A 51,665-nucleotide genomic window follows, 5' to 3' on the forward strand; every position below is an offset into this window, starting at 1 on the left:
CCGCGCCCGCCCGCCCCCACGGAGTGGCCGATCGACCCTACGGGCGCCTGGTATCGCCCCTATCTGCTCTGGCTGATCCTGATTGTCGTGACCTTCATCCTGCAGAGCCAAAAAGATGCCGATGAGCTTTAGCCTGACCCAGATGATCCTGGTCAGCGCCGCCTACCTGGCGGTGCTGTTCGGCGTAGCCTGGATCAGCGAACGGGGCATGATCCCGCGGGCGATCATTCGCCACCCGTTGACTTACACCCTGTCGCTGGGGGTCTATGCCAGTGCCTGGGCGTTCTACGGCACGGTCGGCCTGGCCTATCAGTACGGCTACGGCTTTCTCTCCAGCTATCTCGGGGTGTCCGGCGCATTTCTGCTGGCGCCGGTGTTGCTCTATCCGATTCTGAAAATCACCCGCACCTATCAACTGTCGTCGCTGGCGGATCTGTTTGCGTTTCGTTTTCGCAGCACTTGGGCCGGGGCACTGACCACGATTTTCATGCTGATCGGCGTCTTGCCGCTGCTGGCATTACAGATTCAGGCAGTGGCCGACTCCATCGGGATTCTCACGGGTGAACCGATTCAAAGCCGCGTGGCGCTGGCATTCTGTGCGTTGATCATTCTGTTCACGATCTTCTTTGGCTCGCGCCACATCGCCACCCGCGAGAAACACGAAGGGCTGGTGTTCGCGATTGCCTTCGAGTCGGTGATCAAACTGATCGCCCTCGGCGGCGTTGGCCTGTACGCCCTCTATGGCGTGTTCGACGGCCCGCAACAGCTGGAACTCTGGCTGCTGCAAAACCAGACCGCCCTCGCCGCGTTACACACGCCGTTGCAGGAAGGCCCGTGGCGCACGTTGCTGCTGGTGTTCTTCGCCTCGGCGATCGTGATGCCGCACATGTATCACATGACCTTTACCGAGAACCTCAACCCGCGCTCACTGGTGAGTGCCAGTTGGGGCCTGCCGCTATTCCTGTTGTTGATGAGTCTGGCGGTGCCGCTGATCCTGTGGGCCGGCCTCAAGCTTGGCGCCACGACCGATCCGGAATACTTCACCCTCGGCATCGGCATTGCCGCCAACAGCAAGCCTTTGGCATTGCTCGCCTACGTTGGTGGCCTGTCGGCGGCCAGCGGGCTGATCATCGTCACCACCCTGGCGTTGTCGGGCATGGCCCTGAACCACCTGGTGCTGCCGCTTTATCAGCCACCGGCCGAAGGCAATATCTACCGCTGGCTGAAGTGGACGCGCCGGGCGTTGATCGTCGCGATCATCATGGCTGGTTTCTGCTTCTATCTGCTGCTCGGCGCCGGGCAGGATCTGGCCAACCTGGGCATCGTGGCCTTTGTAGCGACCCTGCAATTTCTGCCGGGCGTGCTGTCGGTGTTGTACTGGCCGACCGCCAACCGTCGCGGCTTCATTGCCGGTCTGCTGGCCGGGATTCTGGTCTGGGTGATCACCATGCTGTTGCCGCTGGTCGGCAATCTGCAAGGTTTCTACATTCCGCTGCTGAACATGATTTACGTGCTGGACGACACCAGCTGGCACATGGCTGCCATTGCGTCGCTAGCCGCCAACGTATTGATGTTCACCCTGATCTCGCTGTTCACCAACGCCAGTCCCGAAGAAGCCAGCGCCGCCGAAGCCTGCGCGGTGGATAACGTGCGCCGCCCGCAACGCCGGGAACTGCACGCTGCCTCGCCACAGGAATTCGCCACGCAACTGGCCAAACCACTGGGTGCCAAGGCTGCGCAGAAAGAAGTCGAACAGGCGCTGCGTGACCTTTATCTGCCATTCGATGAACGCCGCCCTTACGCCTTGCGCCGTCTGCGCGACCGTATCGAAGCCAACCTTTCGGGCCTGATGGGCCCGAGCGTGGCGCAGGACATGGTCGAAACCTTCCTGCCGTACAAGGCCGGCGGCGAAAACTATGTCACCGAAGACATTCACTTCATCGAAAGCCGCCTCGAGGATTACCACTCGCGCCTCACAGGTCTGGCCGCCGAGCTCGACGCCCTGCGCCGCTACCACCGCCAGACCCTGCAGGAATTGCCGATGGGCGTCTGCTCGCTGGCCAAGGATCAAGAGATCCTGATGTGGAACAAGGCCATGGAGGAGCTGACCGGAATCGCCGCGCAACGGGTGGTCGGTTCCCGCCTGAGCACCATCGGCAATCCGTGGAAAGAATTGCTGCAAGGCTTCATCAACTTGCCTGACGAGCATTTGCACAAACAGCACTTGGCGCTCGATGGCCAGACCCGCTGGCTGAACCTGCACAAAGCCGCAATCGACGAGCCGTTGGCGCCGGGTAACAGTGGTTTGGTGTTGCTGGTGGAAGATCTGACTGAAACCCAGATGCTCGAAGACAAACTGGTGCACTCCGAGCGCCTGGCGAGCATCGGTCGTCTCGCGGCCGGTGTGGCCCACGAAATCGGTAACCCGATCACCGGCATCGCCTGTCTGGCGCAGAACCTGCGCGAAGAACGCGAAGACGATGGCGAGCTGACGGAAATCAGCGGGCAGATCCTCGAGCAGACCAAACGCGTGTCTCGCATCGTTCAGTCGCTGATGAGTTTTGCCCATGCCGGCAGCCATCAGCACAGCGACGAGCCCGTTTGTCTGGCGGAAGTGGCCCAGGACGCCATCGGCCTGCTGGCCCTGAACCGACGCAATTTCGAAGTGCAGTTCTACAACCTGTGCGATCCGGATCACTGGGTCGAAGGTGATCCGCAGCGACTCGCCCAGGTCCTCATCAATCTGCTCTCCAACGCCCGTGACGCGTCGCCTGCGGGCAGTGCGGTGCGGGTCAAGAGCGAAGCCGGCGAACACACGGTCGATCTGATCGTCGAGGACGAAGGCAGTGGTATTCCGAAGAACATCATGGACCGATTGTTCGAACCCTTCTTCACCACCAAGGACCCTGGCGAAGGCACCGGTCTGGGCCTTGCACTGGTCTATTCCATCGTTGAAGAGCATTATGGACAAATCACCATCGACAGCCCGGCTGATGTACAAAGCCAACGCGGCACCCGTATCCGGGTGACCTTACCGCGTCATGTCGAAGCGACGTCCGCTGTGAACTGAGACCGTCGAGAGTATCGAATCAATGCCGCACATTTTGATCGTCGAAGACGAAACAATTATCCGCTCCGCCTTGCGCCGCCTGCTGGAACGTAACCAGTACCAGGTCAGCGAAGCCGGTTCAGTGCAGGAAGCACAAGAACGCTTCACCATTCCTACGTTCGATCTGATCGTCAGCGATCTGCGCCTGCCGGGTGCGCCGGGTACCGAGCTGATCAAGCTTGGCCAAGGCACGCCGGTGCTGATCATGACCAGTTACGCCAGCCTGCGCTCGGCGGTCGACTCGATGAAGATGGGCGCGGTGGACTACATCGCCAAGCCTTTCGACCACGATGAAATGCTTCAGGCTGTCGCGCGGATCCTGCGAGACCGTCAGTCGGCGCCTGCTGCCGGTGAAGTTGTTACCGGTAAAACTGCCAATGGCAGCGGCAAAGCCGCCGTCGACAACAGCAACGGCGAAATCGGCATCATCGGCTCCTGTCCACCGATGCAGGACCTGTACAGCAAGATCCGCAAAGTGGCGCCGACCGATTCCAATGTTCTGATTCAGGGCGAGTCCGGCACCGGTAAAGAGCTGGTTGCCCGCGCCCTGCACAACCTGTCGAAACGCGCCAAGGCGCCGATGATCTCGGTGAACTGCGCGGCCATCCCGGAAAGCCTGATCGAGTCCGAACTGTTCGGCCACGAAAAAGGCGCGTTCACTGGCGCCAGCGCCGGGCGTGCCGGTCTGGTGGAAGCGGCGGACGGTGGCACGCTATTCCTCGATGAGATCGGCGAATTGCCGCTGGAAGCCCAGGCTCGCCTGCTGCGTGTATTGCAGGAAGGCGAGATTCGCCGCGTTGGTTCGGTGCAGTCGCAGAAGGTCGATGTGCGTTTGATCGCCGCGACCCACCGCGATCTGAAGAGCCTGGCGAAAATCGGCCAGTTCCGTGAAGACCTTTATTACCGTCTGCACGTGATCGCGTTGAAACTGCCGGCCCTGCGCGAGCGTGGCGCCGACGTCAACGAAATCGCCAATGCTTTCCTCGCCCGCCAGAGTGCGCGCATCAACCGTACCGACCTGAAATTTGCCGCGGATGCCGAACAGGCGATCCGTCACTATTCCTGGCCGGGTAACGTGCGAGAACTGGAAAACGCCGTCGAGCGCGCGGTGATCCTCAGCGAGAGCCCGGAAATCTCCGCCGACCTGCTGGGCATCGATATCGAGCTGAGCGATCTGGAAGACGACGAATTCATCGGTCTGCCGCCACAGACGGCGGGTAACAGCAGCAACAGCAGCCATGAACCGACCGAAGATCTGTCACTGGAAGACTACTTCCAGCACTTCGTGCTTGAGCATCAGGACCACATGACCGAGACCGAACTGGCGCGCAAACTGGGCGTCAGCCGTAAATGCCTGTGGGAACGCCGTCAGCGCTTGGGCATCCCGCGGCGCAAGACCGGGGTCGCCAGCGAGAGCTGAACGTTACCTGTCGAGTGTGCGGGTAACGCATGAAGATGTGAAAAAACTGTTACCTCAGCCTTTTCACGTAACAGAAGCCGGGGTTATCGGTAACGAAACCCCGGCTTTTTTTAGCCCCTCTAAAACGGTTATATCGACCTAACCCCTTGTTTTATTGGCCTTCGCAAAAGTTGGCACGGCACCTGCTATATGTTTGGTACAAGAACAATAACAAGCAATGCACAAGACAATAAAAATAAGACGAATCGACTCACGCACAATAAAAACAAGACGGCGAGAGGCGCAGCTAACTGATTCTTTTGGAGAGGCGTTGTATTTGGGGCTTGCCCCACGACCAGGCCGAGAACAACAAAAACTGTCCTAAGACAGAGCCTGTACTGGTTGGATCGAGAGATCACTGCAATTCAGCGACCAAAGCAATCCGTTTGCTCTTGGCTCCCGATTGGGAGTGTCATGAAGGAAAAGCTTCATGGCGAGGGCACTCAACAAAAACAAGAAGCCCGAATCAATAATAAAAAGAGCACGCAACTACTTCTTGGGGAGCTTCGGCTCCCCTTGTAGTTTCTCCCTCCCGGCAAAACTTCCCACATTTTCAAGGCTCGACGCCTGTAGCCCGCGGCTTGCAGCGTAAAACGGCTGCGTCCTACACCATCCCCCGACTAAATGCTAGAATCTGCGCCCATCATGCGGTCATTCTTTGGTATGGCCGAACATTCCTTCAAACAGTGCATCCCATGCTGAAGAAGTTGTTCCAGTCATTCCGAGCTCCCGTGCGTCGTACGCAACACATCCGCAGCACCCCTGAAGTGCTCAACAGCGGCCAACATTCGCTGCAGAAAACGCAGTTCAGCCGCTACGCGGTCAATATCGTCGAACGCTTGCAGGGCGCCGGTTACCAGGCCTATCTGGTCGGCGGTTGCGTGCGTGACATGCTGTTGGGCATTACGCCCAAGGATTTCGACGTCGCCACCAGCGCCACCCCTGAGCAAGTCCGTGCCGAATTCCGCAATGCGCGAATCATCGGACGTCGCTTCAAGCTGGTGCATATCCACTTCGGTCGCGAAATCATCGAAGTCGCGACATTCCGCGCCAATCACCCGCAGAACGAAGACGACGAAGACAGCAATCAGTCTTCGCGTAACGAAAGCGGGCGGATTCTGCGCGACAACGTCTACGGCACCCTGGAAGAAGACGCGCAGCGCCGCGACTTCACCATCAACGCCCTGTATTACGATCCGGTCAGCGAGCGCATTCTCGATTACGCCAATGGCGTACACGACATCCGCAATCATCTGATTCGTCTGATCGGCGACCCGAAGCAGCGCTATCAGGAAGACCCGGTGCGCATGCTGCGAGCCGTGCGTTTCGCCGCCAAGCTCAATTTCGGTATCGAGAAGCACACCGTCCAGCCGATCCGTGAACTGGCGCCGATGCTGCGCGAGATTCCGTCGGCACGCCTGTTCGAAGAAGTACTCAAGCTGTTCCTCTCCGGCCACGGCGCGATTACCTTCGAAATGCTGGTCGATCTGCAACTGTTCGCCCCGCTGTTCCCGGCCAGTGCCGACGCACTGGAACACAACCCGGAATACACCCACACGCTGATCAGTGAAGCGCTGACCAACACCGATCTGCGGATCAAGCAGAACAAACCGGTAACCCCGGCGTTCCTGTTTGCCGCCATGCTCTGGCCTGCCCTGCCGGCCCGTGTGTTGCGTCTGCAAGAACGTGGCATGCCGCCGATTCCGGCCATGCAGGAAGCGGCGCACGAACTGATTGCCGAACAGTGCCAGCGCATTGCGATTCCGAAGCGCTTCACCATGCCGATCCGCGAAATCTGGGACATGCAGGAACGCCTGCCACGGCGCAGCGGCAAACGTGCCGATCTGCTGCTGGACAATCCACGTTTCCGCGCCGGTTACGACTTCCTGCTGTTGCGTGAAAGCGCTGGCGAGCAGACCGATGGCCTGGGCGAATGGTGGACCGATTATCAGGACGCCAACGACAGCGAGCGTCGCGACATGATCCGTGATCTGAGCGGCAAAGGTGATGACGCCAGCGGTGCTCCGCGCAAGCGTCGCCGCAGCAGCGGTTCCAAGCGCAAGCGCACCGCCGGTGCTCCGAGCGCATCGGGCGAGTAAGGCATGGAACGTATCTACATCGGCATGGGCAGCAACCTCGCTGACCCCGCCGAACAATTGCGCAGCGCCGTCGAGGCGTTGGGTCAATTGCCGCTGACCACGCTGGCCGGCGTTTCAGCCTTCTACCAAAGCGACTCGTTGCTGCCGGGCCAACCGCGTTATACCAACGCGGTTGCAGCGCTCGAGAGCAATATGGCGCCGCTGGAATTGCTCGATGCCTTGCAAGCCATCGAGAACGATCAGGGCCGCGAACGTCTGGAGCGCTGGGGGCCGCGCACGCTGGATCTGGATATTCTGCTGTTCGGTGATCGGCTGATCGACGAACCACGGCTGAAAGTCCCGCACTATCAAATTCAGGAACGTGCGTTCGTCCTCTATCCTCTCGCTGAACTGGCCCCGCAGGATCTGCGCCTGGCCGATGGCCGCACCCTCACCGACCTGCTCGCCGCCTGCCCGTTCGTCGGCCTCGAGCGCCTCCCTCACGCCTGACACCCATTTCCCTTGGGTGCAGGCTTTTGTGGCGAGGGGATTTATCCCCGATCGGCTGCGCAGCAGTCGCAAAACCGGCAAATGCGGAGTGACTGATTAATGCGTACTACCATTTTGGGGCCGCTTCGCCGCCCATCGGGGATAAATCCCCTCGCCACAAAAGCGATGCTCCGTATTCGTTTTTTGTCGGACAAAAACGCCCCGATCAAGCCCCGCCGCCGCGCTGAATCGCATCAGTAACGCCGGTAACACTCCTCGCGTAACAATGCGGTAACACACGCAATTGACTTCCTGTTGGCTCATCACGACTATAGGCGTCCCGCTGCCGCCAACCCGGCACATACGGGCGCAATCCAGGCCTTATAAGCACGACAAAAGAGCGTGCGCCTGAGTAGATGAAGAATCACGCGCGTTACTCGCAGTAGTTTCCAGAGCGCCTGAACGAGGATTTTTTACATGCCAGCCATCACCCTGACCACGCTCCAGAGCCTCAAGCAGAAAGGTGAAAAGATCACCATGCTGACCTGCTATGACGCGACCTTCGCCCACGCCTGCAACGAGGCCGGTGTCGAAGTGCTGCTGGTGGGCGACTCCCTCGGCATGGTCCTGCAAGGTCATGACAGCACATTGCCGGTGACCACTGCGGAAATGGCCTACCACACCGCCTGCGTCAAACGCGGCAACACCGACGCCCTGATCCTGGCCGACTTGCCGTTCATGGCCAACGCTACCCTCGAACAAACCATGAACAACAGCGCCATGCTGATGCAGGCCGGTGCGCACATGGTCAAGGTCGAAGGTCAGCTGTGGTTGGCCGAGTCGATTCGTCTGTTGGCCGAACGCGGTGTTCCGGTCTGCGCGCACATGGGGTTGACCCCGCAAGCGGTGAACATTCTCGGCGGCTACAAAGTGCAGGGCCGCAACGAGAACCAGGCGCGGCAGATGCGCGCTGATGCGATCTCGCTGGAGCAGGCAGGCGCATCGATGCTGCTGCTCGAATGCGTGCCGAGTGAACTGGCCGCTGAAATCAGTCAGGCCGTGAAGATTCCGGTCATCGGCATCGGCGCCGGTAGCGATACCGACGGCCAAGTACTGGTGCTGCACGACATGCTCGGCCTGTCGATCACCGGCCGCGTACCGAAGTTCGTTAAAAACTTCATGCAGGGTCAGGACAGCATCCAGTCCGCACTGAAGGCATACGTCAACGAAGTCAAAGGCGTTACTTTCCCTGGGATCGAACACGGATTCTCTGCATGAACACCGTTAAAACCGTACGCGAACTGCGCGCCGCCGTAGCCCGCGCCCGTAGCGAAGGCAAGCGCATCGGCTTCGTGCCGACCATGGGCAACCTGCACAGCGGCCACGTCGCACTGATCACCAAAGCCACCCAGCGGGTCGACTTCGTGGTGGCGAGCATTTTCGTCAATCCGCTGCAATTCGGCGCCGGCGAAGACCTCGACAAGTATCCGCGCACCCTGGCGGCGGATCAGGAAAAGCTGTTGGAAGCTGGCTGTTCGCTGCTGTTCGCGCCGACTGTCGAGGAAATGTACCCCGACGGCATGGCCGGACAGACCCGGGTCAGCGTGCCGCACCTCTCCGAAGGTCTGTGCGGCGCCAGCCGTCCGGGGCACTTCGAAGGCGTGGCGACGGTGGTCAGCAAACTGTTCAACATGGTCCAGCCGGATCTGGCGATTTTCGGCCAGAAGGATTTCCAGCAACTGGCGGTGATCCGCGCACTGGTGCATGACCTGAACATGCCGATCCAGATCATCGGCGAGCCGACCGTCCGTGCCGCCGATGGGTTGGCACTGTCGTCGCGCAACGGTTTCCTCAGCGAAGAACAACGTGCCGTAGCCCCGGTGGTCTATCGCACCCTGAGCACGATTGCAGAGTCGATCAAACAGGGTGAGCGGAATTTCCCGGCGCTGATCAGCGCGCAGTTGCAACAACTGGAAGCCGCAGGCCTGCGCCCGGATTACCTGGAAATTCGCCATGCCCTGACCTTGCGTCCGGCGACGGCTGAAGATCGCGATCTGGTGATTCTGGTCGCGGCGTTCCTCGGCACCACGCGGTTGATCGATAACCTGCACCTGAATCTCGATACGCCGACGTAAGCATCACCGCAATACCCGGTGGGAGCGAGCCTGCTCGCGAATGCGGTGTGTCATTCAGCCTGGTTGTTGACTGACACACCGCATTCGCGAGCAGGCTCGCTCCCACAGTTGTTTTCGCTCCACTGCTGGTGTGTATTCTCCGTTTGTCGCCTCATTCCCGGTATCAATGTTAAAAAAGTACAGGGATCGGGTCAGACAAAGTCAAGACAGAACGCAGCGCGAGGTTTACTGTATTCGCCCTGTGTCCAGAAACCCTGTCGACGCAGTTGGCCCATGCCCAACCATGGCGTGCTGGCCTGTTCAGTGTTCAAAAGGCCGTTCAAGTAAAAAGGAAAACCGCAGCGATGGCGTACTACCGCACTCCTCACGACGTTACCGCTCTGCCTGCCTGGCAAGCGTTGAAAGACCACCGCCAAGCCATGCAGGATTTCAGCATGCGCGAGGCCTTCAACGCCGATCCGCAGCGCTTCAATCAGTTCACCCTCAGCAGCTGCGGACTGTTTCTCGACTATTCGAAGAATTTGATCAACGCCGAGACCCGCAATCTGTTGGTGGGTCTGGCCAATGAAGTCGATCTGAAGGGCGCGATCAAAGCGCTGTTCGACGGCGAAATCGTCAACTCGTCCGAAGGCCGCCCGGCACTGCACACCGCCCTGCGCCGCCCGGTGGGCGACAAATTGTCGGTCAACGGCGTCAATGTGATGCCGGAAGTCCACAAGGTTCTGAACCAGATCACCGATCTGGTCGGCCGCATCCACGACGGTCTGTGGCGCGGTTACACCGAGAAGCCGATCACCGACGTGGTCAACATCGGCATCGGTGGCTCGTTCCTCGGCCCTGAACTGGTGTCCGAAGCGTTGCTGTCCTACGCGCAGAAAGGCGTGCGTTGCCACTATCTGGCGAACATCGACGGCAGCGAGTTCCACGAACTGACGCAAAAGCTGCGCGCCGAAACCACGCTGTTCATCGTTTCGTCGAAGTCGTTCAACACCCTCGAAACCCTGAAAAATGCTCAGGCCGCTCGCGCCTGGTACCTGGCTCAGGGCGGTTCGGAAGCCGAGCTGTATCGCCACTTCATCGCCGTATCGAGCAACAACGCCGCCGCCATTGCGTTCGGTATTCGTGAAGAAAACATCTTCCCGATGTGGGACTGGGTCGGCGGCCGTTACTCGCTGTGGTCGGCCATCGGTTTGCCGATCGCCCTGGCCATCGGCATGTCCAACTTCAAGGAACTGCTGTCCGGTGCCTACACCATGGACCAGCATTTCCAGACCGCGCCCTTCGAACAGAACATGCCAGTGCTGCTGGCGCTGCTCGGCGTGTGGTACGGCAACTTCTGGGGCGCGCAAAGCCACGCGATCCTGCCGTACGACCATTACCTGCGTAACATCACCAAGCACTTGCAGCAATTGGACATGGAATCCAACGGCAAGAGCGTGCGTCAGGACGGCACTGCGGTGTCGACTGACACGGGTCCGGTGATCTGGGGCGGCGTCGGCTGTAACGGTCAGCACGCTTACCACCAGTTGCTGCATCAAGGCACCCAACTGATTCCAGCCGATTTCATCGTGCCGATCGTCAGCTTCAACCCGGTGTCCGACCACCACCAGTGGCTGTACGCCAACTGCCTGTCGCAGAGCCAGGCGCTGATGCTCGGCAAGACCCTGCCGGAAGCCGAAGCAGAACTGCGCGACAAAGGCGTGAGCGAAGAAGACGTGCACAAAATCGCACCGCACAAGGTGATCCCGGGCAACCGTCCGAGCAACACCCTTGTGGTCGAACGCATCAGCCCACGTCGTCTCGGTGCGCTGGTTGCCATGTATGAGCACAAAGTGTTCGTGCAAAGCGTGGTCTGGGGCATCAACGCCTTCGACCAGTGGGGCGTGGAACTGGGCAAGGAACTGGGCAAAGGCGTTTACAACCGTCTGGTCGGCAGCGATGAAACGACCGCTGACGATCCGTCCACTCAAGGCCTGATCAACTACTTCCGCGGTCGTCACCGCGGTTGATTTGACTGTGTTGCCCACAGATCCTGCGGGCAACACTTCTCCACTGTGGGAGCGAGCCTGCTCGCGAATGCGGTTTGTCATTCAGCATCTTTGTTGACTGACACCCCGCCTTCGCCAGCAGGCTCGCTCCCACAGTTGTTTTGTGGATGACTTGAACCTCTTGATCTCTCGGCGCATCTTTATTCTTCGCACAACAAGAATAAGGAACCGTCATGTTCGATATCAGCACGTTCCCCAAAGCCGATGCCGTCCGCCGGGCTGCTCAGTTGAGTCAGGACGACTACCGACGCCTGTACCGCGAATCCATTGAACACCCCAGCGTTTTCTGGGCCGAACAGGCCACCCGCTTCCTTGACTGGAGTACACCGTGGCAGACCGTTCAGCGCTATGACCTGAAAACCGGTGAAGCCTCCTGGTTTGCCGGCGGCCAACTGAACGTCAGTTACAACTGCATCGACCGCCATCTCGAACAGCGCGGCGATCAGACAGCCCTGCTCTGGGAAGGCGACGACCCTGCCGAATCGGCGCAAATCACTTATAAAAAACTTCATCACCACGTCTGCCGACTGGCCAACGTGCTGAAAAACCGTGGCGTGAAGAAAGGCGACCGAGTGTGCATCTACATGCCGATGATCCCCGAAGCCGCCTACGCCATGCTCGCCTGCGCGAGGATCGGCGCGATTCATTCGGTGGTGTTCGGCGGCTTTTCCCCTGATTCACTGCGTGACCGCATTCTCGATGCCGATTGCCGCACCGTGATTACCGCCGACGAAGGCGTGCGCGGCGGCAAATTCGTGCCGCTGAAACAGAACGTCGATAAAGCCCTGCAAAATTGCCCGGCTGTCAGCACCGTCGTCGTAGTCGAGCGCACCCAGGGCAATGTGGACTGGGTCGAGGGCCGCGATCTCTGGTATCACCAGGCTGTGCGCGATGTCAGCGACGACTGCCCGCCAGAGCCGATGGACGCCGAAGATCCGCTGTTCATCCTCTACACCTCCGGCAGCACCGGCAAACCCAAAGGCGTGCTGCACACCACTGGCGGCTACTTGCTGCAAGCGGCGATGACCTTCAAGTACGTGCTCGACTACCGCGACGGCGAGGTGTTCTGGTGTACCGCCGACGTCGGCTGGGTCACCGGCCACAGCTACATCGTCTACGGCCCGCTGGCCAATGGTGCGACCACGTTGATGTTCGAAGGCGTACCGAGCTATCCGAGCAGTTCGCGTTTCTGGCAGGTGATCGACAAACACAAGGTCAACATCTTCTACACTGCGCCCACCGCCCTGCGCGCGTTGATGCGTGAAGGTGCCGAACCGCTGAAGGAAACTTCGCGCCAGAGCCTCAGATTACTCGGCAGCGTGGGTGAGCCAATCAACCCGGAAGCGTGGGAATGGTATTTCAATGTGGTCGGCGAACAGCGCTGCCCCATTGTCGATACCTGGTGGCAGACCGAAACCGGCGGCATCATGCTCAGCCCCTTGGTCAGTGCGCAGCGGATCAAACCGGGCTGCGCCACACAGCCGATGTTCGGCGTGCAACCGGTGCTGCTCGATGAGCAGGGCAAGGAAATCAAAGGCGCTGGCAGCGGCGTGCTCGCCATCAAATCGAGTTGGCCGGCGCAGATCCGCAGTGTCTATGGCGACCCGCAGCGGATGGTCGACACCTATTTCAAACCCTACCCCGGCTATTACTTCACCGGCGACGGCGCCCGTCGCGACGAGGACGGCGATTACTGGATCACCGGGCGTATCGACGATGTGATCAACGTTTCCGGTCACCGCATCGGCACTGCCGAAGTGGAAAGCGCGCTGGTGCTGCACGACAGCATTGCCGAGGCCGCGGTGGTCGGTTATCCCCACGACGTCAAAGGCCAAGGCATCTACGCGTTCGTCACCCCCATGAACGGCACCGAACCGAATGATGAGCTGAAGAAAGAATTGCTGGCCCACGTCAGCAAGGAAATCGGCAGCTTCGCCAAACCGGACCTGATCCAGTGGGCGCCGGCCTTGCCGAAAACCCGCTCAGGCAAGATCATGCGGCGCATTCTGCGCAAGATCGCCTGCAACGAACTCGACAGCCTCGGCGACACCTCGACCCTGGCCGACCCGAGCGTGGTGCAAGGCCTGATCGACAAGCGCCTCAATCAGTAACATCCCGGGCGCGATCTACCGGTCGCGCCCGCTCTTCAACAATGAGTGGTCATGGAATTCATCCGCAGCCGTATCGAAACCCAACTCATGAGCCTGACCGGGTTATCTCTTGGTCAGCTCGACCTGGAAAATCCCAAGGGCGATCCCGGCCTGTTCGGCCCCGACTCGATCAGTTGGCAGGTGCACGGTGACTTCAGCAGCATGTTGATCGGCGGTATCAGCGCATTGTTGCTGCAAGCGCTGCATCCACTGGCGCTGGCCGGGGTCTGGGATCACTCGAACTTTCGCCAGGACATGCTCGGGCGATTGCGCCGTACCAGCCAGTTCGTGTCCGGCACCACCTTCGGCTCGCGGCGGGACGCCGAATGGCTGATCGAAAAAGTGCGCACCATTCACCTGCAAGTGGTCGGCACTGCGCCGGATGGCCGAGCATATGCGGCCAGCGATCCGGATCTGCTGACGTGGGTGCATGTCGCGGAAGTCAGCAACTTCCTCGCCGCGCATTTGCGTTATCGCAATCCGCAATTGTCGCCGGCGGATCAGGATCGTTATTACGCGGAGATCGCTGTGGTCGCCGAACGCCTGGGCGCCCGCGACGTGCCGAAGTCACGGCAAGCTGTGGCGGATTATCTGCAACGCATGCGCCCGCAATTGCTGTGCGATGAGCGCAGCCGCGAAGTCTTGCGTCTGCTGCTCGACGCGCCAGCCCCCAGTGTGTTGGCGCGGCCCTTTGGCGATCTGATGATGAAGGCCGGTATCGACCTTTTGCCGGACTGGGCCAGCGACATGCTCGATGTGCGGCAGGGTTCGCTGCAACGGCAACTGATCCGCGCCAGCGTCAGGCGCAGCGCGCCGATGCTGCGTTGGGCGATGCGTAATGGGTCGGTGCAACGGGCCAAGCGTCGGATGGGCCTGCTCACCTGACCTGCACACAGGTAATCGGTAATGCCTCAGGGCATCGGTAGCAGCACAATGCTAAACTCCCGCGCCCCAATTCTCACCAGCAAGGCGCACGCATGTCTTCCTTGAATCAGGCGCTGCGCGCCGCCCTCGACCAACGCCAGGACCTGCTCGCCGAGCTGCATAGCCAGGGCACCTATTGCTATCGGCTGTTCCACGGCAGCCAGGAAGGCGCCGGCGGCCTGACGATCGACCGCTACGGCCCGCAACTGCTGGTGCAAAGCTTTCACCAGACGCTGGAGCGTGACGACCTGCTGCAACTGCACGCCATGGTCAACCAGACCCTTGGATTTGAAACCTTGCTGGTCTACAACGACCGCTCCCGCGGCAACTCGCGTATCGACCGCGAAGACAGCGTCTATAAAGCCGACGCCGCCGCGTTGGCCGATCTGATCGGCCACGAGTGGGGCCTGAACTACCGCGTTCGCGGACGCCATGCCGGGCAGGATCCGTTGCTGTTCCTCGACCTGCGCAACACCCGCGGCTGGATCAAGGATCACGCCCACGGCAAAAGCGTGCTCAACCTGTTCGCCTACACCTGCGGCGTTGGCCTCAGTGCCGCGGCCGGTGGTGCGCGTGAGGTGTGCAATCTGGACTTCGCCGAAGGCAACCTCGCAGTCGGTCGCGAAAATGGCCAGCTCAATCCGCAATTGCCCGAAATGGAATTTATCCAGTCCGATTACTTCCCTGCGATTCGCCAACTCGCCGGCCTGCCGATCAGCCAGCGGCGCGGGCAGAAGCTGCCGAGCTATCAGCGCCTCGAACAACGCCAATACGATCTGGTGCTGCTTGATCCGCCAGCCTGGGCCAAGAGCGCATTCGGCACCGTCGACCTGCTGCGCGACTATCAGAGCTTGCTCAAACCGGCCCTGCTGACCACCGCCGACAACGGCGTGCTGATCTGTTGCAACAACCTGGCGAAAGTCAGCATGGACGACTGGCGTGAGCAGGTGTTGCGCTGCGCCGAGAAGGCCGGACGTCCGGTGCGCGAGTGGAGCGTGATGACGCCGGGCGCCGACTTCCCGTCAATGGATCAGCAGCCGCCGTTGAAAACCCTGATCCTGCAGCTCTGATCGCATCCCTTTGCAGGAGCTGCCGAAGGTTGCTCCTACAACGATTGCGGAAAAATCTGAACAATCCTGTCCCACGCCATGTACTTCGGAACCAGAATCGCGTGCCATACTCCAAGGCACTCCGATTCAGACAGATGAAGCCGCACATGCCCAAAGGATTGATTCGCGCGATTGGCGCCCTGTTGACCGCTCTGGCCCTCTACAGCCTGCTGGGGTTTCTGATTTTGCCGGGCATCGCCCTGCGCGTGGCCAACCAGCAACTGGCTAACTACGCCACGGTGCCTGCGCATATCCAGCGCATCGAACTCAATCCGTTCAGCCTTGAGGTCACCCTGTGGGGCCTGGTTATCGGCGAACCGGGCAAAGAGCAGGTCGGCTTCGAACGCCTGTACGCCAACCTGCAACTCGACAGCCTGTGGACAAAAGCGCTGCACTTGTCCGATATCGAGCTGGACAAATCCAAGACTGAAATCCTCTTCGCCAAAGACGGCAAGCTCAACCTGCTGGGCTTGTTCAAGCTGCCGGCCAGTGAACCGACCCCGACCGACCCGGATGCAAAACCGTTCCCGCTGCGCATCGACCGGATCAAACTGGCGGGTGGCGCCCTGCATTTCGAGGATGCGCGCCCTAGTGAGCCGATCGAGTTCCTTTACGACAAACTCGACTTCGAACTGAAAAACCTCAGCACCCTGCCCGAAGACAGCGCCGACATGACGCTGGTCGCCGCCGGCCCGGCCGGTGGGCAGATCGACTGGAAAGGCAACTTCAGCCTGATCCCGATTGCCTCCGAAGGCACACTGAAAATCACCGACGGCCAGATGAAATCCTTCTGGCCGTACGTGCGTGATGCGGTGCCACTGGTGCTGGAGAACGGCGTGGTCAGCCTCAGCACCGACTACAAGCTCAATCTGTCGAAAGAAACCGAACTGCTGCTGAACAACGTTGCGGTCAGCATCGCGCCGTTCGCCATCAAGGCACCGGACGGGCGCCCACTGGCAAAACTCGAACGCCTCGACATCAGCGACACCACCGTGGACCTGGCCAAACAGCAAGTGGTGGTCGGCAAGATCCGCAGCAACAAACTGGAAACCTGGGCCGCCCTCGAAGCCGACGGCCAATTGGACTGGCAGAAACTGTTCGCCAGCCAACCGTCGAAACCCGCCGCCAAAGCCGCCGCCGAACCGGCCAGTACGCCGGCCGCCGCCGATTCGCCCAAGGCTGAATCCACTGCCCCGAGCAAGCCATGGCAGGTGCTGCTCAAAGATGTGCAGCTGCGCAACTACCAAGTGCATCTGGCTGACCGTTCGGCCAATCCACCGGTGGCGCTGGATGTCGGCCCGCTGAACGCTGACTTGCAGGATTTCGACAGCCTCAACGGTTCGCCCTTCAAGGTTAAACTCGATTCCGGGCTGGGCAAGCAAGGCAAGATCATGGCCGACGGCGTGGTCAATCTCGCGCCGGTCACCGCCCAACTCAACGTGAAAACCCAGGACATCGACCTGCGTGCCGCACAGTCCTATATCAATCCGTTCATTCGCCTCGAATTGCGCAGCGGCATGCTTGGCAGTGACCTCAAGGTCAATCTCAAAAGCACCGACCCGCTGGCGCTCAGCGTGACCGGCCGGGCTCAGATCGATCAACTGCACACCCTCGACACCCTGAAAACCCGCGACTTCCTCAAATGGCAGCAAGTGGTGGTGGAAGGCCTGAACTATCAGCACGGCGACAGCCTGTCGATCGACAAGGTCAACCTGTTCCAGCCGTATGTGCGCTTCATGATCAACGATGACCGCACCACCAACATCGACGACCTGCTGATTCCACAGCCTGCCGACAGCGGCGCAAAAACCGCCGCCGCCAAACCGGCGAGCAAAGACAAACCGCTGGGCATCCACATCGGCGGCATCGCAATCAATGACGGTTCGGCCAACTTTGCCGACTTCAGCCTGACCCCGAACTTCGCCACCGCCGTCCAGCAACTTAACGGCCAGATCGGCACCATCGACAGTCGACAGGTGAAACCGGCCACTGTCGATATCAAGGGCAAGGTTGATCGCTATGCGCCAGTGACCATCAAGGGCGCGGTCAATCCGTTCGACCCGATGGCAAGCCTCGATATCACCACCAGTTTCAAACGTGTCGAGCTGACCACACTAACGCCCTACTCCGGCAAATTCGCCGGTTACCGCATCCGCAAGGGCCGACTCAACCTCGATCTGCATTACCTGATCACCAAAGGCCAGTTGAAAGCCGAGAACAAAGTGGTGGTCGAGCAATTGCAACTCGGTGAAAAAGTCGACAGCCCGGACGCGACAAGCCTGCCGCTGAAATTGGCAATCGCATTGCTCAAGGACGTCGACGGCAAGATTTCCATCGAGTTACCCGTGACGGGCGACTTGAACAACCCGCAGTTCAGTGTGATGCCGATTGTCTGGCAGACCCTGCGCAACCTGATCGTCAAAGCCGCTGCCGCGCCTTTCAAAATGATTGGCGGACTTGTCAGCGGTGGCGGTTCCGAAGACCTCGGCACAGTGTCGTTCGCGCCGGGGTCCAGCGAGTTGAACAAGGATGCCGAGAGTGCGCTGATCAAGCTATCCCAGGCACTCAAGGAACGTCCGGCCCTACGCCTGGAAATCGAGGGCGCCGCCGCCAAAAGCAGCGACGGTCCATTGCTCGCCGAGCAGCGCCTGGAACGTGAATACCAGTACAACTACTACAAGATGCTCCAGCGCCGTGGCGATAAAGTCCCGGCTCAGGCTTCCTTGATAGAAGTGCCGGACAGCGAGAAAGGCCCATTGCTCGAAGGCATCTATCGCACTCGCCTGAAGACTCAGCCGCCGGCCGAATGGAAGGATCTGGGCAAGGAAGAACGCACAGCGAAAATGCGCGAAGGCCTGATCAATTTCTGGAGCGGCAGCGATGTGTTGCTGCGCCAGTTGGGCCAGGACCGCGCCAGCAGCATCAAGGATTATCTGGTGGATAAAGGTCAACTGGCTGACGAGCGCGTGTACTTCATCGACACCAATCTGGGCGAGGCTGAAAGCGATGGTCGGGTGGTGACGCAAATGCATCTGGATGCCGAGTGATGAAGCGCAAATGGCTGGCCGTGATGACACTGACACTCGTTGTTGGCCAAGCCTCGGCGTCGGATACGTTGCGTTGCGGCAGCCAACTGATCAGCCTTGGCGACCGCGCAAGCGAAGTACTGCAAAAGTGCGGAGAGCCGGTCAGTCGCGATGCGCTGGGTTACAAGCGCAGCGCCAATCGCCGCGAAGAGTTTCAGGTCGAGGAATGGACCTACGGCCCGAGCAACGGCATGTATCAATACCTGCGCTTTGAAGGCAATCGTCTGCGCCAGATCAACAGCAAGCGCGGCAACTGAAAATCAAAAGATCGCAGCCTTTGGCAGCTCCTGCAGAAAACCAATGTAGGAGCTGTCGAAGGCTGCGATCTCTTTGCCTTGTGAAATAGAACAGGCCCCGACACAAGTGCCGGGGCCTGTAATGGTCACCTCCGTGTGACCGTTCGCATGAACTCTAAAGTTGCGGCAGACGTATTGCTCGGCCCGTCTGTCGCGCCTTCTCCCGGTCCAGGCGAGAAGTCATGCCTTACTCGGCTTTCAGGCCGTCAGCGGACACCGCTTTGACGCCTTTGATTTTTTTGGTGATCGCTACAGCGGTAGCTTTCTGAGCGTCAGTGACTGCAACAGTCGACGACAGGGACACGACGCCTTTGTTGGTTTCAACTTTGATGTCAGTGCCTGGGATGCCTTTTTCGGTTACCAGGTCGCTTTTGACTTTGGTAGTGATCCAGGTGTCGGAAGTAGCTTCTTTCGCTTTGGTAACTTCACCGGCGGCCAGAGTCATTGGAGCCTGGGTAGTCTGGGTGGATTGAGCGAATGCACCGGAAGCCATGGTCAGGGTCAGCGCGGTAGCAGCAGCGGCAGTGATAGCGAACTTCTTCATACGAGTAACTCCTGTTTTTCTGGAAAGTCTGCTGGATGTCTTGTCAGCAGGGTTACTGGAGATATTGCGAACGCTGTGCCAACTTTTCCATTAGCATAAAAACCATACAAATCAACAACTTATGAAGTTTGCAAAATTACGGATTCATGCAAATTGCATGACTCGGGAAATATTCACATGCAAGTTGCGGTTTTTCGGAAAGTTCCTAAGGTGCTGAAATTATTGAAGCTTTTGAGAACCACTGCGCAATGAAAAATGCCCCGCATTGGCGGGGCATTTTTCAGACATGGCCTGAGATCAAGTACCGCTGGCAGTGCAGCCTTTTGGCGAGTAGTCCGGAGCCACTGTGGTACCACAGCTCCAAACGCCTGCGCCCGTGCCGGAGGAACGAGTCAGCGTGATAGTTTTGCCCAACACTGGCGCTGGAGCATTGGCGATCGTACAAACAATGGTTCCCGCACCGTCAGCGGCCGTCCCTGAAGCCGTCAATGCACAATTTGAAGTGGTAGTGACCGCATCACCCTTCACGATTGCAAGCGTCGGGTTTGTTCCTTGATTGATGGTGTCCTCAAACGGCACTTTCAGTGCGCTGATTTCCGCCAGCCCCGCCGTCACCTTCGACCGCGCCTGATATTTCGAATACTGCGGCAGGGCGATAGTCGCCAGAATCCCGATGATTGCCACAACGATCAGCAGCTCGATCAGAGTAAAGCCTTGTTGTTTTTTCATAGACACGCTCCATGCATGAGTCGAATTCTCATGATCTGAGAAGGACTGAGCATAGCCCATGCCAAGCGCCTCAACGCCCTGCGCACTAGGCGGTTACCGCGCTCGACGCAGCTTCCTACAACCTGTAACCGCACTATCTGACACTTTTTGTCACCTGCACCGGCCATGTTTGGCGCTGTCACTTGACTAGGCTATAAGTCATGAACTGCAAGCGTGCGGAATCCCCATGAATGACATCGCTCTGAGCGGTCTGGCCAAGCAATTGGTGCAGGCCGAACTGCTTACGGAAAAAAGCGCCCAGCAGGCCTGGCAACAGGCCCAGCGCAATCGACAGTCACTGGTCAGCTATCTGGTGCAGAACAAACTTGTGAAGAGCTCACAGGTGGCCGAGATCGCCTCGGAGCACTTCGGCATGGCTTTCCTCGACCTCAATTGTCTGGACAAGGAAACCCAGCCCAGAGGCCTGGTCAGTGAAAAACTGGTACGCCAGCATCACGCCCTGCCCTTGTGGCGACGCGGCAACAAGTTGTTCGTGGGGATTTCCGACCCGAGCAATCATCAGGCGATCAACGACATCCAGTTCAGCACCGGGCTGAACACCGAAGCCATTCTGGTAGAAGACGACAAGCTTACCGATGCCATCGAAAAATTCTTCGACACCCATGCCAGCGGTCTCGAAGACATGGCCGATGTCGATCTCGACGGCATCGATGTCGAAGCCATCGATGACAACAAACAGGACGCCATCGGCGGACTCGATGCCGACGATGCGCCGGTGGTGCGTTTCGTTCACAAGATGCTGCTGGACGCGATCAAGAGCGGCTCCTCCGACCTGCATTTCGAGCCTTACGAAAAGAACTACCGCGTGCGGGTACGCACCGACGGCATTTTGCGCGAGGTAGCCAAACCGCCCATCCAACTGGCCGGGCGAATCGCCGCACGCCTGAAAGTCATGGCCAGCCTCGACATCTCGGAACGGCGCAAACCGCAAGACGGGCGGATCAAGATGCGCCTGTCGAAGAGCAAGTCGATCGACTTCCGGGTCAACACCCTGCCGACCCTGTGGGGCGAAAAAGTGGTAATCCGGATTCTCGACCCGTCCAGCGCGCAGATGGGCATTGATGCACTCGGTTACGAGCCAGCGCAGAAAGATCTGTACATGGCCGCGCTCAAGCAGCCACAAGGCATGATTCTGGTCACCGGCCCCACCGGCTCGGGTAAAACCGTGTCGCTGTATACCGGGCTGAATATTCTCAACACCGTCGACATCAACATCTCCACCGCCGAAGACCCGGTGGAGATCAACATGGAAGGCATCAACCAGGTCAACGTCAATCCCAAACAAGGACTGGATTTCGCCCAGGCCCTGCGTTCGTTTCTGCGGCAAGACCCGGACGTGATCATGGTCGGCGAGATCCGTGACCTGGAAACCGCCGAGATTGCGATCAAGGCTGCGCAGACCGGTCACCTCGTGCTCTCGACCCTGCACACCAACAGCGCGGCGGAAACCCTCACCCGCCTGCACAACATGGGTATTCCCGGCTTTAACATCGCCACTTCGGTCAGCCTGATCATCGCCCAGCGGCTGGCGCGCAAGTTGTGCAGCCATTGCAAGAAAGCCATCGAGATCCCCCGCGAAACCCTGATCAAGGAAGGCTTCCCCGAGGAACGCATCGGCAGTTTCACGATCTACGAGCCGGTCGGTTGCGATCACTGCAACGGCGGTTACAAGGGACGCGTGGGGATTTATGAAGTGGTGAAGAACACACCCGACCTGCAACGGCTGATCATGGCCGAGGGCAATTCGCTGGAAATCGACATTCAGATGCGCCGCGACGGTTTCGACGACCTGCGCACTTCCGGTTTGCATAAAGCCATGCAAGGCATCACCAGCCTGGAAGAAATCAACCGGGTCACCAAGGACTGAATATGGCGGGCAAGGCAGCGAAAATCAGCGTCTACGCCTGGGAAGGCACGGACAAGAAAGGCAGCAAACTCAGTGGTGAATTGAGCGGTCTTAATCCGGCCCTGATCAAGGCGCAACTACGCAAACAGGGGATCAATCCGGGCAAGGTGCGCAAAAAATCCGCATCGATTCTGAGTTTCGGCAACCGCATCAAGGTCCGGGACATCGCGCTGTTTACCCGGCAAATGGCAACCATGATGAAGGCCGGAGTGCCGCTGTTGCAGTCGTTCGACATCATCGGCGAGGGCTTCGAGAACCCGGCCATGCGCAAACTGGTGGACGAGGTGAAACAGGAGGTCGCCGCCGGTAACAGTTTCGCCAACGCCCTGCGCAAAAAGCCGCAATATTTCGACGAGTTGTATTGCAACCTGGTGGATGCCGGCGAACAGTCCGGCGCGCTCGATACGTTGCTGGAACGGGTCGCGACCTACAAGGAAAAGAGCGAAAGCCTCAAGGCCAAGATCAAGAAGGCCATGACCTACCCCACCGCCGTGGTGCTGGTGGCCGCCGTAGTGACCGGGATTCTGCTGGTGAAAGTGGTGCCGCAGTTCCAGTCGGTGTTTTCCGGATTCGGCGCCGAATTGCCGGGCTTTACCCTGATGGTGATCAGCCTATCGGAATTCATGCAGCAATGGTGGTGGGCGATTCTCATCTTTCTGGTCGTGGCGTTTTTCGGCATTCGACATGCGCTGAAAACTTCCCAGGCCTTGCGCGACCGTCGCGACACCTGGCTGCTGAAGCTGCCGCTGGTGGGCACGCTGATGTACAAATCTGCCGTCGCTCGTTTCGCCCGAACCCTGTCGACTACCTTCGCCGCCGGGGTGCCGCTGGTCGAAGCGCTGGATTCGGTAGCCGGTGCCGCTGGCAACGTCGTGTTCAAGAGAGCGATTCTGCGGATCCGCCAGGATGTCTCCACCGGTATGCAGTTGAATTTTTCGATGCGCACCACCGGGGTGTTTCCCAACATGGCGGTGCAGATGACCGCAATCGGCGAAGAGTCCGGCGCGCTGGACGAGATGCTCGCCAAAGTCGCAGGGTTTTACGAGGACGAAGTGGATAACATGGTCGACAACCTCACCAGCCTCATGGAGCCGTTCATCATGGTGGTCCTGGGGGTGATCGTCGGTGGTCTGGTGGTGGCCATGTACCTGCCGATCTTCCAACTCGGCTCAGCGATCTGACATGCCTATCGACGATCTGTTTGTCCTCTACCCGCTGGCTTTTGTCTTCACCGCGCTGTTGCTTGGGCTGGTGGTCGGCAGCTTTCTCAATGTGCTGGTCTGGCGTCTGCCAAAGATGCTCGAGCGCGATTGGCGCCAGCAGGCCCAGGACGTACTAGGTCTTCCCGGCGAAACGCCGCTGCCGACCTACAACCTGATGCTTCCCCACTCCGAGTGCCCGCACTGCGCGCATCGAATCCGCGCCTGGGAAAACATTCCGCTGCTCAGTTATCTGTGGCTGCGCGGACGCTGCTCCGCGTGTGCCGCACCGATCAGCAAACGCTATCCGCTGACGGAACTGGCCTGTGGCCTGCTCTCGGCATTCATTGCCTGGCACCTGGGATTCGGCTGGCCGGCGTGCCTGTTGATCTTCCTCACTTGGGGCTTGCTGGCGATGAGCCTGATCGACACAGAGCACCAATTGCTGCCCGATGTGCTGGTCCTGCCCTTGTTATGGCTGGGGCTGATCGTCAACAGTTTCGGGTTGTTCGTGCCGTTGCACGATGCGCTGTGGGGTGCGGTGGCCGGTTATCTGGCGCTGTGGTCGGTGTTCTGGCTGTTCAAACTGCTGACCGGCAAAGACGGCATCGGCCACGGTGATTTCAAGCTGCTGGCGCTGCTCGGCGCCTGGGGTGGCTGGCAGATTTTGCCGCTGACGATCCTGCTGTCATCGCTGGTGGGCGCGATCATCGGAGTGATTTTGCTGCGCCTGCGCGACCAGAAAACCTCGACGCCAATCCCGTTTGGCCCCTATCTGGCAATTGCCGGCTGGATTGCCTTGCTCTGGGGTGGTCAAATAACCGACTTCTATTGGCAGTTTGTCGGTTTGAAATGAATACCCCTGTGGAAAAACCCTGGATTCTCGGCCTGACCGGCGGCATCGGCAGCGGCAAAAGCGCGGCGGCCCAGCACTTTATCGACCTCGGCATTCATGTGGTCGACGCCGATCACGCGGCGCGCTGGGTGGTCGAACCGGGGCGTCCGGCGCTGACGAAGATTGCCGAACACTTTGGCGCTGGCGTGTTACAAGCGGACGGAACGCTGGATCGCGCCGCCCTGCGCAAACTGATCTTTGAGGTTCCGGAGGAACGCCGCTGGCTCGAAGCCCTGCTGCATCCGTTGATCGCCGAGGAAATCGCCCATCACCTGGCGCTGGCAAAATCGCCTTACGCGATTCTGGTGTCACCGCTGCTGATCGAATCCGGGCAATACGCGATGACTCAGCGCATCCTGGTGATCGATGCCCCGCAACAACTGCAGATCGAACGCACCTTGCAGCGTGACCAGACCAGCGAGCAGCAAGTTCAGGCGATCCTCAAGGCCCAGTCGAGCCGCGAAGACCGTGTGAGCCGTGCCGACGACGTGGTGGTCAACGACCGCGACCTCGCCTGGCTGCACAGCGAGGTCGAGCGCCTGCATGACTTTTACCTGACTTTAAGTGGAGGCCAATCATGAGCCAGATCCCAACCGTAGAATGCCCAACCTGCGGCGCACCCGTGGAATTCACGCCCGAGAACAAATTCCGCCCGTTCTGCTCCGATCGCTGCAAACTCATCGACCTCGGTGCGTGGGCCTCCGAGGAACACAAGATTCCGGTCGCCCCGGATGCCGAGGATGAACTGTTTTCCGGCGATTTCGACCCGCGTCACTGATCCCGCTCAAGGACGCATGAAGCCGTAGTCCTGATCGTCGTCGAGGTTTTCCGCCAGAAAGCGCAACTCGTCGGCAAGGTCTTCGGCATTGCGCACAGCCTTGCTCTGTTGCACCACCGCACTGAGCAAGGCCCGCAGGCTCAGTCCCGGATCAAACCCCACCTCCTGCGCCATCTCCAGACTCTGCCGTGTTTCCTGTCTCGCCCACTCGTACACACTCATGCCGCTGCTCCTGAAGGGATTTGCACGAGCATGAAATGACGCTTGCCGGGCTGGTTTGATGTGGATCAAGACTTCGGATCGTCGTCCTTCCACGGCGCCGAAAGGTAGCGCGTGCGATTGAAGGTCTCCAGCCACTCAGGACTGAACACCACCAGCGCACTGATCACCACACCGTTGATGAATGCCTCGGGAAAAATGATCAGCCACAGGTAACCAATGAAGTCTTCCAGCCACTCCGGCATGGCAAAGAGGCCGTCGTACCAGAGCAGCGTCAGGCTCAACAGCAGGCACATCAACGCCGACAACGCAGCCGCCAGAAACCCGGAACAGAAGATATACACAAATGGATTGCGCGGCTGCGCACGCTCGACGAGGATCGCCACGCATTCGGTAATCAGCACCGGCAGCAGAATAAACAAGGCGCCATTGACCCCAAGCGCCGCGAGATCCTGACGCCCGAGCAGCACCAGGCCGATCTGAGCAATCAACCCGCCGACAATCGCAAGCGGCCAGTCCAGCAGCAACGTCACGGCCGTCATGCCGATGAAGTGATAAGACACACCGGTGTCGAAATCCCTGCGCACCAGCCACAACAGAAACAACGCGAACACGGTGCCGAACAACAAGTGCTGACGGCGGATGTCGCTGAACAACTCGACCCAAGGTGCGCGAAAGATCGCCCAGAGCAGCACCGGCAGATAAATCAGCCAGCCGACTGCCAGGCTTTCAGTCGACAGCACCTCGACACCGATCATGGCCGCGCCTTCTCCAGTGCCTCGCGCAGTTGGGTAGCGTTGGCGTACTCATGCTGTTCGAGCAGCCGACCGTCCTTCAATTGCAGCCACAACACCTGCCCTTCTGCGCCGGGATAGCGCGAAGCGACCCGGCCCTCACGGTCGAGCATGACCCGGTAGCTGTAGTCCCGCATGGCGGGCACGGCGAACATTTTGGCGATCAGCGCCGGCATGCGCTGGATGTCCGCAACGAACACCGCGTGGCGCGCCTCCAGATAGCCCTTGGGCTGATCTTTCATGGCTTCCTTGATCAGCTTGGCGCCATCCATGTCCCGCGCCACCAACAGCGTCGTGGTGCTGTTATCGAGCGTGTAGGCCTGATCGTACTGATCCAGCAGCGTCCAGGGGACAAGCCGGTCGCCGTTTTCGAGGGCGTGGGCCCACAGCGGGACAAGAGCAAACACCATTAGCCAGCGAAATTTCACGATAAGTCCCCTTGGTTTGACGTAATGACTCGGCTGTATTGAGTCTACACCGCCATTCTCGACTGCCCACTGACGCACTTTGCCACGCAAGGCTTTCTGCTTGTCGCATTTGAACGCTAAGCTTGGGCCTATGGATGACTCAGATTATTTACGCCTGCTGACCATCGCGGCCGAGCAAGCCAACGCGTTCCTGTCCAATGCCCGCAAATGGGAGCGTGAGCGTTGGGTCTGCCAGCGCCTGCTGCAAGGCCTGAACATTCCCTACCGGGCCGACGAGTTCGCCCCTGCCGGCGAGCCACCGGACGTGCTGTTTCGTGATGCCAATTTCGAGGTGTTTTTCGTTCTCGATGAAGGCCGCCGACTCAACGACGAATGGCGCGACGAATTGCAGCGGCGACGCAGTGCGTTCTCCCTCAGCCAACTGGTGCGCCGCGAAGCCAAGCCGCGACGGATTCCGGCCAATGAATTCCTGCTCAGACTGGCGCCGACCTTGCGCAAGAAAGCCCACAACTACAAAGAGCGTGGCATGGATCTGGGCGAACTGGATATCATCGCCTTCGCCAGCCTCAAGCGCGAAGTGCTGGATCTGAACAGCCACTTTCCACCACCGACCGAATATTTGCGTCAGGGCTGGCGCTCGCTGTCCCTTGTCGGCCCGACATTCGCCCGCGTGCTGTTCGCCCACCCCGATGCACCGGACTTTCTGCGCAGCAACCTTGGCCGCAGCATCGTCTTCGACGTAGGAATCAGCCTGTGACACCACTTCAACAATTGATCGCCGACGTGCCACAAACCGGCCGAGTGCGCTGGATTGGCGTGCGTCCCGAATCCCGTGGGCCAATGATCGAACTCGATGCTGTGGAAGCGCGGCTGGAAGCCGGACTGACTGGCGATCACGCCCGCCCCGGCGTGCGCAACGCGCGGCAGGTGACGCTGATCCAGTTTGAACACCTCGCGGTGATCAGCGCGCTGATGGGCCGCCCGGCCGATCAACCGGTCAAACCTGAAGATCTGCGGCGCAATCTCGTTATCAGTGGGATCAACCTGTTCAGCCTCAAGGGTCGGCGCTTTCGCATCGGTCAGGCAATTTTCGAGACCACCGGCTGGTGTCAGCCTTGCGCCCGCCTGCAAAACAACCTCGGCCCCGGCACTTTCCAAGCGGTGCGCGGGCATGGCGGAATCACCGCACGGGTGTTACAAAGCGGGATCATTCGCCTCGACGACGGTGTGTTTGTCGAACCGGTTCCGGACAGCGGCTATGCTGCGTTCAACCCCGGTTGAAAACCGCTGTAGCTTCTGCACATTCAGCAACGTCTACCTGACGAGGCCTTTATGACCAGCCGCCTGAACCCCGAAGACCAAAAGCATGTCGAAGAGTACCTGCAATTGTCCCAACACCGTGTCGAGCGCCGGCCTTTCCGGCCGTGGATGCTCCTGGTGCTGGTGCTGGCAGTGACCATTGGTCTGGGCCTGTTGAGCCGACTTATAAGTTATCTGACGCTATGAGCTGCCTGGCGCTCGCGAAGGTAACCGCACCGATTTCCTTTAAAAACCTTGCGAGTTATCCCTATGTCCCATCGTATTGTTATTGTCGGCGGCGGCGCCGGCGGTCTGGAGTTGGCTACCCGTCTGGGTAAGACTCTGGGCAAGCGCGGCACGGCCAGTGTGATGCTGGTCGACGCGAACCTGACGCACATCTGGAAACCGCTGTTGCATGAAGTGGCCGCCGGATCGCTGAACTCTTCCGAAGACGAACTCAACTATGTTGCCCAGGCCAAATGGAACCACTTCGAGTTCCAGTTGGGGCGCATGAGCGGGCTTGATCGTGCCGCGAAGAAAATTCAGCTAGCCGCCACCTACGACGAAAACGGCGTGGAACTGGTGCCGGCCCGCGAAGTGGCCTATGACTCGCTGGTGATCAGCGTCGGCAGCACCACCAACGATTTCGGCACCCAGGGTGCGGCGCAGCATTGCCTTTTCCTCGACACCCGCAAACAGGCCGAGCGCTTCCACCAGCAACTGCTCAACCACTATTTGCGCGCGCACGCCGGGCAAACCGATGTGGTCGAACAGATCAGCGTGGCGATCGTCGGTGCCGGCGCCACGGGCGTCGAACTGGCGGCAGAACTGCATAACGCCGCCCATGAACTGGCGGCTTACGGTCTGGACCGGATCAAACCGGAAAACATGCACATCACCCTGATCGAAGCCGGGCCACGGGTGCTGCCGGCCCTGCCGGAGCGTATCAGTGGGCCGGTACACAAGACCCTGGAGAAACTCGGGGTCAACGTGATGACCAATGCGTCGGTGAGCGAAGTTACCGCCGAAAGCCTGATTACCGCCGACGGCAACGAAATCAAAGCCAGCCTGAAAGTCTGGGCGGCCGGTATTCGTGCACCGGGTTTCCTCAAGGACATCGACGGCCTGGAAACCAACCGCATCAATCAACTGCAAGTTTTGCCGACGCTGCAAACCACCCGGGATGAAAACATTTTCGCCTTCGGTGACTGCGCCGCGTGCCCGCAACCGGGTTCGGATCGCAACGTGCCGCCACGTGCGCAAGCTGCGCACCAACAGGCATCCTTGCTGGCCAAATCGCTGAAGCTGCGCATCGAAGGCAAGACTCTGCCGGAGTACAAGTACACCGACTACGGCTCGCTGATTTCGCTGTCGCGTTTTTCGGCTGTGGGTAACTTGATGGGCAACCTGACCGGCAGCGTGATGCTTGAAGGCTGGCTGGCGCGGATGTTTTACGTGTCGCTGTATCGCATGCACCAGATGGCACTGTACGGGCCATTCCGCACGGCGATGTTGATGCTCGGTAGCAAGATTGGTCGCGGGACTGAGCCGCGTCTGAAGCTGCATTGATGTAAGAACTGTGGGAGCGAGCAAGCTCGCGCCCACAGTGTTTTATGTTGATTGGGAAATATGTGTCTGACTGTATCTCCGCCCCACCTTCCCCACCTTCGCTTACAAACTCCCCCGCTCCACGACACAGTCGCGATACACCGCCACCGCCTAATGGCCTCACCCGAGCACCTCTGCTCCGGATGTCGTCCTTAACGTGTGGTTGCACTGTGCAACCGTAGGAGAATGTAATGTCCCGTACTTCGACTCTCGGTAAAAAATCCATTGGCCTGATCGGCGCCGCACTGGCGGGTGGTCTGATGCTGTCCGGCTCGGTGTTTGCCGCCCAGCCACTGGCTCAGGGCTATATGGTTGCCTCGGCAGAAACATCGGTAAAGACACCGGAAGGCAAATGCGGTGAAGGCAAGTGTGGCGATGCGTCGATGGCCAAGACCGACTCCGATGGAGACGGCAAGGTTTCCCGTGCCGAATTCCTCAAAGTCGCGCCGAAATCTGATTTCGACAAGATTGACACCAACCATGACGGTTTCATCGACGAGCAAGAGGCCTACAACAACGTGAAGGCCAACTTCGAAGCCAATGGCAAGAAGATGCCCAAGGGCCTGTTCGAGCATCTGAAAGATCAAGACGGCGTCTGATTCGCTGAAAACAAAAAGCCGCGCTCTCCCTGAAGGAGGCGCGGCTTTTTTACGTCTGGTGCCAGGCCCTGACCGCCAGACAAAAAAAATCCCCGTATCTTTCGATACGAGGATTTTTAATATGGTCGGGGTAAGGGGATTCGAACTCCTGACATCCTGCTCCCAAAGCAGGCGCGCTACCGGACTGCGCTATACCCCGGTTTGAAATTGGCTCCGTGACCAGGACTCGAACCTGGGACCCAATGATTAACAGTCATTTGCTCTACCGACTGAGCTATCACGGAACTACATATTTCAATTTACAACGGTGAAACTTACAGCTCTTAGACTCCGTTCGCATCGCTGCGTTCGTGTGTCTGAGGCGCGCTATTCTACAACCTAGATCACCTCTGTCAACCCCCTAAATTGCTTTCAAGTTAATGATTTGCAACTTATTTCAGATTCCTGCTCAGTGAGCTGAAACCTTGTGGGTGACTGACTGCGGGGCGCACTTTACAAGCCTTTTCCTTTGAGTTCAACAGCCTGGCGAAAAAAAGGCCTCGCAATGCGAGGCCTTCCCTATTTCATTGACGCTGCGGCTCAGTTGAAAACGATTTCGTCGTTCACAACGGCACCGGTCGCCGTCGCGCCGGGCAGGAAATGCCCCGACAGGATCAACTGCGCCAGCGGGTTTTCGATCCAGCGCTGGATCGCCCGTTTCAAAGGACGAGCGCCATAGACCGGGTCGTAACCGACAGCAATCAACTTGTCCATCGCTTCCGGGCTCAGCTCCAGCTTAAGCTCACGCTCGGCCAGACGACTGCGCAGACGGCCCAACTGGATCTCGGTAATGCCCGCGATCTGATCCCGCGCCAGAGGCTCGAAGATCACCACTTCGTCGACCCGGTTGATGAACTCCGGCCGGAAGTGCGACGTCAGCGCATCCATTACAGCTGCACGCTGGGCTTCACGGTCACCGACCAGTTCCTGGATCTGCGACGAACCGAGGTTCGAGGTCATGACGATCACAGTGTTGCGGAAGTCCACCGTACGGCCGTGGCTGTCGGTCAGACGTCCGTCCTCAAGCACTTGCAGCAGAATGTTGAACACATCCGGATGCGCCTTCTCGACTTCGTCCAGCAGGATCACCGAGTAAGGCTTGCGCCGAACCGCCTCGGTCAGATAACCGCCCTCTTCGTAACCGACGTATCCCGGTGGCGCACCGATCAAGCGAGCCACGGAATGTTTCTCCATGAACTCGGACATGTCGATCCGCACCATCGCCTCTTCAGTATCAAAGAGGAATTCGGCCAGCGCCTTGCACAGCTCGGTTTTACCGACACCGGTAGGGCCGAGGAACATGAACGAGCCGCTTGGACGATTCGGGTCAGACAGCCCGGCGCGGGAACGCCGCACCGCGTTGGCCACCGCCACTACCGCTTCGTCCTGACCGATCACACGCTGGTGCAACAGGCTTTCCATCTTCATCAGCTTGTCGCGCTCGCCTTCGAGCATTTTCGACACCGGAATGCCCGTCCACTTCGACACAACTTCGGCGATCTCTTCTTCAGTCACCTTGCTGCGCAGCAACTGGTTTTCGCTCTTGCCGTGCTGGTCGACCATTTGCAGGCTGCGCTCCAGATCCGGGATCACCCCATACTGCAACTCGGCCATGCGGTTCAGATCACCTTTACGGCGTGCGGCTTCCAGTTCCTGACGGGACTGTTCGATCTTCTGCTGAATCTGCGCAGAACCCTGTACCTCGGCTTTTTCCGAGTTCCAGATTTCTTCCAGATCCGAGTACTCACGCTCAAGACGAACGATTTCTTCCTGGAGTTTTTCCAGACGCTTCATCGCCGCTTCATCGCTTTCTTTCTTCAGCGCCTGTGATTCGACCTTCAACTGAATCAGGCGACGCTCAAGACGATCAAGCACTTCCGGCTTGGAGTCGATCTCCATGCGGATACGGCTGGCAGCCTCGTCGATCAGGTCGATGGCTTTGTCTGGCAACTGCCGATCAGTGATGTAACGATGGCTGAGCTTGGCCGCCGCGATGATCGCGCCGTCAGTGATCGCAACCTTGTGGTGGACCTCGTAACGCTCCTTGAGGCCACGCAGGATCGCGATGGTGTCTTCTTCACTCGGCTCATCCACCAGCACTTTCTGGAAACGCCGCTCAAGTGCCGCGTCCTTCTCTATATATTGGCGGTACTCGTTGAGTGTGGTCGCGCCGACACAGTGCAACTCGCCACGCGCCAGCGCTGGCTTGAGCATATTGCCAGCATCCATCGAGCCTTCGCCCTTGCCCGCGCCGACCATCGTGTGCAGTTCGTCGATGAACAGAATGATCTGCCCTTCCTGCTTCGACAGCTCATTGAGCAGCGATTTCAGGCGTTCTTCGAACTCACCGCGGTACTTGGCACCCGCAATCAGCGCACCCATATCCAGCGACAGCAGACGCTTACCCTTGAGGCCGTCCGGCACTTCGCCGTTGATGATGCGCTGGGCCAGACCCTCGGCAATCGCGGTTTTACCCACGCCAGGCTCACCGATCAGCACCGGGTTGTTCTTGGTGCGGCGTTGCAGAACCTGAATGGTGCGACGAATTTCGTCGTCACGCCCAATCACCGGATCGAGCTTGCCGTCTTCGGCACGCTTGGTCAGGTCGACGGTGTACTTGTCCAACGCCTGACGCGACTCTTCGTGGTTGGCATCATTGACGGCGTCGCCACCGCGCAGGTTGTTGATCGCGTTTTCCAGGGCCTTTTTGCTCACGCCTTGGCCGAGCAGCAACTTGCCGAGCTTGCTGTTTTCGTCCATCGCGGCGAGCAGCACCAGTTCGCTGGAGATGAACTGGTCGCCCTTCTGCTGGGCCAGACGGTCAGCCTGATTGAGCAGGCGCGCCAGATCCTGCGACATGTTGACGTCGCCGGTGGGGTTCTGGATTTTCGGTAATTGATCGAGCTCTTTGGTCAGCTCTTTTCGCAAGCTGTTGACGTCAAAACCCACTTGCATCAGCAGGGGTTTGATCGAACCACCCTGCTGTTCAAGCATGGCCTGCATCAAGTGCGCCGGCTCGATGGCCGGATGATCGTGGCCGACAGCCAACGATTGGGCGTCGGATAATGCCAACTGTAATTTACTGGTTAAACGGTCTATACGCATGGGTCACCTTCCTTTTGAGCAGGCCGGACCTAAAACCATCCTGAATAAAGAAACCTGCCAGATACCACTGTAGATGCGGTCGATTCTGCGAGATTCAAGCGGCGGAGAGTTGATGCAGGTCAGGCAAGTCTAGCGGGTGAGCCAAACTAAAGAGGCGAACCGACCGGTGCGCGACGCACGGCGATAAGAAAAGAAGCGCGGATCGGTCACGGTGCAGAAGCCGCCGCCGTAAACCGCTGTGATACCGCGTTCTGCCAGACGCAGGCGCGCCAGCTTGTAGATGTCGGCCATGAACTTGCCGGGATTGTGGCTCGGGACAAAGGCAGTCGCCGCTTCGGGCAATTGATTGATGAAGACTTCCCGAACTTCCGGGCCGACTTCAAAGGCTTGTGGGCCGATGGCTGGGCCGAGCCAGACCAGAACCTCTTGCGCCGGGACATCGAGCGTATCGAGCGTGGCCTCGAGCACACCTGCCGCCAGACCGCGCCAACCGGCATGAGCCGCTGCAACGCGGGTACCGGCACGGTCGCAGAACAACGCCGGCAAGCAATCTGCCGTCATTGCAGCGCAGGCAATTCCAGGAGTGGCAGTCCAACTGGCGTCGGCAGTCGCAACAACGGCAGGATCCGCATGCGCCACGGCAATCCCGTGCACTTGCTGCAACCAGGCAGGCTTTATAGAGAAGTGTTCAGTCAGACGCCGACGATTCTCGGCGACAGCTTCCGGGCGGTCATCAACATGATCGCCCAGATTGAGGCTGTCGAACGGCGCCTCGCTGACACCACCCTCACGGGTGGTGACACAGGCCCTGACGCTGGCCGGCGCAGGCCAGTCCGGCGTCAGCCAGTTCATCCGATGAAGGCCTCGCGATCCTGCTTTAGCAGGGTCAGCAGCCAGACGAAGTCTTCCGGCAACGGAGATTCCCAGCTCATGCGCTCACCGCTCGTCGGATGATCCAACTCAAGGAAACGCGCATGCAGTGCCTGTCGCGGGAAGTTCTTGAGGGTTTCGACCATGTTCAGGTTCGCAGCAGGCGGAATGCGGAAACGACCGCCGTACGCAGGATCGCCGACCAACGGGAAGTTGATGTGCGCCATGTGAACACGGATCTGGTGGGTACGACCGGTTTCCAGTTTCACCCGTACATGGGTGTGGGAACGGAAACGCTCCAGCACGCGGTAGTGGCTGACGGCCGGTTTGCCGCCTTCCATCACTGCCATGCGCTGACGCTGCTGGCCGTGACGGCCGATCGGGGCGTTGATCTTGCCACCGGCGGTCACCACGCCAATCACGATGCACTCGTAGATCCGGCTCACGCTGCGACTCTGCAATTGAGTCACAAGCTTTGTCTGCGCCTGAATGGTCTTGGCTACCACCATCAAACCGGTGGTGTCCTTGTCCAGACGATGCACGATACCGGCGCGCGGAACATTGATAATGTCCGGCACGTGGTGCAGCAAGGCGTTGAGCAAGGTGCCATCGGCGTGACCGGCAGCCGGATGCACCACCAGGCCCGCAGGCTTGTTGATCACCAGGATGTCGTCATCTTCATAGACGATGTCGAGCTCGATGTCCTGGGCGATCCACTCGCCCTGGGCTTCCTGCTCGGCAGTCAGCTCAAGGATGGCACCGCCATGCACGATGTCGCGCGGGCGGATGACCGTCCCGTCCACAGTCAGGCGACCTTCTTTGATCCAGGCGGAAAGGCGCGAGCGTGAGTGCTCAGCGAAGAGTTGGGCGGCGACTTGATCGAGGCGTTGGCCGCCCAATTCGGACGGCACCTCTGCGCGAAGTTCAATTTTATCGGACATGCTCTGACTGGGCGTCGGCACAGCTTTTGGTTTCGGCTGCGCGCTTGTGGTTAAATACGGCGTCTTTTGCCCCGAGGCTTTTCAACGGGGCGCTCATCATAACAGGACGGCCCCGCCCAAGACAGCGGCCGTCATAGGGACGCAAGCCGCCATGCAAGTGAAACACCTGCTGCTGATCGCCATCCTCGCATTGACCGCTGCTTGCTCATCGAAGGAAGTCGTAGACGAAAACCTCAGCGAAGCCGAGCTGTATCAGCAGGCTCAGACTGACCTGGACAACAATAGCTACACCAGCGCCACAGCCAAGCTGAAGGCTCTGGAGTCGCGTTATCCGTTCGGTCGCTACGCCGATCAGGCACAGCTGGAGCTGATCTACGCCAACTATAAAAACGCCGAACCGGAAGCTGCAAAGTCCGCCGCCGAGCGTTTCATTCGTTTGCATCCGCAGCACCCGAACGTGGATTACGCGTATTACTTGAAAGGTCTGACTTCCTTCGACCAGGACGTCGGCCTGCTGGCGCGCTTCCTGCCGCTGGACATGACCAAGCGTGACCCGGGCGCTGCCCGCGACTCCTACAACGAGTTCGCCCAGCTGACCAGCCGCTATCCGAACAGCCGCTACGCGCCGGACGCCAAGCAGCGCATGATTTACCTGCGCAACCTGCTGGCGGCCTACGAAATCCACGTGGCCGACTATTACCTGACCCGTCAGGCGTACGTTGCCGCTGCCAACCGTGGTCGTTATGTCGTGGAAAACTTCCAGGAAACCCCATCGGTCGGTGACGGCCTGGCGGTGATGACCGAAGCCTATCAGCGTCTGCACCTGGACGAACTGGCGGCCAGCAGCCTGGAAACCCTGAAGCTCAACTACCCGAACCACCCTAGCCTGCAAGATGGCCAGTTCGTGCCAAGGGTTGCCGAAGCCGACAACCGTTCGTTCCTGAGCAAGGCAACTTTGGGTCTGATCGAATCGCGTCCACCGCTGCCGCCGGGCGAGACCCGCGCCAACCAGGACGTGCAGAAGCAGTTCCAGGACGCGAAAGACGCGATCCCGAACGAGCTGAAGCCTAAAGACGAGAACGGTGACGTGATCGAAGAGCCGGAGCCAGAGTCGAGCGACACCGACCGTTCCTGGTTCAGCTACATGACTTTCGGCGTGTTCGACTGATCACACCGGATGCACAGAAAAGGGAGATCTTCGGATCTCCCTTTTTCATGACCGCGCTTTAATAGGCTGTGCGCTTGTCATGTCCTTGGCTAAACTGCCGGATCATCAGTCGAAAAGCCGCTCATCATGCTTCGTTTATTGTTCTGGATTGCCCTGATTTTCGCTGCGATATGGTTGTGGCGTAAATTCAAGGCCCCCGCCTCATCCGCACAATCTCCCCGCGAGCAAGACGCCGCGCCGATGGTGCGCTGTGCCCATTGCGGCGTGCACCTGCCCCGCGACCGTGCGCTGAACCTTCAACAACAGTGGTACTGCAGCCAGGCTCATCTTGAGCAAGGCCCTGGTTCCAGTGATCGCTGAGGCCGCCAACGCCGACAGCAAACAGGCTCAGCGTCTGCTGCGCCTTTATCATCTCTACCGTTTAAGTGTCGGCATCACCCTGGTGCTGCTGATCTCCAGCAACATGGACAACCGCCTGCTGACGTCGGCCAACGACGATCTGCTGCGCGGCGGTAGCTGGCTGTATCTGGTGCTGAACATTCTTCTGGTAGTGTTTCTTGAAAACACCCGGCGGCCCGCGCAACTGTTCAGCCTGGCCCTTGTCGATGTGCTGCTGCTGTGCGGTTTGTTCTTCGCGGCGGGCGGTGTCGCCAGTGCCCTTGGCAATTTGCTGGTGGTCTCGGTGGCGATCAGCAACACCCTGCTGCGCCGACGCATCGGCCTGCTGATTGCCGCTATCGCTGCGCTCGGTATTGTCGGTTTTAGTTTTCTGCTCAACTTCAGCCATCCGCTGAGCGCCAATGAATACCTGCAAGCGGGCACCCTCGGTGCTTTGTGTTTTGCTGCCTCGTTGCTGGTCCAGGGTCTGATCCGGCGCCTTGAAGTCAGTGAAACTCTGGCTGAGCGACGGGCCAGCGAGGTGGTCGGCCTTGAAGCCCTTAACGCGCTGATTCTGCAACGCATGCGCACCGGGATCCTGGTGCTCGACGAACAGCGCCGCGTCCAACTGGCCAATCAGAGCGCCCAGACCTTGCTCGCGCAATCGTACCTTCAAGGCCATTTGATCGACGATTATTCGCCCGCGCTAGTCGATCGCCTGCGTCTGTGGATGAACAACCCGACCCTGCGCCCGCAAAGCCTGAAAATCCCCGGCAACGGCCTGGAACTGCAGCCAAGCTTCATCGCCCTCGAACAGAGCCCCAATCAACAGACACTGGTGTTTCTCGAAGACCTCGCACAAATCGCCCAACAGGCCCAACAACTGAAACTCGCCGCGCTCGGGCGCCTGACCGCCGGTATCTCCCACGAAATTCGCAATCCACTGGGGGCCATCAGTCACGCCGCACAGCTATTGGGGGAATCCGAGGAACTCGATGGCGCGGATCGGCGTCTGACGCAGATCATTCAAGATCACTCCCAACGCATGAACCGAGTCATCGAAAACGTCCTGCAACTGTCCCGCCGCCAACAGAGCGCCCCGCAACGGCTGGATCTAAAGCCGTGGCTGGAAAACTTTGTCGCCGAAAGCCGCGAACAGGCCACCGAGCGCCAGCAGATCCATCTGCGGATCAACTCGGGCGACTTCACCACCCTGATGGACCCCAACCAGCTCACGCAAATTCTCGACAATCTGCTACGCAACGGCTGGCGCCACAGCGCCCTGCTGCATGAGCATGCTGAAGTATGGCTGTATCTGTTCATGGATCTCGACAGCCAGCTGGCAGTGCTCGAAGTGCAGGACAACGGCCCCGGCGTGGCGCTCGATGAACAGGCTCATCTGTTCGAACCGTTCTTCACTACCAGCAGCCAGGGCACCGGCCTTGGGCTTTATCTGTCCCGTGAGCTGTGCGAAAGCAACCAGGCGCGCCTAGACTTCAAATCACGCCAAGGCGGCGGCTGCTTTCGCATCACCTTTGCTCACGGACGGAAACAAAGTTGAACACGAGCCCACGGCAAAAAGTCCTCATCGTCGACGACGAACCGGATATCCGCGAACTCCTGGAAATCACCCTGGGACGGATGAAACTCGACACCTTCAGCGCACGCAATCTTGGCGAAGCCCAAGCGTTGCTGCAGCGCGAGGCCTTTGACCTGTGCCTGACCGACATGCGCCTGCCCGACGGCACGGGGCTGGAACTGGTGCAGCACATCCAGCATCGTTATCCCCAGTTGCCGGTGGCGATGATTACCGCGTATGGCAGCCTCGAAACAGCGATCAACGCGCTGAAGGCCGGCGCTTTCGACTTTCTCACCAAACCGGTGGATCTCACACGATTGCGCGAACTGGTCGCAACAGCGCTGCGCATGCCGGCGGTGGGCGGCGTTTCTGTCTCGATTGATCGACGATTGCTTGGCGATTCATTACCGATGCGCACGCTGCGCAAGCAAATCGATAAACTGGCTCGCAGTCAGGCGCCGGTGTACATCAGCGGCGAATCCGGAAGCGGCAAAGAATTGGTTGCGCGATTAATTCACGAACAAGGCCCGCGTGCCGGCCAACCGTTTGTGCCGGTCAATTGCGGGGCGATTCCTTCGGAGCTGATGGAAAGCGAGTTTTTCGGCCATCGCAAAGGCAGTTTCACTGGCGCGGTCGAGGACAAGCCGGGACTGTTTCAGGCTGCACATGGCGGCACGCTGTTTCTTGATGAGGTGGCGGACCTGCCGCTGTCGATGCAGGTCAAGTTGCTGCGGGCGATTCAGGAAAAAGCCGTGCGCAGCGTTGGCGGCCAGCAGGAAACCGTGGTTGATGTACGAATACTCTGTGCCACGCACAAGGATCTCGATGCAGAAGTTGCCGCCGAGCGTTTTCGCCAGGATCTGTATTACCGGCTCAACGTGATTGAACTGCGCGTGCCGTCCCTGCGCGAGCGCCGCGATGACATTGAAGTGCTGGCGGCTCACATGCTCCAGCGCTTGGCCAAAGACACCGGGCAACCAGCTACGCGCCTGCATCCGCAGGCGTTGGAAGCGCTGAAAAATTATCGCTTTCCGGGCAATGTGCGGGAATTGGAGAACGTTCTCGAACGCGCGCACACCTTGTGTGAGAACCGCGTGATCGAGGCTGAAGACCTGCGCTTGAGCGAAGGCAACTGCGCGGCGGATGGCGGCATTGCGGATTTGACGCAGATCGACAATCTGGAGGATTACCTGGAGAGCGTCGAGCGCAAACTGATCCTGCAGGCGCTGGAGGAGACCCGCTGGAACCGCACGGCGGCGGCGCAACGGTTAAGTCTTTCGTTCAGGTCGATGCGCTACAGGCTGAAAAAACTCGGTCTGGATTGAGGGCCTCATCGCGGGCTTGCCCGCGATGGCGGCCTAACAGACACCAGAAGGTATCTGACTAGATGCGGCCTTCTGGCGCATACGGCGCCGGATCAATAATCGGCGTGCGCCCCAGCATCACATCGGCAAACAACTGACATGACGCCGGCGCCAGCACCAACCCATTTCGGTAATGCCCACAGTTGAGCCACAAGCCATCAAACCCCGGCACTCGGCCAATATAAGGAACCCCCTCAGGCGAACCCGGACGTAACCCGGCCCAATGCCCGACCACTTCGGCCTCCGCCAGCGCTGGCAACAACTCCACCGCCGAGGCTTTCAGGCTTTCCAGCGCAACATCGGTCGGCGTCTTGTCGTAGCCCTCATGTTCCAGCGTGCTGCCGATCAGGATATGCCCGTCGCGACGCGGAATCGCATAACGGCCCTTGGCCAACACCATGCTCGGCAAGAAGTCAGCCGCGCATTTGTAGAGGATCATCTGGCCTTTGACTGGCTCCACCGGCAGCGTCAGGTTAAGCGTCTTGAGCAAATCACCGCTCCATGCACCTGCCGTCAGCACCACCTGATCGCCCTTGATCACGCCAGTGGCGGTTTGCACACCAACAACCCGCTCACCCTCACGAACAAACCCGCTGACCTCGCACTGCTCGTGAATGATCACGTTCGGCAGCGCCTGCAATGCCGCTTTCAGCGACTTCACCAGACGCGGGTTTCTTACGTTGGCCACATCAGCCATGTAGATAGCCCGCGAGAAGCCACCGCCAAGTACCGGCACCGCGTCATGGGCCGCCGAGATATCCACTGCCCGCAGGGGCCGGTTCTCCCGCTCAGCCCAGGCCAGCGCTTCGGCTTCGTCGTCCAGATCCAACCAGTACAGGCCTGTGGTGTGAACCTCGGGATCTACACCGGTATCAGCAAACAATCGCTCGCCGAGCTGTGGATAAAAATCCTGTGACCAATGCGCCAGCGCTGTGACCGCCGGGCTGTAGCGCCACGGATACAGCGGAGAAACGATGCCGCCGCCCGCCCAGGACGATTCCTGGCCGACGTTCGAGCGATCCAGCAGCACTACGCTGCCCACTTCGGAGGCGAGATTGTAGGCGGTCAGCAGGCCAATCACCCCGCCACCGACAATCACCACTTGCTGTTGCATGGTCATGTTTGATCCAACCGTAAAAAAGACAGTGGGCGCAAAATGGCGCCCGAAAGAAGCGCCTCAGCGGCCCCAGCAATCCTTGGTGGTCAGCCCGGTAGTCGCATTGCTCATGCTTCTGACGCCGGTATTGGTCAAGGTGAAATCCCCGCACTTGTCGGTGGCCATGGCCGTGCCCGACTTGCGTGTGGCAGTCAGCAGGAAGGTTTGGTCAGTGATCGTCGGCGTGATGGTGTAGAAATCGTTGCCCGCACTCAGACCAGTGATGCCGGTGTAGAGATTGTTTCTGGTGTAGAAACGTTCGAGGCTCTGCGCCTGCTCCGACAGTAGCGATACAACTTCGGCGCGCCGACCCTTCTTCACGTATTCGGTATAGCTTGGAATGCCAATGGTGAGCATGATCCCGATGATCGCAATCACGATCATGATTTCGATCAGGGTGAAGCCTCGGTTGGATCTGCGCATGCCTCAAACTCTCACTTACTGTATTTGTCGCCACATGATACGACGGCTGCCGCCGCCGCCCTTTTCTACAACGATCGTGATGTTGCCACTGGAGTCGGTCACTCCCTTGCGCTTCCCGTCACTGGAGATGAAGTTCACCGTCGGATTGCCGCCAGTGAATATCACACCGCTGGAGATCGTGTCATTGCTGTCAACCAGGCCGTCGGAATTGGTGTCGATCACGGCGTAGTTGAGCATCTTACCGCTGAACGCATCGAGTTCGACCAGTTTGCCCGTACCGAGACTCGCACAGGGGTCTGTGGTGTCGACACTCGCGGTGGTGAAGACGATACGGCCAAGCACGATATTCGCTTGATTGATGACTCGCTCGCCGGTCAGCACGTTGTTATACACAAGCGGCAGGTACCAGCCCTTCTCCCCCGGATAGGTCGTGTCATTCTGCGTTGTGGTCAGGAATTGCCCGGAGCTGCCGGAGAATGAACCGGTTATCGCCTGTGGCTGCAAACTGCTGACGGTGAGCTGTCCCGAGCCGCCATCGGCATCCCACACCGAATAGAACGCCTGCAAATCCTTGTTGGTCTTGTCGGCTGTTTCGTTGAATTTACCGGTGCCGACGAAGATCTGTTTGCCGCCCAGCGAATTGTCCGCCAGCAGTGGCTGCGCGGTGATCGGCTGAGTCGCGCCGCCCGCCGTGGTGAACAGCGGTTTGCCGGAAAACGCCACGCCCCAGCTGTCCGTCGACGTGGCACTCAGATCAAACTTCCACAACCGCCCTTTCAAGTCACCGCCGTAAGCAGCCTGCACCACATTTTGCGAATTGACCTTGAGCTTCACCGACGACAGACCGTTGGTGGTTTCCGAACTGTCGATCACGATTTTCTTGATCAGCGAGCCATCGCGCACATCCAGCACGTACAACGCTGCCACGCCGGAGTTGCTGCCGTAGCCGTTGGAAATGAACGCCGCCCATCGACCATCGGCCAAGCGTGCCACTTCCGGCCGCGCGTAGGCATAACCCAGATCATTAAAAACGTTGGCGGTGTTCGCGGTCATTGGCGCACTGACTTCCCAAAGTGCGCGTAAAACATTACCGGCCGACGCGTCGAACAGTTGCAGCGCGTAGAACGTCTTGCCACCGGCACCGGTGCCACCGATGGCAAGAGTCTTCCAGGCGCTGTTGAGTTGGGCGTCAAACACCCCGACCTGGCCGTCGACCAGAAACTTGTGACTGACGCCGTTGATGTAAGTCGGGTCGGCAATCAGGCGAAGCGAGGGCAAGACGCTGGACGGCATATAGGCGTAACGCCGAGTGCCGTTGGCCGAATTGATGACATTGACGAAACCGTCGTTGGCATTCACCACCAGGCTGGTGTTCATATTCGACGCTTTGGTGTTCAAGTAGGAGGTATAGGTGGTGTCGCCAGACAGATCGGAGGCGGTTTTATCCGTAGGTGACGCGAGTACCAGCGGCGAGTTGATGATGTCGCCCAACAACACGTTGCGCACCTTGAGTCCGGCCTTGTTGGTGCCTTTGCTCCACTCGACCAGATCGATACCCGTGATACCGGTGGGCAACCCCTGACTGAGCGTCGTCTGCTGCGTGGCGGAAAAATTACCATAAGCAAGCGTCACGGCAGCGTTGCTGGCGGTGTTCCACGATTGATAAGTCGGCACAGTTGCGCCCGGCACAATAGTCGTGTCCGTGGTCCACTGTGCCGTCGACGTATTCACCGCTCCAGCCGATGTAAAGCCAAAAGACTTGATGGTGCCGCGCCAATCCTTGGGGTCGTAAGTGGTCTGGTAAAAACTGCTGCTACTGGTCAGCGTGGTTCCGCTGGTGACGCCGGCGCCACCTGAGCCCGACTTGGAAGTGATGTCACTCAGTGCCGACGACAATGCCGCGTTCAGGCCGGTGCTGTCGGTTGCCTGATAGTACTTGCCCTGCCCGTAACTCGCCGCGTCCGAGAGCATGTCGTTGTCAGCAGCGAAACCCACGGTGTAGGTGTTCATGTTCTGTTTGGGGAAATCCACCGCGTTCCAGCTCTTGCCCGCCGCATCATTGCCGGTCGAACGCATGTCGATATCGAAAGCGAACTTGGCGATATCGTCCAGATACAGCGTGTTGCCCTCGCTGTCGCCATTGAGGTTATTGCCGTCATTGTTGACCCCGTCCCAGTTCGGCAAGCGGCTGCCGCCCAGCGGGTCGTTGCTCGGGAAGGTACGGTCAAAGGTGGGCAAACCGTCGGTAATCACCACGCCATAATTCTTCTGACAACGGTATTGGATCGGGCTGGTGTAAGTATTCGGCGTGTTGTTGTAATACGGCGCCATGCCGCGCATGTAGCGGGTGATTTCGTAATAGGTTTCCGCCAATGGCGTGTTGGCCACGGCACTCAGATTGTTAATGGCTGAAATAAGCGCGTTGTAGTTGGTATCAGCCTGGCCCTGGGTCACGCTGCCGGAAACCGGTGACATGTCGGTGATGGTGCGGGCGATGTAACCGCCATTGCCCGAGTTGTTGTTGGTGGCCGGGTTGAATGTCGACAGACCGATGCGCAACGTCCTGTTGCTTGTGACCAGTGCCGTGGAGACGTTGCGCGCAACGTTGATGCGGTAATCGTTGGGAATCGCCCCATTGGTGAAGTCGCGGGTGCCGTTGTTGATCGCAAGACTGACCACGTAGGCAATGTAATCCCCTGAATAACGCGTGTTGCCGTTGCCCACCGGGTCCGGCAGTTTCAGACACAGCGGCGCCAGGCTGTTGTTGTAGAACGCATACGCCCCACCGGAGCATCCGGAGGTTGGAAGGCTCGATAAAAACACGGTATCGCCGGTAATCGCTGGCGCATTCAGGGCCGAGCACAACCCGAGGAATGCATTGCACTCCCGGGCCGGCGTTCGGTCTTCGGTGGGATCGAATCCCGCTGCATAAATGATGCTGTTCATACTCCCCGAGTCATCGATCAGCAGCATGACGTTCGGCGCCACTGCCGCAGCGCTCAGCAGCGGCGAATCGGACGGCGTAAATGCATAGGCAGGCGCCGTCAGATAGAAACTCAGCAACATACCGATCAGCAGCGATTTGTAGCGTTCAATACTTCGCATAGACACTCTCCACCACGCTACGCGAAGTGCCGACGATCCCGACAGCGGTCACTCGATACAGCGTCGCCGAGGTGTTGCTCGGCACATTCACGGCGGTCAGCGTTGTGCCGATGTTCTGCACGCCATAGAACCCGCTCCCGGCGGCGATCCAGGTTACACCGGACGTCGAATTGAGCCCTGCCGCACTGACCACCGATGACTCCGCAGGCGGCGCACATTGCGTCGTGCCGCTGCATACGGCCAACGAGTAGCTGTCCAGTTGCACCGCGCTCTCGCCCACACGCAACGCCGCTTCGGCGGTCTGGAACGACTGGTTGCGCAGGCTCACACTGCCGGCCATTTTCTCCTGCAGGTTGGCACTCTGCATCGACGACAGGCCAATCACTGTGAGCAACAACAGAAACACCAGACTGACCAGCAACACCATGCCGCGCTGGGTCTGACGTTGATGGAGAGAAATCCTCATCACCCAGGCCCTCACTGCAAGCGGTTGCGCAAAGCGGCAACCACGTTGAAGGTTTGATTGGCGACCCGACTGTTCGGATCGTTGAGAGTCAGGCTAAGGCGCACACTGCGAATACGCGCCGGATCGCTGGGGTTGGTGCTGTAAGTCGAGGCGGCTACATCAGTCGCGGAACTGGCCAGACCGAACGTCACGTTGAAGGCACTGACGTTGTTAACCAGCACCTGCTGGGTCGGTGTGCCGCTGCCGGTGCCCATCAGGATCTGGTTGTTGCTGAAGCTGTAGACAAGACGCCGGATCGGGAAGGCGATTTGTCCGCTCGCCGCGCTGCGTAACCCGGTATAGGCCGTCGCGCTGTTGCGACAATCGGAGACCACAGTCCAGGTGGGAGTGCCACCAGCGCTGCCGACGTCAGCGGTCACCAGCGTCAACTTGAGATTGGCGTTGTCCCAACTGATCGGCGTGATCTGCGCGGCGCTGAAGTCACCGGCGGAGCTTGAATCCGTGATCGTGCCCAGACAACCGAACATTCCGACCATGCGCAGTTCCTGAATCATTTTGCTCAGCACAAAGCGTGCGTCTTCCTGCATGGCGGCAGCACTGTTCTGGCTGACGTAGGTATTCTTCGCAGCGAGGAAAGTTTGCACCACTCCCAGCACCACGATCAGCCCGAGCGCCAGGGCGATGAGCATTTCGATAAGGCCGAAACCGCGGTTATGGCGCTTCATGGCGTGGCCACCGGATCTACCGTGGCGCGACTGGTCAGGACAAAGCTGCGCGCAGTGCCGGCGGCATTCGCTGCACGTGAGTCATTCCAGTTGATTGTGATCGTGTACACCCGCTGATTGCGGGCGATCGTGCCGGTGGCGGTCGGCCCGCCGAAGTTGACGATGTTGGTAGTGAAGTCGTAGAGGTCCTGATCCCGGGCAACACTGAGGTTTCCTGACGTCGGTGGCGTGACGGTGTAGTCGGCGCCGGAGTTGGCGCGGATGCGGTCCATCATGTCGTAGGCGATGAAACTGGCCTGACTGGTCATGCGTGAACTGTCGGTGTACTTCAGTGCATTCATTTGCACCGCCGCCGCACCCAACAGCCCGACCGTCAGAATCAGCAACGCGACCAACACTTCGATCAGCGTCATGCCCTGCTGAACGCCCTTGCTCCCTGGCCTCATCCGCAACTTCCACCCAATTGAATTCGTCCGTTCAAACACACGTTAAGCGTCCTGCTTTGCGTTCCCAGCGTGTAGCTGATGACCACCGCCGTCGAGGGTGCGGCCAGACCGCCAAGGTTGTTGAAATCCAGCGCGGTCACTCCAGAGGTTAGCGTCAGAGTTGCGCCGCTGCTCATCGCCGGAACAACCCGCAACACATTGGCCGGATTGCCAGTACTGTCGTAGACCGACAGTTCGCCGGTCCAGACGCTGCCGCCAGCCGTCGGTCGCAGCCGCGTTGTCACGCCTCGATCAATCGCTTCAAGACGGGCGAAATTGATGGCCCGTTGCAGGTCGCCCATTTCGGTATCGGCCTTGCTGCCTTGTATCGAACGGGTGAACGCAGGCACCGCCAGGGTGATCAGGATCACGAATATCGCGACCGCGACCAGCAACTCGATCAGCGTGAAACCTTTTGTACGATGATCCATCGATGCCCTCCGTTGCCGTCGGCTATACCTGCTTGTACACGCTAGAACATTCAACCGGACTCTGTCGGTTGATTTGCCCTGCCCGGCGCAGGAGCGCGCCGCTCATCACACTCCATGGAGGGAGTTTTCATGTCGCAACAGGGTTTCAGCCTGATAGAACTGCTTATGGGACTGGCGATTGGCGCAATTGTTCTGCTGCTGGTCAGCCCGGCGTTTGCCACTATCACGGAATCGAATCATCGCGATCAGGCCGCGCAGGCTTTGCTCGACGGCATTCGCAACGCCCGCACAATGGCGATCACGCGCAATCAGAGCGTGGTGATTCACGGCATCAACGGTGACTGGAGTCAGGGCTGGCGGATCATTCTGGATATCAGCGGCAAGGGGCCGGAAGACAGCAGCAATCCACTTATGATGGAAAATGCGCGTGACGCGAGGGTGCCGATTGTCGGCAATTGGTTGGTCAGTCGTTACGTGCGGTTCAGCAGTCTTGGACAACCACTGATGCCCGGGCGGGCGTTTCAGGCAGGAACATTACATATTTGCTCGACTCGCGAGCCGGTCAGCCAGCGTCAAGTGGTGCTGGCGGCGACCGGTCGAGTGCGCCTGGGCAGTGAGAAGACTGAACAGGCGCTGTGTCAAAAAGTCAAAAGCGTCAGATCGAACGCACGCGCAACTCTTTAGGCATCGAGAACGTGATGTTCTCTTCGCGGCCGGCGAGTTCATCGGCACCGGTAGCGCCCCAGGCCTGCAATTGCTGAATCACGCCACGCACCAGCACTTCCGGCGCGGAAGCCCCGGCGGTGATGCCAATACGCTCGACGCCATCGAACCAGCTCTTTTGCATGTCTTCGGCGCCGTCGATCAGGTAGGCCGGCGTGGCCATGCGTTCAGCCAGCTCACGCAAGCGGTTGGAGTTGGAGCTGTTCGGGCTGCCGACCACCAGCACCACGTCGCATTCGTCGGCCAGTTGCTTGACCGCATCCTGACGGTTTTGCGTGGCGTAGCAGATGTCGTCCTTGCGCGGGCCGCCGATGGCCGGAAAACGTGTGCGCAGGGCGTCGATAACACGACTGGTGTCGTCCATCGACAGGGTGGTCTGGGTGACGAACGCCAATCTTTCTGGATCGTTCACCTGCAATTCGGCCACATCTTTCTCGTCCTCGACGAGGTAGATGGCGCCGCCATTGCTGGCGTCGTACTGCCCCATGGTGCCTTCGACTTCCGGGTGACCGGCATGGCCAATGAGGATGCATTCACGACCGTCGCGGCTGTATTTCGCGACTTCGATATGCACTTTGGTCACCAGCGGGCAGGTGGCGTCAAAGACTTTCAGGCCACGGCCAGCGGCTTCGGTACGCACAGCCTGGGATACGCCGTGGGCACTGAAGATCACGATGACGTCGTCCGGCACCTGATCCAGTTCTTCGACGAAGATTGCGCCACGGCTGCGCAGGTCTTCGACCACGAACTTGTTGTGCACCACTTCATGGCGCACGTAGATCGGCGGCCCGAAGACTTCAAGGGCGCGGTTGACGATTTCGATCGCCCGGTCCACACCGGCACAGAAGCCACGGGGGTTGGCGAGTTTGATTTGCATGCTGTGCCTCGTGTCTTGCGCGCGAAAAAACAAAGAATTTCAAAACTGTAGGAGCGAGCCTGCTCGCGATGGCGCAGTGTCAATCAACATCAACCTTGAATGTCAGGCACTCATCGCGAGCAGGCTCACTCCTACATTTTTTACAGCGCTTTGACGTTGATGATCTCGACGTCAAAGGTCAGCGTCTTGCCAGACAGCGGGTGGTTGAAGTCGATGGTCACTTGCGCGTCGTCGAATTCTTTCACCACACCCGGCAGCTCAGTATTGGCTGCATCGTTGAAGATCACCAGCAAACCCGGCGACAGTTCCATGTCTGCAAACTGTGAATGCGGGATAACCTGCACGTTCTGCGGGTTCGGCTGGCCGAAAGCGTTTTCCGGCTCAACCGTCAGCGTGCGCTTGTCGCCGGCCTTGAAGCCGAACAGCGCGGCTTCGAAACCCGGCAGCAGGTTGCCGTCGCCGACCTTGAACGTCGCTGGGGCCTTGTCGAAGGTGCTGTCGACCGTGTCGCCGTTCTCCAGGCGCAATGCAAAGTGCAAGGTGACTTCCGTGTTCTGGCCGATGCGTTGCTCAGCCAATACCTGTTCAGTCATGAACGGTTTCTCCGGTTTTCTTACTTTTGAACATATCCAGTGCGAGCATCACCGCACCAACGGTGATGGCGCTGTCGGCGAAGTTGAACGCCGGGAAGTACCAGCGGTTTTGCCAGTGCACCAGAATGAAGTCGATCACATGGCCCAGGGCAATGCGGTCATACAAATTGCCCAGCGCACCGCCCAGCACCAGCGCCAGAGCGACGGCCAGCCAGGTTTCGTTGCGGCCCAGACGCTTGAGCCAGACCACCAGCACCGCACTGACAACAATGGCGATCAAAGCGAACAGCCAGCGCTGCCAGCCAGAGCTGTCAGCCAGGAAGCTGAACGCAGCGCCGGTGTTGTAAGCCAGGGTCCAGCTGAAGTAATCGGGAATGATCACGATCTGCTGGAACATTTCGAGCTTGTCTTCGAAGTAGAACTTGCTGGCCTGGTCGATGACCAGAACCAGCAAACTCAACCAGAGCCAGCTCAACCGTCCGAAACGGCCAACGGCATTAGGCATAGTCACGAACCTCGCCAGCGCCGCTGATGTTGTCGACGCAACGACCGCAGATTTCCGGATGCTCCGGGTTCACGCCGACGTCTTCGCGGCAGTGCCAGCAACGGGCGCATTTCGCGAAGGCAGACTTGACGATCTTCAGCTTCAGGCCGCTGACTTCGGTAGCTACGGCATCGGCCGGAGCCTGCACGAAAGGCGCAACGCTTGCGGTCGAAGTGATCAGGACAAAGCGCAGTTCGTTGCTCAATTTAGCCAGATCGGCGCTCAGCGCCTCTTCGGCGAACAGCGTCACTTCGGCTTGCAGGTTGCCACCGACGGCTTTGGCCGCGCGCTGGATTTCCATTTCTTTGTTGACCGCAACCTTCACTTCCATGATGCGATCCCAGTACTCACGACCCAGCTCGAAGCCTTCTGGCAGCTCGGTCAGACCTTCGTACCAAGTGTTGAGCATCACCGATTCGTTGCGCTCGCCGGGCAGGTATTGCCACAACTCGTCGGCGGTGAACGCCAGGATCGGCGCGATCCAGCGCACCAGCGCTTCGGAGATGTGGAACAGTGCAGTTTGCGCCGAGCGGCGCGCCTTGCTGTCGGCGCCGGTGGTGTACTGGCGATCCTTGATGATGTCGAGGTAGAAACCACCCAGCTCCTGCACGCAGAAGTTGTGGATCTTCGAGTAGACGTTCCAGAAACGGTATTCGCCGTAGTGCTCTTGCAGCTCGCGTTGCAGCAGCAGGGTGCGATCCACCGCCCAGCGATCCAGCGCCAGCATTTCTTCAGCCGGCAGCAGGTCGGTGGCCGGATTGAAACCGGTCAGGTTGGAAAGCAGGAAGCGCGCGGTGTTACGGATACGACGATAGGCGTCCGCACTGCGTTGCAGGATCTGCTCGGACACGGCCATCTCGCCGGAGTAGTCCGTCGAAGCGACCCACAGACGCATGATATCGGCGCCCAGGGTGTCGTTGACTTTCTGCGGTGCGATCACGTTGCCCAGCGATTTGGACATCTTGCGGCCGGACTCATCGACGGTGAAGCCGTGAGTCAGCAGTTCGCGGTACGGCGCGTGGTTGTCGATGGCGCAACCAGTCAGCAAGGACGAATGGAACCATCCACGGTGTTGGTCGGAACCTTCCAGGTACAAGTCGGCGCGCGGGCCGGTCTCGTGGCCCATCGGGTGCGAACCGCGCAGGACGTGCCAGTGCGTGGTACCCGAGTCGAACCAGACGTCGAGGGTGTCGCTGATCTTGTCGTATTGCGGCGCTTCATCGCCCAGCAATTCGGCGGCGTCGAGCTTGAACCAGGCTTCGATGCCTTCGACTTCAACGCGCTTGGAGACTTCTTCCATCAGTTCGACGGTGCGTGGGTGCAGCTCGCCGCTTTCCTTGTTCAGGAAGAACGGGATCGGCACGCCCCAGTTGCGCTGACGGGAGATGCACCAGTCCGGACGATTGGCGATCATCGAGTGCAGGCGCGCCTGGCCCCAGGCCGGGACGAACTTGGTGTCTTCAATGGCTTTGAGCGAGCGCACACGCAGGGTGTCGCCGCTGGTTGGCTCTTTATCCATGCCGATGAACCACTGCGCGGTGGCACGGTAGATCAGCGGAGTTTTGTGACGCCAGCAGTGCATGTAGCTGTGTTCGATGACGGTGGTGTGCAGCAGCGCACCGACTTCGGTCAGTTTGTCGACGATGGCCGGGTTGGCCTTCCAGATGAACTGACCGCCGAAGAATTCCAGCGACGGCACATAAACGCCGTTGCTCTGCACCGGATTCAGGATGTCGTCGTTGACCATGCCGTACTTCTTGCAGGTCACGAAGTCGTCCACGCCGTAGGCCGGAGCGGAGTGAACCACACCGGTGCCAGCGCCCAGCTCGACGTAGTCGGCCAGATATACCGGCGACAGACGGTCGTAGAACGGGTGACGGAAGTTGATCAGTTCCAGCTCTTTACCGGTAGTGGTCGCAATGACCGAGCCTTCCAGGCTGTAACGCGCGAGGCAGGCTTCGACCAGCTCTTCAGCCAGCACCAGCAGCTTGTCGCCGACGTCGACCAGGGCGTAGTTGAATTCCGGATGAACGTTCAGCGCCTGGTTGGCCGGGATAGTCCACGGGGTGGTGGTCCAGATCACGATCGAGGCAGGCTTGCTCAGGGACGGCAGACCGAACGCGGCAGCCAGTTTGGCTTCGTCAGCGATCGGGAACGCTACGTCGATGGTCGAGGACTTCTTGTTCTCGTACTCGACTTCCGCTTCAGCCAGAGCCGAACCGCAGTCGAAGCACCAGTTCACAGGCTTCAAGCCCTTGAACACGAAACCGCCCTTGACGATTTCGGCGAGGGCGCGGATTTCACCGGCCTCGTTCTTGAAGTCCATGGTTTTGTAAGGGTTGGCGAAGTCGCCCAGCACGCCGAGGCGGATGAACTCGGTCTTCTGCCCTTCGATCTGCTCGGTAGCGTAGGCACGGCACAGTTCGCGGGTCTTGTCTGCGCCCAGGTTCTTGCCGTGGGTCACTTCAACCTTGTGCTCGATCGGCAGGCCATGGCAGTCCCAACCCGGAATGTACGGCGCATCGAAACCCGAAAGGGTTTTCGAGCGGATGATCATGTCCTTGAGAATCTTGTTCAGTGCGTGACCGATGTGGATCGTGCCGTTGGCATACGGAGGGCCGTCGTGCAGAACGAACTTCGGACGATCCTTGCCAATCTCGCGCAACTTTCCGTACAGGCCAATACTGTCCCCGCGCTGCCGGATCTGCGGTGCGCGCGGTGGCGGGCCGGCCTGCCGTGGGCAGGCGGTGTC

The 51,665-nt window shown here is 59.3% G+C and carries 46 protein-coding genes and 2 tRNA genes; 27 read left to right on the forward strand and 21 right to left on the reverse strand.

Annotation, left to right across the window (positions count from 1 at the left end; translation table 11 throughout):
* Positions 1 to 115: 115 nt before the first annotated feature.
* From ACIOVB_RS13695 to ACIOVB_RS13750, 12 genes are all read left to right on the forward strand, one after another.
* Positions 116 to 3,070: a sensor histidine kinase gene (locus ACIOVB_RS13695; RefSeq protein WP_187679241.1), complete on the forward strand. Its 2,955-nt coding sequence runs from the start codon at positions 116 to 118 to the stop codon at positions 3,068 to 3,070.
* Between the two features lie 22 nt (positions 3,071 to 3,092).
* Positions 3,093 to 4,529 (forward strand): sigma-54 dependent transcriptional regulator, encoded by a 1,437-nt coding sequence (locus ACIOVB_RS13700; protein ID WP_187679240.1) that lies wholly within the window; start codon positions 3,093 to 3,095, stop codon positions 4,527 to 4,529.
* A 734-nt stretch (positions 4,530 to 5,263) separates the two neighbouring features.
* Positions 5,264 to 6,667, forward strand: a complete 1,404-nt coding sequence (locus tag ACIOVB_RS13705; RefSeq protein WP_401268441.1) for a polynucleotide adenylyltransferase PcnB — start codon at positions 5,264 to 5,266, stop codon at positions 6,665 to 6,667.
* Positions 6,668 to 6,670: 3 nt separating this feature from the next.
* Positions 6,671 to 7,156, forward strand: coding sequence for a 2-amino-4-hydroxy-6-hydroxymethyldihydropteridine diphosphokinase (gene folK, locus ACIOVB_RS13710; RefSeq protein ID WP_401268444.1), 486 nt, complete (start codon positions 6,671 to 6,673; stop codon positions 7,154 to 7,156).
* Positions 7,157 to 7,612: 456 nt separating this feature from the next.
* A complete protein-coding gene (panB, locus tag ACIOVB_RS13715; protein WP_401268446.1) occupies positions 7,613 to 8,413 on the forward strand; it encodes a 3-methyl-2-oxobutanoate hydroxymethyltransferase in 801 nt (266 codons plus the stop codon).
* Complete coding sequence (panC, locus tag ACIOVB_RS13720; RefSeq protein ID WP_401268448.1) at positions 8,410 to 9,270, forward strand: pantoate--beta-alanine ligase; 861 nt, start codon at positions 8,410 to 8,412, stop codon at positions 9,268 to 9,270. The genes panB and panC overlap by 4 nt, the downstream gene beginning before the upstream one ends.
* Before the next feature lie 344 nt (positions 9,271 to 9,614).
* Positions 9,615 to 11,279, forward strand: a complete 1,665-nt coding sequence (pgi, locus tag ACIOVB_RS13725) for a glucose-6-phosphate isomerase (RefSeq protein WP_187679235.1) — start codon at positions 9,615 to 9,617, stop codon at positions 11,277 to 11,279.
* Between the two features lie 212 nt (positions 11,280 to 11,491).
* Entirely contained in the window at positions 11,492 to 13,429 is a 1,938-nt protein-coding gene (gene acs / locus ACIOVB_RS13730; RefSeq protein WP_401268450.1) for an acetate--CoA ligase, read from the forward strand.
* Positions 13,430 to 13,480: 51 nt separating this feature from the next.
* On the forward strand, positions 13,481 to 14,353 hold the full coding sequence (locus ACIOVB_RS13735) for an oxygenase MpaB family protein (RefSeq protein WP_187679233.1): 873 nt from the start codon (positions 13,481 to 13,483) through the stop codon (positions 14,351 to 14,353).
* A gap of 92 nt (positions 14,354 to 14,445) precedes the next feature.
* Entirely contained in the window at positions 14,446 to 15,462 is a 1,017-nt protein-coding gene (locus ACIOVB_RS13740; RefSeq protein ID WP_401268452.1) for a class I SAM-dependent rRNA methyltransferase, read from the forward strand.
* A 134-nt stretch (positions 15,463 to 15,596) separates the two neighbouring features.
* Complete coding sequence (locus tag ACIOVB_RS13745) at positions 15,597 to 18,548, forward strand: DUF748 domain-containing protein (protein WP_401268454.1); 2,952 nt, start codon at positions 15,597 to 15,599, stop codon at positions 18,546 to 18,548.
* The gene (locus tag ACIOVB_RS13750) at positions 18,548 to 18,844 is read left to right on the forward strand and encodes a DUF2845 domain-containing protein (RefSeq protein WP_401268456.1); all 297 of its coding nucleotides are present in this window, start codon (positions 18,548 to 18,550) and stop codon (positions 18,842 to 18,844) included. Before ACIOVB_RS13745 ends, ACIOVB_RS13750 begins: the two co-directional genes overlap by 1 nt.
* Positions 18,845 to 19,070: 226 nt before the next feature.
* On the opposite strand, the gene ACIOVB_RS13755 is transcribed toward ACIOVB_RS13750, so the two are convergent.
* Both ACIOVB_RS13755 and ACIOVB_RS13760 read right to left on the reverse strand, forming a co-directional pair.
* Positions 19,071 to 19,427 (reverse strand): BON domain-containing protein, encoded by a 357-nt coding sequence (locus ACIOVB_RS13755; protein WP_401268459.1) that lies wholly within the window; start codon positions 19,425 to 19,427, stop codon positions 19,071 to 19,073.
* Positions 19,428 to 19,724: 297 nt separating this feature from the next.
* Positions 19,725 to 20,156 (reverse strand): pilin, encoded by a 432-nt coding sequence (locus tag ACIOVB_RS13760; protein WP_187679228.1) that lies wholly within the window; start codon positions 20,154 to 20,156, stop codon positions 19,725 to 19,727.
* A 226-nt stretch (positions 20,157 to 20,382) separates the two neighbouring features.
* On the opposite strand from ACIOVB_RS13760, the gene pilB reads away from it, so the two are divergent.
* Genes pilB through yacG form a run of 5 tightly spaced genes read left to right on the forward strand, consistent with a single transcriptional unit; the run spans position 20,383 to position 24,994 of the window.
* Positions 20,383 to 22,083 carry a type IV-A pilus assembly ATPase PilB gene (gene pilB / locus ACIOVB_RS13765; protein ID WP_401268462.1) on the forward strand — a complete coding sequence of 567 codons (1,701 nt, stop codon included), beginning with the start codon at positions 20,383 to 20,385 and terminating at the stop codon, positions 22,081 to 22,083.
* A gap of 2 nt (positions 22,084 to 22,085) precedes the next feature.
* A complete protein-coding gene (locus ACIOVB_RS13770; RefSeq protein WP_401268464.1) occupies positions 22,086 to 23,303 on the forward strand; it encodes a type II secretion system F family protein in 1,218 nt (405 codons plus the stop codon).
* 1 nt (position 23,304) lies between these two features.
* Complete coding sequence (locus ACIOVB_RS13775) at positions 23,305 to 24,177, forward strand: prepilin peptidase (RefSeq protein WP_401268467.1); 873 nt, start codon at positions 23,305 to 23,307, stop codon at positions 24,175 to 24,177.
* Positions 24,174 to 24,797 carry a dephospho-CoA kinase gene (gene coaE, locus ACIOVB_RS13780; protein ID WP_401268469.1) on the forward strand — a complete coding sequence of 208 codons (624 nt, stop codon included), beginning with the start codon at positions 24,174 to 24,176 and terminating at the stop codon, positions 24,795 to 24,797. The genes ACIOVB_RS13775 and coaE overlap by 4 nt, the downstream gene beginning before the upstream one ends.
* A complete protein-coding gene (yacG, locus tag ACIOVB_RS13785) occupies positions 24,794 to 24,994 on the forward strand; it encodes a DNA gyrase inhibitor YacG (protein ID WP_007959585.1) in 201 nt (66 codons plus the stop codon). The genes coaE and yacG overlap by 4 nt, the downstream gene beginning before the upstream one ends.
* 6 nt (positions 24,995 to 25,000) lie before the next feature.
* Here yacG and ACIOVB_RS13790 read toward each other — a convergent pair whose 3' ends face one another.
* The 3 genes from ACIOVB_RS13790 to ACIOVB_RS13800 form a co-directional block, all read right to left on the reverse strand.
* Positions 25,001 to 25,216: a hypothetical protein gene (locus ACIOVB_RS13790; RefSeq protein ID WP_007959584.1), complete on the reverse strand. Its 216-nt coding sequence runs from the start codon at positions 25,214 to 25,216 to the stop codon at positions 25,001 to 25,003.
* A 65-nt stretch (positions 25,217 to 25,281) separates the two neighbouring features.
* On the reverse strand, positions 25,282 to 25,971 hold the full coding sequence (locus tag ACIOVB_RS13795; RefSeq protein ID WP_401268471.1) for an energy-coupling factor ABC transporter permease: 690 nt from the start codon (positions 25,969 to 25,971) through the stop codon (positions 25,282 to 25,284).
* Positions 25,968 to 26,417 carry an FAD/FMN-containing dehydrogenase gene (locus ACIOVB_RS13800; RefSeq protein ID WP_401268509.1) on the reverse strand — a complete coding sequence of 150 codons (450 nt, stop codon included), beginning with the start codon at positions 26,415 to 26,417 and terminating at the stop codon, positions 25,968 to 25,970. Before ACIOVB_RS13800 ends, ACIOVB_RS13795 begins: the two co-directional genes overlap by 4 nt.
* A gap of 148 nt (positions 26,418 to 26,565) precedes the next feature.
* Between ACIOVB_RS13800 and ACIOVB_RS13805 the strand changes: the two genes are divergently transcribed.
* From ACIOVB_RS13805 to ACIOVB_RS13825, 5 genes are all read left to right on the forward strand, one after another.
* A complete protein-coding gene (locus ACIOVB_RS13805; protein WP_003228301.1) occupies positions 26,566 to 27,192 on the forward strand; it encodes a DUF1780 domain-containing protein in 627 nt (208 codons plus the stop codon).
* A complete protein-coding gene (locus tag ACIOVB_RS13810) occupies positions 27,189 to 27,716 on the forward strand; it encodes an MOSC domain-containing protein (RefSeq protein ID WP_401268474.1) in 528 nt (175 codons plus the stop codon). Before ACIOVB_RS13805 ends, ACIOVB_RS13810 begins: the two co-directional genes overlap by 4 nt.
* Positions 27,717 to 27,767: 51 nt before the next feature.
* Positions 27,768 to 27,941 (forward strand): DUF3094 family protein, encoded by a 174-nt coding sequence (locus ACIOVB_RS13815; protein WP_003228304.1) that lies wholly within the window; start codon positions 27,768 to 27,770, stop codon positions 27,939 to 27,941.
* 63 nt (positions 27,942 to 28,004) lie between these two features.
* Complete coding sequence (locus ACIOVB_RS13820; protein ID WP_401268477.1) at positions 28,005 to 29,303, forward strand: NAD(P)/FAD-dependent oxidoreductase; 1,299 nt, start codon at positions 28,005 to 28,007, stop codon at positions 29,301 to 29,303.
* A 230-nt stretch (positions 29,304 to 29,533) separates the two neighbouring features.
* Positions 29,534 to 29,941 carry an EF-hand domain-containing protein gene (locus ACIOVB_RS13825; RefSeq protein WP_187679219.1) on the forward strand — a complete coding sequence of 136 codons (408 nt, stop codon included), beginning with the start codon at positions 29,534 to 29,536 and terminating at the stop codon, positions 29,939 to 29,941.
* 122 nt (positions 29,942 to 30,063) lie between these two features.
* Here the strand turns inward: ACIOVB_RS13825 and ACIOVB_RS13830 are convergent.
* From ACIOVB_RS13830 to rluD, 5 genes are all read right to left on the reverse strand, one after another.
* A tRNA-Pro gene (locus ACIOVB_RS13830) sits at positions 30,064 to 30,140 on the reverse strand.
* 9 nt (positions 30,141 to 30,149) lie between these two features.
* Positions 30,150 to 30,225, reverse strand: a tRNA-Asn gene (locus ACIOVB_RS13835).
* A gap of 295 nt (positions 30,226 to 30,520) precedes the next feature.
* On the reverse strand, positions 30,521 to 33,085 hold the full coding sequence (gene clpB, locus ACIOVB_RS13840) for an ATP-dependent chaperone ClpB (protein WP_401268480.1): 2,565 nt from the start codon (positions 33,083 to 33,085) through the stop codon (positions 30,521 to 30,523).
* Positions 33,086 to 33,214: 129 nt separating this feature from the next.
* Entirely contained in the window at positions 33,215 to 33,937 is a 723-nt protein-coding gene (gene pgeF / locus ACIOVB_RS13845) for a peptidoglycan editing factor PgeF (protein ID WP_401268482.1), read from the reverse strand.
* Positions 33,934 to 34,896, reverse strand: a complete 963-nt coding sequence (gene rluD / locus ACIOVB_RS13850; RefSeq protein WP_401268484.1) for a 23S rRNA pseudouridine(1911/1915/1917) synthase RluD — start codon at positions 34,894 to 34,896, stop codon at positions 33,934 to 33,936. Before rluD ends, pgeF begins: the two co-directional genes overlap by 4 nt.
* A 151-nt stretch (positions 34,897 to 35,047) precedes the next feature.
* Here rluD and ACIOVB_RS13855 point away from each other — a divergent pair, with 151 nt between their 5' ends.
* From ACIOVB_RS13855 to ACIOVB_RS13870, 4 genes are all read left to right on the forward strand, one after another.
* The gene (locus ACIOVB_RS13855) at positions 35,048 to 36,064 is read left to right on the forward strand and encodes an outer membrane protein assembly factor BamD (protein ID WP_187679215.1); all 1,017 of its coding nucleotides are present in this window, start codon (positions 35,048 to 35,050) and stop codon (positions 36,062 to 36,064) included.
* 126 nt (positions 36,065 to 36,190) lie between these two features.
* Positions 36,191 to 36,424 carry a PP0621 family protein gene (locus tag ACIOVB_RS13860; protein WP_262410350.1) on the forward strand — a complete coding sequence of 78 codons (234 nt, stop codon included), beginning with the start codon at positions 36,191 to 36,193 and terminating at the stop codon, positions 36,422 to 36,424.
* Complete coding sequence (locus ACIOVB_RS13865; protein WP_401268512.1) at positions 36,414 to 38,003, forward strand: sensor histidine kinase; 1,590 nt, start codon at positions 36,414 to 36,416, stop codon at positions 38,001 to 38,003. Before ACIOVB_RS13860 ends, ACIOVB_RS13865 begins: the two co-directional genes overlap by 11 nt.
* Entirely contained in the window at positions 38,000 to 39,346 is a 1,347-nt protein-coding gene (locus tag ACIOVB_RS13870) for a sigma-54 dependent transcriptional regulator (RefSeq protein WP_187679214.1), read from the forward strand. Before ACIOVB_RS13865 ends, ACIOVB_RS13870 begins: the two co-directional genes overlap by 4 nt.
* A gap of 58 nt (positions 39,347 to 39,404) precedes the next feature.
* Here the strand turns inward: ACIOVB_RS13870 and thiO are convergent, their stop codons facing one another.
* Genes thiO through ACIOVB_RS13905 form a run of 7 tightly spaced genes read right to left on the reverse strand, consistent with a single transcriptional unit; the run spans position 39,405 to position 46,176 of the window.
* Positions 39,405 to 40,505 carry a glycine oxidase ThiO gene (gene thiO, locus ACIOVB_RS13875; protein WP_401268487.1) on the reverse strand — a complete coding sequence of 367 codons (1,101 nt, stop codon included), beginning with the start codon at positions 40,503 to 40,505 and terminating at the stop codon, positions 39,405 to 39,407.
* A 57-nt stretch (positions 40,506 to 40,562) separates the two neighbouring features.
* Complete coding sequence (locus ACIOVB_RS13880; RefSeq protein ID WP_401268489.1) at positions 40,563 to 40,964, reverse strand: type IV pilin protein; 402 nt, start codon at positions 40,962 to 40,964, stop codon at positions 40,563 to 40,565.
* A gap of 15 nt (positions 40,965 to 40,979) precedes the next feature.
* Positions 40,980 to 44,069 carry a pilus assembly protein gene (locus ACIOVB_RS13885; RefSeq protein ID WP_401268491.1) on the reverse strand — a complete coding sequence of 1,030 codons (3,090 nt, stop codon included), beginning with the start codon at positions 44,067 to 44,069 and terminating at the stop codon, positions 40,980 to 40,982.
* Positions 44,056 to 44,535 carry a PilX N-terminal domain-containing pilus assembly protein gene (locus tag ACIOVB_RS13890; RefSeq protein WP_401268494.1) on the reverse strand — a complete coding sequence of 160 codons (480 nt, stop codon included), beginning with the start codon at positions 44,533 to 44,535 and terminating at the stop codon, positions 44,056 to 44,058. The genes ACIOVB_RS13885 and ACIOVB_RS13890 overlap by 14 nt, the downstream gene beginning before the upstream one ends.
* 11 nt (positions 44,536 to 44,546) lie before the next feature.
* Complete coding sequence (locus ACIOVB_RS13895; RefSeq protein WP_401268496.1) at positions 44,547 to 45,260, reverse strand: PilW family protein; 714 nt, start codon at positions 45,258 to 45,260, stop codon at positions 44,547 to 44,549.
* Positions 45,257 to 45,706 (reverse strand): type IV pilus modification protein PilV, encoded by a 450-nt coding sequence (pilV, locus tag ACIOVB_RS13900; protein ID WP_401268498.1) that lies wholly within the window; start codon positions 45,704 to 45,706, stop codon positions 45,257 to 45,259. Before pilV ends, ACIOVB_RS13895 begins: the two co-directional genes overlap by 4 nt.
* Positions 45,703 to 46,176 (reverse strand): GspH/FimT family pseudopilin, encoded by a 474-nt coding sequence (locus tag ACIOVB_RS13905; RefSeq protein WP_401268500.1) that lies wholly within the window; start codon positions 46,174 to 46,176, stop codon positions 45,703 to 45,705. The genes pilV and ACIOVB_RS13905 overlap by 4 nt, the downstream gene beginning before the upstream one ends.
* A gap of 129 nt (positions 46,177 to 46,305) precedes the next feature.
* Between ACIOVB_RS13905 and ACIOVB_RS13910 the strand changes: the two genes are divergently transcribed.
* Entirely contained in the window at positions 46,306 to 46,860 is a 555-nt protein-coding gene (locus ACIOVB_RS13910; protein ID WP_401268501.1) for a GspH/FimT family pseudopilin, read from the forward strand.
* Here the strand turns inward: ACIOVB_RS13910 and ispH are convergent.
* From ispH to ileS, 4 genes are all read right to left on the reverse strand, one after another.
* Positions 46,832 to 47,776: a 4-hydroxy-3-methylbut-2-enyl diphosphate reductase gene (ispH, locus tag ACIOVB_RS13915; RefSeq protein WP_187679205.1), complete on the reverse strand. Its 945-nt coding sequence runs from the start codon at positions 47,774 to 47,776 to the stop codon at positions 46,832 to 46,834. The two genes, ACIOVB_RS13910 and ispH, sit on opposite strands and share 29 nt — an antisense overlap.
* Before the next feature lie 140 nt (positions 47,777 to 47,916).
* Positions 47,917 to 48,354, reverse strand: coding sequence for an FKBP-type peptidyl-prolyl cis-trans isomerase (gene fkpB, locus ACIOVB_RS13920; protein ID WP_401268514.1), 438 nt, complete (start codon positions 48,352 to 48,354; stop codon positions 47,917 to 47,919).
* Between the two features lie 7 nt (positions 48,355 to 48,361).
* Positions 48,362 to 48,874 carry a signal peptidase II gene (gene lspA / locus ACIOVB_RS13925; protein ID WP_187679204.1) on the reverse strand — a complete coding sequence of 171 codons (513 nt, stop codon included), beginning with the start codon at positions 48,872 to 48,874 and terminating at the stop codon, positions 48,362 to 48,364.
* A partial coding sequence (gene ileS, locus ACIOVB_RS13930; protein WP_401268503.1) for an isoleucine--tRNA ligase occupies positions 48,867 to 51,665 on the reverse strand: 2,799 nt, incomplete at its 5' end. The genes ileS and lspA, both read right to left, overlap by 8 nt.

This window comes from Pseudomonas sp. NPDC087639 (assembly GCF_044743385.1).
Taxonomy (GTDB): domain Bacteria; phylum Pseudomonadota; class Gammaproteobacteria; order Pseudomonadales; family Pseudomonadaceae; genus Aquipseudomonas.

What these genes read in the sequence shown, in the direction of transcription:
- ACIOVB_RS13695 (WP_187679241.1), top strand. Translation starts at nt 116, where the DNA reads ATGCCGATGAGCTTTAGCCTGACCCAGATGATCCTGGTCAGCGCCGCC.
- ACIOVB_RS13700 (WP_187679240.1), top strand. Translation starts at nt 3,093, where the DNA reads ATGCCGCACATTTTGATCGTCGAAGACGAAACAATTATCCGCTCCGCC.
- ACIOVB_RS13705 (WP_401268441.1), top strand. Translation starts at nt 5,264, where the DNA reads ATGCTGAAGAAGTTGTTCCAGTCATTCCGAGCTCCCGTGCGTCGTACG.
- folK (WP_401268444.1), top strand. Translation starts at nt 6,671, where the DNA reads ATGGAACGTATCTACATCGGCATGGGCAGCAACCTCGCTGACCCCGCC.
- panB (WP_401268446.1), top strand. Translation starts at nt 7,613, where the DNA reads ATGCCAGCCATCACCCTGACCACGCTCCAGAGCCTCAAGCAGAAAGGT.
- panC (WP_401268448.1), top strand. Translation starts at nt 8,410, where the DNA reads ATGAACACCGTTAAAACCGTACGCGAACTGCGCGCCGCCGTAGCCCGC.
- pgi (WP_187679235.1), top strand. Translation starts at nt 9,615, where the DNA reads ATGGCGTACTACCGCACTCCTCACGACGTTACCGCTCTGCCTGCCTGG.
- acs (WP_401268450.1), top strand. Translation starts at nt 11,492, where the DNA reads ATGTTCGATATCAGCACGTTCCCCAAAGCCGATGCCGTCCGCCGGGCT.
- ACIOVB_RS13735 (WP_187679233.1), top strand. Translation starts at nt 13,481, where the DNA reads ATGGAATTCATCCGCAGCCGTATCGAAACCCAACTCATGAGCCTGACC.
- ACIOVB_RS13740 (WP_401268452.1), top strand. Translation starts at nt 14,446, where the DNA reads ATGTCTTCCTTGAATCAGGCGCTGCGCGCCGCCCTCGACCAACGCCAG.
- ACIOVB_RS13745 (WP_401268454.1), top strand. Translation starts at nt 15,597, where the DNA reads ATGAAGCCGCACATGCCCAAAGGATTGATTCGCGCGATTGGCGCCCTG.
- ACIOVB_RS13750 (WP_401268456.1), top strand. Translation starts at nt 18,548, where the DNA reads ATGAAGCGCAAATGGCTGGCCGTGATGACACTGACACTCGTTGTTGGC.
- ACIOVB_RS13755 (WP_401268459.1), bottom strand. Translation starts at nt 19,427, where the DNA reads ATGAAGAAGTTCGCTATCACTGCCGCTGCTGCTACCGCGCTGACCCTG.
- ACIOVB_RS13760 (WP_187679228.1), bottom strand. Translation starts at nt 20,156, where the DNA reads ATGAAAAAACAACAAGGCTTTACTCTGATCGAGCTGCTGATCGTTGTG.
- pilB (WP_401268462.1), top strand. Translation starts at nt 20,383, where the DNA reads ATGAATGACATCGCTCTGAGCGGTCTGGCCAAGCAATTGGTGCAGGCC.
- ACIOVB_RS13770 (WP_401268464.1), top strand. Translation starts at nt 22,086, where the DNA reads ATGGCGGGCAAGGCAGCGAAAATCAGCGTCTACGCCTGGGAAGGCACG.
- ACIOVB_RS13775 (WP_401268467.1), top strand. Translation starts at nt 23,305, where the DNA reads ATGCCTATCGACGATCTGTTTGTCCTCTACCCGCTGGCTTTTGTCTTC.
- coaE (WP_401268469.1), top strand. Translation starts at nt 24,174, where the DNA reads ATGAATACCCCTGTGGAAAAACCCTGGATTCTCGGCCTGACCGGCGGC.
- yacG (WP_007959585.1), top strand. Translation starts at nt 24,794, where the DNA reads ATGAGCCAGATCCCAACCGTAGAATGCCCAACCTGCGGCGCACCCGTG.
- ACIOVB_RS13790 (WP_007959584.1), bottom strand. Translation starts at nt 25,216, where the DNA reads ATGAGTGTGTACGAGTGGGCGAGACAGGAAACACGGCAGAGTCTGGAG.
- ACIOVB_RS13795 (WP_401268471.1), bottom strand. Translation starts at nt 25,971, where the DNA reads ATGATCGGTGTCGAGGTGCTGTCGACTGAAAGCCTGGCAGTCGGCTGG.
- ACIOVB_RS13800 (WP_401268509.1), bottom strand. Translation starts at nt 26,417, where the DNA reads ATGGTGTTTGCTCTTGTCCCGCTGTGGGCCCACGCCCTCGAAAACGGC.
- ACIOVB_RS13805 (WP_003228301.1), top strand. Translation starts at nt 26,566, where the DNA reads ATGGATGACTCAGATTATTTACGCCTGCTGACCATCGCGGCCGAGCAA.
- ACIOVB_RS13815 (WP_003228304.1), top strand. Translation starts at nt 27,768, where the DNA reads ATGACCAGCCGCCTGAACCCCGAAGACCAAAAGCATGTCGAAGAGTAC.
- ACIOVB_RS13820 (WP_401268477.1), top strand. Translation starts at nt 28,005, where the DNA reads ATGTCCCATCGTATTGTTATTGTCGGCGGCGGCGCCGGCGGTCTGGAG.
- ACIOVB_RS13825 (WP_187679219.1), top strand. Translation starts at nt 29,534, where the DNA reads ATGTCCCGTACTTCGACTCTCGGTAAAAAATCCATTGGCCTGATCGGC.
- clpB (WP_401268480.1), bottom strand. Translation starts at nt 33,085, where the DNA reads ATGCGTATAGACCGTTTAACCAGTAAATTACAGTTGGCATTATCCGAC.
- pgeF (WP_401268482.1), bottom strand. Translation starts at nt 33,937, where the DNA reads ATGAACTGGCTGACGCCGGACTGGCCTGCGCCGGCCAGCGTCAGGGCC.
- rluD (WP_401268484.1), bottom strand. Translation starts at nt 34,896, where the DNA reads ATGTCCGATAAAATTGAACTTCGCGCAGAGGTGCCGTCCGAATTGGGC.
- ACIOVB_RS13855 (WP_187679215.1), top strand. Translation starts at nt 35,048, where the DNA reads ATGCAAGTGAAACACCTGCTGCTGATCGCCATCCTCGCATTGACCGCT.
- ACIOVB_RS13860 (WP_262410350.1), top strand. Translation starts at nt 36,191, where the DNA reads ATGCTTCGTTTATTGTTCTGGATTGCCCTGATTTTCGCTGCGATATGG.
- thiO (WP_401268487.1), bottom strand. Translation starts at nt 40,505, where the DNA reads ATGACCATGCAACAGCAAGTGGTGATTGTCGGTGGCGGGGTGATTGGC.
- ACIOVB_RS13880 (WP_401268489.1), bottom strand. Translation starts at nt 40,964, where the DNA reads ATGCGCAGATCCAACCGAGGCTTCACCCTGATCGAAATCATGATCGTG.
- ACIOVB_RS13885 (WP_401268491.1), bottom strand. Translation starts at nt 44,069, where the DNA reads ATGCGAAGTATTGAACGCTACAAATCGCTGCTGATCGGTATGTTGCTG.
- ACIOVB_RS13890 (WP_401268494.1), bottom strand. Translation starts at nt 44,535, where the DNA reads ATGAGGATTTCTCTCCATCAACGTCAGACCCAGCGCGGCATGGTGTTG.
- ACIOVB_RS13895 (WP_401268496.1), bottom strand. Translation starts at nt 45,260, where the DNA reads ATGAAGCGCCATAACCGCGGTTTCGGCCTTATCGAAATGCTCATCGCC.
- pilV (WP_401268498.1), bottom strand. Translation starts at nt 45,706, where the DNA reads ATGAGGCCAGGGAGCAAGGGCGTTCAGCAGGGCATGACGCTGATCGAA.
- ACIOVB_RS13905 (WP_401268500.1), bottom strand. Translation starts at nt 46,176, where the DNA reads ATGGATCATCGTACAAAAGGTTTCACGCTGATCGAGTTGCTGGTCGCG.
- ACIOVB_RS13910 (WP_401268501.1), top strand. Translation starts at nt 46,306, where the DNA reads ATGTCGCAACAGGGTTTCAGCCTGATAGAACTGCTTATGGGACTGGCG.
- ispH (WP_187679205.1), bottom strand. Translation starts at nt 47,776, where the DNA reads ATGCAAATCAAACTCGCCAACCCCCGTGGCTTCTGTGCCGGTGTGGAC.
- lspA (WP_187679204.1), bottom strand. Translation starts at nt 48,874, where the DNA reads ATGCCTAATGCCGTTGGCCGTTTCGGACGGTTGAGCTGGCTCTGGTTG.